The organism is Erythrobacter oryzae (genome assembly GCF_030271515.1).
Classification (GTDB): Bacteria; Pseudomonadota; Alphaproteobacteria; order Sphingomonadales; family Sphingomonadaceae; genus Erythrobacter; species Erythrobacter oryzae.
Map to the genome: position 1 here is coordinate 1 of NZ_JASCXI010000003.1, position 54,065 is coordinate 54,065.

54 protein-coding genes and 1 tRNA gene (1 of these 55 running past the window's edge) are annotated in these 54,065 nt (G+C 69.1%); 19 read left to right on the plus strand and 36 right to left on the minus strand.

Annotation, left to right across the window (positions count from 1 at the left end; all coding sequences use genetic code 11):
* From PFX90_RS08790 to PFX90_RS08820, 7 genes are all read right to left on the minus strand, one after another.
* Positions 1 to 239 (minus strand): hypothetical protein (locus tag PFX90_RS08790; RefSeq protein WP_285712059.1); only part of this gene is annotated, 239 nt, incomplete at its 3' end.
* Entirely contained in the window at positions 232 to 1,590 is a 1,359-nt protein-coding gene (locus PFX90_RS08795; RefSeq protein WP_419180094.1) for a FliI/YscN family ATPase, read from the minus strand. The genes PFX90_RS08795 and PFX90_RS08790, both read right to left, overlap by 8 nt.
* Positions 1,554 to 2,207, minus strand: a complete 654-nt coding sequence (locus tag PFX90_RS08800; RefSeq protein WP_285712060.1) for a FliH/SctL family protein — start codon at positions 2,205 to 2,207, stop codon at positions 1,554 to 1,556. Before PFX90_RS08800 ends, PFX90_RS08795 begins: the two co-directional genes overlap by 37 nt.
* Positions 2,191 to 3,231 carry a flagellar motor switch protein FliG gene (gene fliG, locus PFX90_RS08805; RefSeq protein WP_285712061.1) on the minus strand — a complete coding sequence of 347 codons (1,041 nt, stop codon included), beginning with the start codon at positions 3,229 to 3,231 and terminating at the stop codon, positions 2,191 to 2,193. Before fliG ends, PFX90_RS08800 begins: the two co-directional genes overlap by 17 nt.
* Complete coding sequence (gene fliF / locus PFX90_RS08810; RefSeq protein WP_285712062.1) at positions 3,231 to 4,919, minus strand: flagellar basal-body MS-ring/collar protein FliF; 1,689 nt, start codon at positions 4,917 to 4,919, stop codon at positions 3,231 to 3,233. The genes fliG and fliF overlap by 1 nt, the downstream gene beginning before the upstream one ends.
* 3 nt (positions 4,920 to 4,922) lie before the next feature.
* Positions 4,923 to 5,285, minus strand: a complete 363-nt coding sequence (gene fliE / locus PFX90_RS08815) for a flagellar hook-basal body complex protein FliE (RefSeq protein WP_285712063.1) — start codon at positions 5,283 to 5,285, stop codon at positions 4,923 to 4,925.
* Positions 5,282 to 6,580 carry a sigma-54 interaction domain-containing protein gene (locus PFX90_RS08820; RefSeq protein WP_285712064.1) on the minus strand — a complete coding sequence of 433 codons (1,299 nt, stop codon included), beginning with the start codon at positions 6,578 to 6,580 and terminating at the stop codon, positions 5,282 to 5,284. Before PFX90_RS08820 ends, fliE begins: the two co-directional genes overlap by 4 nt.
* A gap of 290 nt (positions 6,581 to 6,870) precedes the next feature.
* Here PFX90_RS08820 and PFX90_RS08825 point away from each other — a divergent pair, with 290 nt between their 5' ends.
* Positions 6,871 to 7,698: a flagellin N-terminal helical domain-containing protein gene (locus tag PFX90_RS08825; protein ID WP_285712065.1), complete on the plus strand. Its 828-nt coding sequence runs from the start codon at positions 6,871 to 6,873 to the stop codon at positions 7,696 to 7,698.
* A 145-nt stretch (positions 7,699 to 7,843) separates the two neighbouring features.
* Positions 7,844 to 9,373, plus strand: coding sequence for a hypothetical protein (locus PFX90_RS08830; protein ID WP_285712066.1), 1,530 nt, complete (start codon positions 7,844 to 7,846; stop codon positions 9,371 to 9,373).
* A gap of 7 nt (positions 9,374 to 9,380) precedes the next feature.
* Here PFX90_RS08830 and PFX90_RS08835 read toward each other — a convergent pair whose 3' ends face one another.
* The 13 genes from PFX90_RS08835 to flgB are packed head-to-tail and all read right to left on the minus strand — an operon-like array spanning position 9,381 to position 19,082.
* A complete protein-coding gene (locus PFX90_RS08835; RefSeq protein WP_285712067.1) occupies positions 9,381 to 10,274 on the minus strand; it encodes a flagellar motor protein MotB in 894 nt (297 codons plus the stop codon).
* Between the two features lies 1 nt (position 10,275).
* Positions 10,276 to 11,139: a flagellar motor stator protein MotA gene (motA, locus tag PFX90_RS08840; RefSeq protein WP_285712068.1), complete on the minus strand. Its 864-nt coding sequence runs from the start codon at positions 11,137 to 11,139 to the stop codon at positions 10,276 to 10,278.
* A gap of 18 nt (positions 11,140 to 11,157) precedes the next feature.
* A complete protein-coding gene (locus tag PFX90_RS08845) occupies positions 11,158 to 12,078 on the minus strand; it encodes a flagellin N-terminal helical domain-containing protein (protein ID WP_285712069.1) in 921 nt (306 codons plus the stop codon).
* A gap of 15 nt (positions 12,079 to 12,093) precedes the next feature.
* The gene (gene flgK, locus PFX90_RS08850) at positions 12,094 to 13,434 is read right to left on the minus strand and encodes a flagellar hook-associated protein FlgK (RefSeq protein WP_285712070.1); all 1,341 of its coding nucleotides are present in this window, start codon (positions 13,432 to 13,434) and stop codon (positions 12,094 to 12,096) included.
* Positions 13,434 to 13,727: a flagellar biosynthesis protein FlgJ gene (locus tag PFX90_RS08855; protein WP_285712071.1), complete on the minus strand. Its 294-nt coding sequence runs from the start codon at positions 13,725 to 13,727 to the stop codon at positions 13,434 to 13,436. The genes flgK and PFX90_RS08855 overlap by 1 nt, the downstream gene beginning before the upstream one ends.
* Entirely contained in the window at positions 13,727 to 14,842 is a 1,116-nt protein-coding gene (locus PFX90_RS08860) for a flagellar basal body P-ring protein FlgI (protein ID WP_285712072.1), read from the minus strand. Before PFX90_RS08860 ends, PFX90_RS08855 begins: the two co-directional genes overlap by 1 nt.
* 13 nt (positions 14,843 to 14,855) lie before the next feature.
* Positions 14,856 to 15,554: a flagellar basal body L-ring protein FlgH gene (locus PFX90_RS08865; protein ID WP_285712073.1), complete on the minus strand. Its 699-nt coding sequence runs from the start codon at positions 15,552 to 15,554 to the stop codon at positions 14,856 to 14,858.
* An 8-nt stretch (positions 15,555 to 15,562) separates the two neighbouring features.
* A complete protein-coding gene (gene flgG / locus PFX90_RS08870) occupies positions 15,563 to 16,354 on the minus strand; it encodes a flagellar basal-body rod protein FlgG (RefSeq protein WP_285712074.1) in 792 nt (263 codons plus the stop codon).
* Between the two features lie 23 nt (positions 16,355 to 16,377).
* The gene (locus tag PFX90_RS08875; RefSeq protein ID WP_285712075.1) at positions 16,378 to 17,136 is read right to left on the minus strand and encodes a flagellar basal body rod protein FlgF; all 759 of its coding nucleotides are present in this window, start codon (positions 17,134 to 17,136) and stop codon (positions 16,378 to 16,380) included.
* On the minus strand, positions 17,136 to 17,948 hold the full coding sequence (locus PFX90_RS08880) for a flagellar hook-basal body complex protein (RefSeq protein ID WP_285712076.1): 813 nt from the start codon (positions 17,946 to 17,948) through the stop codon (positions 17,136 to 17,138). Before PFX90_RS08880 ends, PFX90_RS08875 begins: the two co-directional genes overlap by 1 nt.
* Positions 17,949 to 17,980: 32 nt before the next feature.
* Positions 17,981 to 18,310, minus strand: coding sequence for a flagellar hook capping FlgD N-terminal domain-containing protein (locus tag PFX90_RS08885; RefSeq protein ID WP_285712077.1), 330 nt, complete (start codon positions 18,308 to 18,310; stop codon positions 17,981 to 17,983).
* The gene (gene flgC, locus PFX90_RS08890) at positions 18,310 to 18,702 is read right to left on the minus strand and encodes a flagellar basal body rod protein FlgC (RefSeq protein ID WP_285712078.1); all 393 of its coding nucleotides are present in this window, start codon (positions 18,700 to 18,702) and stop codon (positions 18,310 to 18,312) included. The genes PFX90_RS08885 and flgC overlap by 1 nt, the downstream gene beginning before the upstream one ends.
* A gap of 23 nt (positions 18,703 to 18,725) precedes the next feature.
* On the minus strand, positions 18,726 to 19,082 hold the full coding sequence (flgB, locus tag PFX90_RS08895) for a flagellar basal body rod protein FlgB (protein ID WP_285712079.1): 357 nt from the start codon (positions 19,080 to 19,082) through the stop codon (positions 18,726 to 18,728).
* Between the two features lie 235 nt (positions 19,083 to 19,317).
* Here flgB and PFX90_RS08900 point away from each other — a divergent pair, with 235 nt between their 5' ends.
* Complete coding sequence (locus PFX90_RS08900; RefSeq protein WP_285712080.1) at positions 19,318 to 19,992, plus strand: MotA/TolQ/ExbB proton channel family protein; 675 nt, start codon at positions 19,318 to 19,320, stop codon at positions 19,990 to 19,992.
* Entirely contained in the window at positions 19,989 to 20,465 is a 477-nt protein-coding gene (locus PFX90_RS08905) for a hypothetical protein (protein WP_285712081.1), read from the plus strand. The genes PFX90_RS08900 and PFX90_RS08905 overlap by 4 nt, the downstream gene beginning before the upstream one ends.
* On the opposite strand, the gene PFX90_RS08910 is transcribed toward PFX90_RS08905, so the two are convergent.
* On the minus strand, positions 20,462 to 21,529 hold the full coding sequence (locus tag PFX90_RS08910) for a GGDEF domain-containing protein (RefSeq protein WP_285712082.1): 1,068 nt from the start codon (positions 21,527 to 21,529) through the stop codon (positions 20,462 to 20,464). The genes PFX90_RS08905 and PFX90_RS08910 overlap by 4 nt on opposite strands.
* A gap of 164 nt (positions 21,530 to 21,693) precedes the next feature.
* On the opposite strand from PFX90_RS08910, the gene PFX90_RS08915 reads away from it, so the two are divergent.
* The 6 genes from PFX90_RS08915 to PFX90_RS08940 all read left to right on the plus strand — a co-directional run bounded on the left by PFX90_RS08915 (position 21,694) and on the right by PFX90_RS08940 (position 26,969).
* On the plus strand, positions 21,694 to 22,248 hold the full coding sequence (locus tag PFX90_RS08915) for a flagella basal body P-ring formation protein FlgA (RefSeq protein ID WP_285712083.1): 555 nt from the start codon (positions 21,694 to 21,696) through the stop codon (positions 22,246 to 22,248).
* Positions 22,249 to 22,319: 71 nt separating this feature from the next.
* A complete protein-coding gene (gene flgM, locus PFX90_RS08920; protein WP_285712084.1) occupies positions 22,320 to 22,619 on the plus strand; it encodes a flagellar biosynthesis anti-sigma factor FlgM in 300 nt (99 codons plus the stop codon).
* 4 nt (positions 22,620 to 22,623) lie between these two features.
* The gene (locus PFX90_RS08925; RefSeq protein ID WP_336426490.1) at positions 22,624 to 22,998 is read left to right on the plus strand and encodes a flagellar protein FlgN; all 375 of its coding nucleotides are present in this window, start codon (positions 22,624 to 22,626) and stop codon (positions 22,996 to 22,998) included.
* 109 nt (positions 22,999 to 23,107) lie between these two features.
* On the plus strand, positions 23,108 to 24,133 hold the full coding sequence (locus PFX90_RS08930) for a transglycosylase SLT domain-containing protein (protein ID WP_285712085.1): 1,026 nt from the start codon (positions 23,108 to 23,110) through the stop codon (positions 24,131 to 24,133).
* Positions 24,134 to 24,183: 50 nt separating this feature from the next.
* Positions 24,184 to 26,250, plus strand: coding sequence for a flagellar biosynthesis protein FlhA (locus tag PFX90_RS08935; protein ID WP_285712837.1), 2,067 nt, complete (start codon positions 24,184 to 24,186; stop codon positions 26,248 to 26,250).
* The gene (locus PFX90_RS08940; protein WP_285712086.1) at positions 26,247 to 26,969 is read left to right on the plus strand and encodes a sigma-70 family RNA polymerase sigma factor; all 723 of its coding nucleotides are present in this window, start codon (positions 26,247 to 26,249) and stop codon (positions 26,967 to 26,969) included. Before PFX90_RS08935 ends, PFX90_RS08940 begins: the two co-directional genes overlap by 4 nt.
* Before the next feature lie 16 nt (positions 26,970 to 26,985).
* Here the strand turns inward: PFX90_RS08940 and PFX90_RS08945 are convergent, their stop codons facing one another.
* Positions 26,986 to 30,306: an amidohydrolase family protein gene (locus PFX90_RS08945; RefSeq protein ID WP_285712087.1), complete on the minus strand. Its 3,321-nt coding sequence runs from the start codon at positions 30,304 to 30,306 to the stop codon at positions 26,986 to 26,988.
* A gap of 107 nt (positions 30,307 to 30,413) precedes the next feature.
* Here PFX90_RS08945 and PFX90_RS08950 point away from each other — a divergent pair, with 107 nt between their 5' ends.
* Positions 30,414 to 31,376 (plus strand): bile acid:sodium symporter family protein, encoded by a 963-nt coding sequence (locus PFX90_RS08950; protein WP_285712088.1) that lies wholly within the window; start codon positions 30,414 to 30,416, stop codon positions 31,374 to 31,376.
* A gap of 7 nt (positions 31,377 to 31,383) precedes the next feature.
* Here PFX90_RS08950 and PFX90_RS08955 read toward each other — a convergent pair whose 3' ends face one another.
* Genes PFX90_RS08955 through PFX90_RS08965 form a run of 3 tightly spaced genes read right to left on the minus strand, consistent with a single transcriptional unit; the run spans position 31,384 to position 35,470 of the window.
* A complete protein-coding gene (locus PFX90_RS08955) occupies positions 31,384 to 32,670 on the minus strand; it encodes an acyl-CoA dehydrogenase family protein (protein WP_285712089.1) in 1,287 nt (428 codons plus the stop codon).
* Between the two features lie 4 nt (positions 32,671 to 32,674).
* Complete coding sequence (locus PFX90_RS08960; RefSeq protein ID WP_336426491.1) at positions 32,675 to 34,033, minus strand: phosphotransferase; 1,359 nt, start codon at positions 34,031 to 34,033, stop codon at positions 32,675 to 32,677.
* 9 nt (positions 34,034 to 34,042) lie between these two features.
* Positions 34,043 to 35,470, minus strand: coding sequence for an aldehyde dehydrogenase family protein (locus PFX90_RS08965; protein WP_285712091.1), 1,428 nt, complete (start codon positions 35,468 to 35,470; stop codon positions 34,043 to 34,045).
* A gap of 187 nt (positions 35,471 to 35,657) precedes the next feature.
* Here PFX90_RS08965 and PFX90_RS08970 point away from each other — a divergent pair, with 187 nt between their 5' ends.
* Both PFX90_RS08970 and mtnP read left to right on the plus strand, forming a co-directional pair.
* Positions 35,658 to 36,362, plus strand: coding sequence for a glutathione S-transferase family protein (locus tag PFX90_RS08970; RefSeq protein ID WP_285712092.1), 705 nt, complete (start codon positions 35,658 to 35,660; stop codon positions 36,360 to 36,362).
* 34 nt (positions 36,363 to 36,396) lie between these two features.
* Positions 36,397 to 37,263, plus strand: coding sequence for an S-methyl-5'-thioadenosine phosphorylase (mtnP, locus tag PFX90_RS08975; RefSeq protein WP_285712093.1), 867 nt, complete (start codon positions 36,397 to 36,399; stop codon positions 37,261 to 37,263).
* A 53-nt stretch (positions 37,264 to 37,316) separates the two neighbouring features.
* Here mtnP and PFX90_RS08980 read toward each other — a convergent pair whose 3' ends face one another.
* Together PFX90_RS08980 and PFX90_RS08985 are read right to left on the minus strand one after the other, a co-directional pair.
* On the minus strand, positions 37,317 to 37,928 hold the full coding sequence (locus PFX90_RS08980; protein ID WP_285712094.1) for an LON peptidase substrate-binding domain-containing protein: 612 nt from the start codon (positions 37,926 to 37,928) through the stop codon (positions 37,317 to 37,319).
* Positions 37,925 to 38,854, minus strand: coding sequence for a tetratricopeptide repeat protein (locus PFX90_RS08985; RefSeq protein ID WP_285712095.1), 930 nt, complete (start codon positions 38,852 to 38,854; stop codon positions 37,925 to 37,927). Before PFX90_RS08985 ends, PFX90_RS08980 begins: the two co-directional genes overlap by 4 nt.
* 234 nt (positions 38,855 to 39,088) lie before the next feature.
* Between PFX90_RS08985 and PFX90_RS08990 the strand changes: the two genes are divergently transcribed.
* The 3 genes from PFX90_RS08990 (at position 39,089) to PFX90_RS09000 (ending at position 44,254) form a co-directional block, all read left to right on the plus strand.
* Positions 39,089 to 39,163 (plus strand) — tRNA-Gly (locus tag PFX90_RS08990).
* A 301-nt stretch (positions 39,164 to 39,464) separates the two neighbouring features.
* Positions 39,465 to 41,885, plus strand: coding sequence for a TonB-dependent receptor plug domain-containing protein (locus PFX90_RS08995; protein ID WP_285712096.1), 2,421 nt, complete (start codon positions 39,465 to 39,467; stop codon positions 41,883 to 41,885).
* A 173-nt stretch (positions 41,886 to 42,058) separates the two neighbouring features.
* Entirely contained in the window at positions 42,059 to 44,254 is a 2,196-nt protein-coding gene (locus PFX90_RS09000; RefSeq protein WP_285712097.1) for a TonB-dependent receptor, read from the plus strand.
* 64 nt (positions 44,255 to 44,318) lie between these two features.
* On the opposite strand, the gene PFX90_RS09005 is transcribed toward PFX90_RS09000, so the two are convergent.
* The 3 genes from PFX90_RS09005 to dcd form a co-directional block, all read right to left on the minus strand.
* A complete protein-coding gene (locus PFX90_RS09005; RefSeq protein WP_285712098.1) occupies positions 44,319 to 44,570 on the minus strand; it encodes a hypothetical protein in 252 nt (83 codons plus the stop codon).
* A 90-nt stretch (positions 44,571 to 44,660) separates the two neighbouring features.
* A complete protein-coding gene (locus PFX90_RS09010) occupies positions 44,661 to 45,836 on the minus strand; it encodes a saccharopine dehydrogenase family protein (RefSeq protein WP_285712099.1) in 1,176 nt (391 codons plus the stop codon).
* 352 nt (positions 45,837 to 46,188) lie between these two features.
* On the minus strand, positions 46,189 to 46,743 hold the full coding sequence (dcd, locus tag PFX90_RS09015) for a dCTP deaminase (protein ID WP_066526763.1): 555 nt from the start codon (positions 46,741 to 46,743) through the stop codon (positions 46,189 to 46,191).
* Between the two features lie 325 nt (positions 46,744 to 47,068).
* On the opposite strand from dcd, the gene arr reads away from it, so the two are divergent.
* On the plus strand, positions 47,069 to 47,485 hold the full coding sequence (gene arr / locus PFX90_RS09020; RefSeq protein WP_285712100.1) for an NAD(+)--rifampin ADP-ribosyltransferase: 417 nt from the start codon (positions 47,069 to 47,071) through the stop codon (positions 47,483 to 47,485).
* 28 nt (positions 47,486 to 47,513) lie between these two features.
* On the opposite strand, the gene PFX90_RS09025 is transcribed toward arr, so the two are convergent.
* Entirely contained in the window at positions 47,514 to 48,236 is a 723-nt protein-coding gene (locus tag PFX90_RS09025; RefSeq protein ID WP_285712101.1) for an endonuclease/exonuclease/phosphatase family protein, read from the minus strand.
* 69 nt (positions 48,237 to 48,305) lie between these two features.
* Between PFX90_RS09025 and PFX90_RS09030 the strand changes: the two genes are divergently transcribed.
* Positions 48,306 to 48,866, plus strand: coding sequence for a chlorite dismutase family protein (locus tag PFX90_RS09030; protein ID WP_285712102.1), 561 nt, complete (start codon positions 48,306 to 48,308; stop codon positions 48,864 to 48,866).
* On the opposite strand, the gene PFX90_RS09035 is transcribed toward PFX90_RS09030, so the two are convergent.
* Together PFX90_RS09035 and putA are read right to left on the minus strand one after the other, a co-directional pair.
* Complete coding sequence (locus PFX90_RS09035) at positions 48,863 to 49,141, minus strand: hypothetical protein (protein WP_285712103.1); 279 nt, start codon at positions 49,139 to 49,141, stop codon at positions 48,863 to 48,865. The genes PFX90_RS09030 and PFX90_RS09035 overlap by 4 nt on opposite strands.
* 12 nt (positions 49,142 to 49,153) lie before the next feature.
* Entirely contained in the window at positions 49,154 to 52,276 is a 3,123-nt protein-coding gene (gene putA / locus PFX90_RS09040) for a bifunctional proline dehydrogenase/L-glutamate gamma-semialdehyde dehydrogenase PutA (protein ID WP_285712104.1), read from the minus strand.
* A gap of 155 nt (positions 52,277 to 52,431) precedes the next feature.
* Here putA and PFX90_RS09045 point away from each other — a divergent pair, with 155 nt between their 5' ends.
* Positions 52,432 to 52,719: a YciI family protein gene (locus tag PFX90_RS09045; RefSeq protein ID WP_285712105.1), complete on the plus strand. Its 288-nt coding sequence runs from the start codon at positions 52,432 to 52,434 to the stop codon at positions 52,717 to 52,719.
* On the opposite strand, the gene PFX90_RS09050 is transcribed toward PFX90_RS09045, so the two are convergent.
* The 3 genes in view from PFX90_RS09050 to PFX90_RS09060 are tightly spaced (at most 59 nt apart) and all read right to left on the minus strand, a layout consistent with a single transcriptional unit that may run on beyond the window.
* Complete coding sequence (locus tag PFX90_RS09050) at positions 52,716 to 53,006, minus strand: hypothetical protein (protein ID WP_285712106.1); 291 nt, start codon at positions 53,004 to 53,006, stop codon at positions 52,716 to 52,718. The genes PFX90_RS09045 and PFX90_RS09050 overlap by 4 nt on opposite strands.
* Complete coding sequence (locus tag PFX90_RS09055) at positions 53,003 to 53,473, minus strand: hypothetical protein (protein WP_285712107.1); 471 nt, start codon at positions 53,471 to 53,473, stop codon at positions 53,003 to 53,005. Before PFX90_RS09055 ends, PFX90_RS09050 begins: the two co-directional genes overlap by 4 nt.
* A 59-nt stretch (positions 53,474 to 53,532) precedes the next feature.
* Positions 53,533 to 54,065, minus strand: the 3' portion of a protein-coding gene (locus tag PFX90_RS09060; protein ID WP_285712108.1) for a toxic anion resistance protein. It continues 415 nt past the right edge of the window; 533 of the gene's 948 nt are visible here — the last part of the coding sequence; its start codon lies off the right edge, out of view; the stop codon is at positions 53,533 to 53,535.

Below are 54,065 nucleotides of genomic sequence, written 5' to 3' on the forward strand. Positions count from 1 at the left end.
TTGGCGGCAAGCTGCGCGAGCCCCGCGGTGAAGGCCGCGCGCTGGGCGAGCGCCGCGCCGGTGGTCGCCCCCTCGCGCGCCGCGCTCGCTGCGACCAGCCGGAGGCTCCGCGCGGCGAGCGCCTGCCCCCGTGCCTCGGCCTCCAATGCCTCGGCCAACGCGCGCAGGGCCTGCTTCCTCGCCACCTCGGCGATCAGGCTCTGGCGGCGCAGCAGCGCGAGGCGGCGGGCTTCACGCATGCATCAGCGCGAGCAGCGCCTGCTGGCTCGCCGCCAGCGCCACCGCCTCACCGCGCGGTTGGGTAAGAAAAGCGTCGATCGGGCCGCTGAGCGCCAGCGCCTCGTCGAGCAGCGGGTCGCCCCCGGCACGGTAGGCGCCCATCATCACCAGATCGCGCCCGCTTTCACGCGCCGCAATCAACCCCCGGAGACGCCGCGCAGCGGCGGCGACGGGCCCGCTCACGACATCGTCCATCACCCGGCTCAGCGAGGCGGGAATGTCGATCGCGGGATAATGCCCGCGCGCCGCCAGCTCGCGCGAGAGCACGATATGCCCGTCGAGGATCGCGCGCGCGGTGTCGACCACGGGATCGTTGGTGTCGTCCCCGTCGGCGAGCACCGTGTAGATCCCGGTCACCGCCCCGCCCGTGCGCGCCGAGTTGCCCGCGCGCTCCACCAGCCGCGTGATCGCGGCGAGTGCGGAGGGCGGATAGCCCCGCGCCGCGCCCGGCTCGCCCAGCACCAGCGCCAATTCGCGCGCGGCGTGGGCGACGCGGGTGAGGCTGTCGAGGATCAGCAGCACGCGCTTGCCTTGGCTCCGGAAATATTCGCCGATCGCGCAGGCATATTGCGCAGCGCGCAGGCGGAGGTTGGGGGCATGGTCGGCGGGGACGGCCACGACGACAATCCCCCCGCGACGATGCCCGGCCATATGCCGGTTCACGAAGTCCGAGACCTCGCGCGCGCGCTCGCCGATCAGCGCGACCACGGTGACATCGGCGACCGCGTGGCCTGCGATGGTGTCGACCAGCACCGACTTGCCGACGCCCGAGCCCGCCATGATCCCGAGCCTCTGGCCGACGCCCATCGCGGCAAGCGCATTGATCGCGCGCACCCCGCAATCGAAGGGGTGCTCCACGCTCGCGCGCTCCAAGGCCCCCTCGCGCCGCCCGCCCAGCGGCCAGACCTGCGGCAGATCGAGCCGCGGGCCGCCGTCGATCGGCGCGCCCAGCGCATCGACTGCGCGTCCCAGCAGCGCATCGCCCACGCGCACCTCGCCGGGCTGTCCCAACGCCCGCACCCGCGCCTGCGGGCGCAGCAGCATGGCATCGCCCAGCAGCATCATCAGCGAATGGCCTGAGCGAAACCCGATCACCTCGGCGAGGCACTCGGCCCCCGCATCGTTCTCGATCAGCCCCAATGAGCCGACCGGCAGCGGCAGCCCCGCGACCTCGATCAACCCGCCGTCGCAGGTCACCACGCGGCCCGTCAGCACCGGGCCGGCGCTCACGGGCGCGGCGCGCATCCGGGCAAGGTCGAGCTGGAGTTCGGCGATCACAGGCGCAGCGCCGCTGCAATCGCGCGGCGCCATTCGGCGGGGCCGTCGCTGATCGTGCCTTCCGCGCCTTCGATCACGACGCTGCCTGGTTCGAGCGCGGGGTCAGGCGCGAGCCGCATCGCGGCGAGCGCCTCCTCGCCCAGCAGGGCAATGTCGTCGGGGTGGAGGTGCAGCACCAGGCTTTCGGCCGCGCCGCCGATCCGCCGCGCGGCGACGATGCAGCGTTCGCGCAAGGCATCGGGGTCGCGCGCGGCCTCCCCGATCACGCCGTCGCACAGGTGGAGGACGGTCGCGGCGAGATCATCGGCGAGCACCTCCAGCGCCGCCTCGTCGAGCGCGCGGAAGTTGAGGCGCAGGGCCCGCTGCCTTGCCGCACGCGCCTCGCCTTCGGCTTCGGCGGCGGCGCGGCCTGCGGCCACGCCATCGGCATGGGCACGCGCGAGCGCTTCGGCATGGGGATCGGGTTCGGCCTCTTCTGCCACCGGAGGCGGGGGCGGCGGAGCGGGCTCCTCGGGCGCGCCGAACAAGGGTGCCTCGCGGAAGCCCGCGCCCTCGCCCAGCTGCGCCAGCCAGCCGGGTTCGGCCTCGTCGACCGTGTCGGGATCGGGCGCGGCGGCCAGTGCGCCGACCCAATCAGACGAATTCGCCATTGCCGCTTCCGATCACGATCTCGCCCGCATCGGCAAGGCCCCGCGCGATCTCGACGATCGCCTTCTGCGCCGCGGCAACCTCGCTCTTGGCGAGACGCCCGCGCAGTTCGATCTCGTCGCGCACGCCGTCCGCGGCGCGGCTCGACATGGCGGCGAAGAAGGGCGCGCGGTCGGGTTCCTTGAGGCCCTTGAGCGCGTCGACCAGCTTCTCGTTGTCGACATCCCGAAGGAGCCGGCCCATCGACATGGGATCGAGCGCGAAGAGCATCTCGAAGGTGAACAGCTCCTCCTCGATCCGCTCCGCCAGCGGCGCGTCGCGCTCGGCGATGGCGGGCAGCACGGTATTGCGCAGCTCGCCCGCAGCAAGGTTGATGAGGTTCGCCGCATCGCGCGGGCCGCCCAGCATCAGCGCGGCGGTGCCATAGGTCGCGGAGATGCGCTGGGTCAGCAGCGTGTCGATGGTGGAGATCGCGGTCGCCGAAATCGCACCGCTCTTGGCGACGCGCTCGACCACCAGCGTCTGGAGTTCGAGCGGGAGCATCGCCAGCACCTCGGCGGCGGGCTCGGGCTCGATCAGAAGGAGCAGCGCGGCGATCACCTGGGGGTGTTCGTCGAGGATCAGGCGCACCAGCACGCCGGGCGCGAGCCATTTCGCCAGTTCCAGCGAGCGCGGCGCGGCATCGGGCTCGATGCGCTGCATCATGCTGTCCGCGCGCGCGGGGCCGAGCGCCTTGTCGAGCAGGGTGCGCACGCGGTCGCCCCGGCCGCGCATCGGCAGCATCTCGCGCGCCGCCTCGCCCGCGAAATCGGCGAGGGCTTCTGCCATGTGCGGCTGTTCTATCTCGCCCAGCGCCATCATCGCCGCGCCGAGCTTTTCGAGTTCGGCAGGTGAGAGGCGCGAGAGCAGCCCGGTCGCCTCCTCGTCGCCGAGCAGCATCAGGAACACCGCGGCGCGGTCGACGCGGCTGAGGAGCGCGGGCGGGGGGCCGGAGGGCAGGCCGGTCGAGAAATCTTCCTCGGGCATCAGGCCGCCTCCGCCTGATCGCTGCGCGGATCGGGGGCTTCGAGCATCCGCTGGAGCGCCTCGACCGCGCGCTCGGGCTGCTGCGCCGCGAGCCGCCGTGCGAGTTCGACCTGCTGCGGCAGATCGGCGAGCGGCACGCCGCTGTCGGCCTCGCCGAGCGGGTTGTCACCCTGCGCCGCCGTCGCCGCGCCGCCTGCGGCCAGCGCCGCGGGTTCGCCGCCGTCCTCGGTGGCCGCCGCGTCGGCGCCCTTGCCCTTGGCGCCCTTGCCGCCGCGCAGCTTGCCGATCAGCGGCTTGACCGCGAGCAGCAGCACCAGCAGCACCGCGATCAGCGCGCTGCCATAGCGCACCAGCATCGCGAACCACGGCTCTTCGTAGAAGGCAGGCGGGGCGAGGTCGGCGGGCTCGAACTTGCTGGCGACGACCTGCACCGTGTCACCGCGCTGGGTGTTCGCACCCACCGCCGCGCTCACCAGCGCCTGCAATTGCTGGCGGTTGAGCGGGGCGGCGGCCTTGAGCGCCTTGTCGCTCACCGCCACCGCGACCGAGAGCTTCTTCAGCGCGCCCGGCCCGGCAGTGGTGACGGCAACCTCGCGGCCCAGCTCATAGGCGCGGTCGGTCGCGGTTTCGGTGCTGGTCGAAGGCTGCCCGGGCGCGGTCGGCTGCGGCGGCCCGTTGACCAGCTGCGCCTGCGGGGGCGGGGTGTTGGCGGGCACGCCGGGCACGCCGCCGGGGGGCGTCCCCCCGGTGCTCTGCGCGTTGCGCGCGCTTTCGGTGCGCACCACGCCTTCCTTTTCATAGGTCTCGCGCGCGGTGGTGACCTCGGTCTTCTCGAGCTCGACCTGCACCTGCGCGCTGAAATTGCCCTCGCCCAGCAGGGGGAGCAGCAGCGCATCGAGCTGTTCGCGCAGCTTGGCCTCGTGCTCGCGCTGGAGATCGAGGCCTTCGCCCTGTTGCGACTTGGGATCGGAGAGCAGCCGCCCGTTCTGGTCGACCACGCGCACGGCATCGGGGCTCATCCCCGGCACACTCGCGGCGACGAGATTGACGATCGCGCCGACCTGTTCGGGGCTGAGGCTGCGCCCGTTCACCAGCCGCACCATCACCGAGGCGCTGGGGGCATTGTTCTCGCGCACGAAGACCGAGCGTTCGGGGGTGGCCAAGTGGACGCGCACGCTCTCGATCCCGTCGATTTCGCGGATCGTCAGCATCAGCTCGCGTTCGCGCGCGAGGCGCAGGCGCTCGCCTTCGAGGGTGCGCGAGGTGCCCAGCGGCATCGCGTCGAGCATCGCCTCGGCCCCCTCGGGCGCGGCGATCCCGGCATTGCTCGCGACCAGCATCTTGGCGCGGTAGACGTCGTTCTCCGAGACCCGGATCGCGCCGGTGGCGTTGTCGATGGAGTAGGCGATGCCGCCGCCCTCGAGCGTCTCGACCACCTTGGCGCGCTCGGCGTCGGTGAGGCTGGTGTAGAGCACGCGGTCGGCGCCCGAGGAAATCGCCATCCATAGCGTCGCGGCGGCGGCGACCGCGCAGAGCGCACCCAGCGCGGGCAAGGCGCGGGCGAGCGCGGGCTGGCTGACGAAGCCCTGCATTCCGGAGGGCAGCATGGTGCGCCAGCCGGTGACGGGGGCGGACGGCGCGGGCGGCAGCCCTGCGGGATCGGCGGGGACGGGAAGCGTGTCGGCCATCTATCAGCCCCCCATCCGCATGATGTCTTGGTAAGCGGTGAGCAGCTTGTTCCGCACCTGCAGCGTGGCTTCGAAGGCGACGCCCGCTTCCTGCCGCGCGAGCATGACCTGCGCGATATCGGTCACCTGGCCGCGCTCGTAGGCGACCTGCATGGCGCTCGAATGGGCCTGCACCGCGCTGACCTCTTTGAGGGCATTATGGAGCGTGTCGGCAAAGCCCGCGCCGGGGGCCCGGCCGGGCACGGCCAGCGCGCTGCCCGGCTCGCTCGCGGCGCGCACCTCGCGCAGTGCGGCGTTGCGGGCGAGCACCTGGCTGCGCAGCGCCATGACGTCCTCGACGCCGAAGCCGACCCTGAGCGCGCTCATGCCGCACCTCCCGCCGCGATCAGGCCCGCGCCGCGCATCGAGGCGAGGCGGTAGCGCAGCGTGCGTTCCGAAATGCCGAGGCTGCGCGCGGTCGCGGCGCGGTTGCCGCCGTGGCTGGCGAGGGTGTCGAGGATCGCGCGCGCCTCGGAGGCAAAGGCGACGTCGGAGAGCGAGCGCGGCGCGGTGATGCGGGTCAGCGCGGGGGCGACGGTTTCGGCCACGGGGCGCACCGCAGTGTCGAACACGATGTGCTCGGCCGCGATCGCCGCCGCATTGCCCGCCAGCAGGATCGCGCGGCGGATGACGTTCTCGAGCTCGCGAACATTGCCCGGCCAGGCATGGGCCTCGAGCGCGGCGAGCGCCTCGGCAGACAGCCAACCAGGCTGGCCGGGAGCGGGCGCATGGCGCAGCAGCATCGCGAAGGCGAGCGGGGCGATGTCGCCCGGCCGGTCGCGCAGCGCGGGCAGCGCGAGGGGGAAGACGTTGAGGCGGTAGAGCAGGTCCTCGCGGAACCGCCCCGCCTCGACCTCGTCAGCGAGGTGCCGGTTGGTCGCGGCGACCACGCGGACATCGACCTTGAGCGGCCTGGTCGCACCCAGCGGCAGCACCTCGCCCTCCTGCAACGCGCGCAGCATCTTCGATTGCAGCGCCAGCGGGAGCTCGCCCACCTCGTCGAGCAGCAGCGTGCCGCCGTCGGCCGCGCGGAACAGGCCCTCGCCCGCCTCGGCCGCGCCGGTGAAGGCGCCCTTGCGGTGGCCGAACAGCAGCGCCTCGAGCATGGCTTCGGGCATGGCGGCGCAATTGACCGCGACGAATGGCCCGCCCGCGCGAGCGGAGAGGCGGTGGACGAAGCGCGCGAGCACCTCCTTGCCGGTGCCGGTCGGGCCTTCGAGCAGGACGGGAATGTTGCTGGCGGCGATCCGCTCGGCGAGCGTCAGCAGCGCGAGCGACTGCGGATCGCCCGCGACCGGCCAGCCGCCTTGCGCCGAGGCCGCGATCAGCGCCGCGCGCGCTTCATTGATATGCGCAGGGTCATAGGCGAGCGCGATGCGCCCCTCGCCCGCCATCGCGAGCACGGGCGCGGAAGCATGGGCGAGGCTGATCGCAACCTTGCCGCCGCGCGCTATCCCTGCCGCCATCGCCGGGGGCATTGCGTCGCCCAGCACGATCCGGTCGCGCTGCCAGCTGCCGCCCATCAGCGGCACGGTCATGCCGATCAGGATGTCGTGCAGCGCGCTCTCGCCGTCCGCTGGCGCGGCCGCGCTATCCCGCGAGGCAATTGCCGGTCGAATCATTGCTTCCCCTGTGGTCTGCCCCGGAGTGGTCATGTTCCGGGCTCGGCAAAGCTCTGCCGCATACAGGCTGGACACGGGGCAAATTTAAGCCCCCGTAGCTTCCCCTAGGAGGCCTGCGACCAACACCTAGGCTCGCGTAGCCCGGCTGCCCTGCCATCCGCACAGCTCGGGATTATCCAACTGTTTTTTCAAAGAATATTTTTGCGCTTAAACATCCCCGCCGGCGGCCGCTCTTAGGGCCAGCAGCGACGGGCCTGTTCGTCCTGCCTGACCATTCGGGAGTTTGAACAATGAACGTGATCAACACCAACACCTCGGCCCTGCGCGCCACCAACTCGGCCGTCGCCGCGGGCAAGATGCTCGGCACCGCGATGGAGCGCCTGTCGAGCGGCAAGCGCATCAACAGCGCCGCCGACGACGCCGCCGGCCTCGCCATCGCCACCTCGATGACCTCGCAGATCCGCGGCATGCAGCAGGGCATCCGCAACGCCAACGACGGCATCAGCCTCGCCCAGACGGCGGAAGGCGCGCTGAACGAAGTGACCAACATGCTCCAGCGCATCCGCGAGCTGGCCGTGCAGTCGGCTTCGGGCACCTATGAAGACGCCACCGACCGCGCCTACATGCAGGTCGAAGTGGACGAACTGACCGCCCAGATCGACCAGGTCATCACCAACAGCGAATTCAACGGCGTGGTCCTGTTCGACGCCAGCACCGCGACCGTCGACATCCAGGCCGGCCCGAACGGCGCCGACACCGTCACCCTGACCATGGCCGACCTCACCAGCCTCGCGGCGAGCGGCGGTGCTGCGGGTTCCTACGACGTCTCGACCGCCACCGCTGCCAACACGCTGATCGGCACCGTCGACACCGAACTCGACTCGATCAACAGCGCCCGTGCGACGCTGGGTGCCGGCCAGAACCGTCTCCAGTCGGCGGTGAACAACCTCACCAACGTCTCGACCAACCTGTCGGACGCGCGTTCGCGGATCCAGGACACCGACTACTCGGTCGAAACCACCGCCCTCGCCAAGGCCCAGATCCTCGGCCAGGCCTCGACCGCGATGCTCGCCCAGGCGAACCAGTCGCAGCAGAACGTGCTGTCGCTGCTGCGCTAAGCGTCCTCTCCCCGCGCGCCGCCCCCTGTCCCCTTGGGGGCGGCGACCGAGAGCCCGGAGCCGGAAACGGCTCCGGGCTTTTTCGTGGGAGACCGGCCGGTGCTCCCACAATTGGCTTTTGCGCCCGGGCGGAATATGCTGCCCCATGCGCTCCGTCCTCATCGCGGCCGGCCTCGGCATCGGCCTGCTCCTTGACCCGCCCCACGCGGGCGCAAAGACGCTGAGCGACCGGCAGATCGCGCAGCTGGAGCTCGAGACAGTCCGCTTCACCTGCCCGCTCGGCGGGGAGACGTTCCGGCAGGCGGTGACCCATCCGCATTTTCCGCTCGACGGCTTTCCGGACGGCAGCCATCTCGGCGATGAATGGATCGATCAGGTGATCCCCGAATGCCCCGGCAACAGCCTGCTGATCCTGCCCGATTACGCCGCGACGCCCGATGGCGCGGTGCCGCCCGCCTATTACTCCTACAGACCTGCCGATCTCGAGCGTCTGCCGGGCCTGTTGGCGAGCGCGGATTGGCAGGCCCTCAAGGGCCAGACCCGCACCCTGCGGGCCTATTGGCTGGCGACGCAGGTGAACCTTCCGGCCGAGGCGCGGTGGGAGTTGCTGCTGCACGCCAGCTGGGGCGCCGAGACGGTGGAGCAACGCCGGACGGCGTTCGAATGGCTGCTGCGCGATGGGCCGTCGCTGGTCGAACCGGTCTTTGCCAGCGAGGCAGAGGCGATATGGGCCCGCGAGCGGATCGCCAATGCGGCGCGCGAACTGGGCCGCTTCGAAGTCGCCGCCGCGCTGAGCGGGCGCGAAGATGCGCTTGCAGGCATGGCCGACGAGGCTTCGCAGATTTTCGGCGATGATCCCATGAGTCTGGCGCTGGGCGCGCGCGACGATGACCGCTACGCCATCGATCTGCTGAGCGACGGCATGGCCAGCCGCGTCTGCAATCTCGCCGAATTCGCCGCCTATCGCGGCCCCCATGCGGCCGAACGCTGCGCCGCCCGCGACCGGCGCGCGCAGATCAGGGAGGCGATGTCGGCAGAGGCCTTCGAACTCGGCCTGAACACCGCCGCGCTCGACGCGAGCTGTGCCGAAACGCCCGAAGCCAGCCGAAGCCCCGCGCTGGCGCTGGCCTGCGACGATCGCCAGTCCGATCTCGCCGGGGCCGAGGCCGATCGCATGCTCGAATTGGAGGCTGACCGGGTGGCCGAGGCCTGCTGGGCCGGCCCGCCCAAGGTCCCGACGATGACCGCGATGGACATGGCCTGCTCCGGGTACCGCAGGGCGATGGGCGGGGTGGTGCAGCATCTTCTGGTGCGCGACCCCCGCGCCTTCGCGGTGCTTTGCGAAGAAAAGCCCGTCACCTACGAGGAGGATGACGCGGTCAATCTGGCCTGCTCCCAGGCCGCGGACACGCTCGCGGATATAGGCGCGCTGGCCATGTGGAAGGATCTGCCGGCGCTGCGCCGCTATTGCGCGAAGACCGGTCTGGAACAGCGCAGCCGCGCGGGCATCGTCGCCTGCGTCTGGACGGATTACCACGACGCGAAGAACCCGCCCGAGGAATATGCGCTGGAATACCTCAACGGCCCGATGTTCTTCGACGCCTTGAGCGAACACGCGGTTCCCTATGCCCGCAAGCTGGTCGACAAGCTGATCGCCGAGCGCGGCGGGGCGTAGGGCCCCGTTATTTCCTGCCCTTGCCCGGCGGCGACGCCGGGCCCGGTCCGGGGGCGACCGCGCCGCGCCCTTCGAGCAGCAGCAGCGAGATGCGGCGGTTCCGCGGGTCGGCGGGGTTGTCGCCGATCAGGGGTTCGGTATCGGCCACGCCCTCGATCCGCGCGAAGCGGGTCTGGCTCACCCCGCCCAGCACCAGCGCCTGACGCGTCGCCTCGGCGCGCCCGGCGGAGAGCGACCAGTTGTTGGTCTTCACCCCGCCGCGCCACGGCAGCGAATCGGTGTGGCCGCGCACGATCAGCGGGGCCATCTCGTCCTTCAAGGTCTCGGACATGACCTGGAGCAGCTCGCGCGCGGGCTTGGTGAGGATCGTGGTGCCGAGCTCGAACATCGAGAAATCGGCGTCGTCCATCAGATCGATGCGGATACCCTCGGGCGCGCGCATCACCCGCACCTGCCGCGCGAGCTGTTTTGTCTGGCGGCGCTCGGCCAGCTTCTTCTGGATCTTCTCCTGAATTTCCTGAAGCTTGCGCGCGTCCGAATCGCTGCCCTTGCCGGAAGAGGTCGGCCCGCCGGTCGCATCGCGCGGGATGGTGAGTGTGCGCGATCCGGTCTGGCCCTGGCGGTTGGGGTAGTTGTCGGGATCGGTCAGCGACGCCCCGCCGAGCAGGCCGTTCGACCCGGCGCTTTCCTTGCGCAGCTTGACCAGTGTGGGGGTGAAGTAGTCGGCGATCCCCTTGCGCTGCTTCTCCTCGGTGGCGCCAAGCAGCCACAGCAGCAGGAAGAATGCCATCATCGCGGTCACGAAGTCGGCATAGGCGACCTTCCACGCTCCGCCATGGTGACCGCCTTCAACGATGGTCACCTTCTTGACGATGATGGGTGCGGGGGCCGCCTCGGCCATCTCAGCGACCCCGCATCATATCGAGCAGGTCGGTAAGCTTCGGACGGTGCGCCGGGGGCAGGCCCGAGCGTGCGGCTTCGAGCACCAGCGGCTGCGGATAGCCGTGGAGGCTCGCGATGATCACCTGCTTGATCGAATGGAAGATCTGCTGGTCGTGCGCGTTGATCTGCTTCAGCCGCGCGCCGAGCGGCCCGGCGAGGCCATAGGCGAGCAGCACGCCGAGGAACGTCCCCACCAGCGCGCTCCCGATCATCTTGCCCAGCACCGCCGGGGGCTGGTCGATCGCGCCCATCGTCTTGATGATCCCGAGCACCGCCGCGACGATCCCGAGCGCGGGCAGCGCGTCGGCAAGCGACTGGATCATGTGCTGCGGCTCGTCCATCTCGTGCATCTGGGTCTTGATCGCACTGTCGATGATGTCCTCGACCGCATGGGTATCGAGCGTGCCCGAGGACACCACCATCAGCGTCAGCGGATCGCAGATCATCGCGGTCACCACCGGATCGGCCTGCAGGCGCGGATATTCGGAGAAGAGGGTGGAGGAGGCGGGCTCGGTGACATGGCTTTCGAGCGCCACCGCGCCTTCGGAACGCAGCAGCTTCATCAACTTGGAAGTGAGCGCGATCGCGTCGATATGGTCCTGATCGTTGTATTTGGGCCCCTTGAACACCCGCCCGAAGCCTGCACCCAGCAGCTTGATCTCGTGCATCGAGTTGCCGATCAGCGTCGCGCCGGTCGCAGCGCCACCGATCATCATGAACTCAAGCGGAAGCGCCTTCAGCACGGGGCCCATGGCGCCCCCGGCGAGCATGAACCCGCCGAACACCATGACGAGCAGAACGACAATGCCGATGGCAGCAAACACGACCCTGGACTCCTTGGCTTAACGCAGCGCGTCGAACAGCGTCAGCGAGCTGACACGGGCGAAGGCGGACTGGCTCGCCTCGAGCGCGGTCAGCGATTGCTGGAGACGCGCGATGGCATCGGCGATGTCGGTATCGCCCACCCGGCTGCGGCGCTCGGCGAGCGCGACCTTGCGGTCGGCCTGCTGCTCCTCGACCTGCTCGACCCACGCCATGCGGGTGCCGAGGATGGTGACGGCGCGGTTGGTGGTATCGAGCGCGGCGTCGATCCCGGCGATGCTGGCGTTGGCCGCCGCAACCGGATCGGGCGCGCCGCCCTGCAACGCCGAGGTGAGGCTCGCCAGCACCGCGAAGGCGCTCGTGGGCGTGCCGCCGAGGTCGAATTCGAACACCTCGCTGCCCGGCAGCCCGCGCTCGATCGCGGTGCCCGGCGCGACCGGCACCGCGCCGCTGTCGGGGGTGCCGGCATAGGTCACCACGCCCGCCGCATCGCGGGTGAAGGCGGCGCCGGTCGATTGGCCCGCGAACAGCGGCTCGCCGGTCAGCGAGACCGCGTTGGAGCGGCTGAAAAGTTCTTCCCGCAGCTGCTCGAGTTCGAAGGCGATCGCCTGGCGCCCGTCGGCCCCGAGCGGCGCGTTGGCGGCCTGCACGGCCAGTTCGCGCGCGCGCTGGAGCAGGTCGGTCACCGCCTGCACCTCGTTCGCCGCCGCGCCGAGATCCTGCCCGAGCCGCGCGGCATTGTCGCCCTCGACCTGCGCCAACGCCTCGCGCCGCGCGACCGAGCGCAGCTGCGCGGCGACCGCGGGGTCCTGCGAGCCGCGCTCGATCTTGCGGCCCGTGGCGATCTGGGTGCGGGTGCGTTCGATCCCGCTGCGCAGCTCGGCCATCTGCGCCAGCGAGCGGTTGAAGAAGGAACCGGCGGAATTGGTGATCGAAGACATGACGCGCGCGCTCCCTTACCTGAGGTCCAGAATCGTATCGAACAGCTCGGCGGCGACCTGGATCACGCGGCTGTTCGCTTCGAAGGCCTGTTGCAGCCGGACGAGATTGGCCGCCTCGGTATCGAGATCGACCCCGGTCTCGCGCAGCAGCTCGGCCTCGGCGCTGGCGGAGACGACCTCGAGCCCGTCCTTGCGGGTCTCGAGCGCCGAGACGCGGCTGGAGAGGGAGAGCAGCAGCGAATCCGTGCCGGTGATCGGCCCGCTCGTATCGCCCAGCGCGGTGATCAGCGCGGCGAGGTTGGCGGTGTCGCGGCTTCCGGCGGGCGCGCCTGCCGGGGCGGTCGCGAGGTCATCGGCGCTGGCGAGCACCATGGTGATGCTGCCTGCGCCCGTGCCCGCGAAGAAGGCGGGGCCGGGATTGCCGTCGAGCCCCACGCCATTGCTCTGCGCGGTGTTCGACAGGGTGATCGCCGAGACCGCGAGGCCATCGAGGCTGGTCTGGAGCCCGGCCATCTGGGCGAGCGCATTGGCCCGCCCGGCCATCGCCCCGCCCGAGGGGACGAAGGGCGTGCCGCCGACCGCGAAGCTCACCGTGCCGTCGGCAGCGAAGGTGGTCGCCAGCGGCTGCGCGGTCGCGCCTGTCACCAGTGCGACCGAGGGGGTGCCGCTCAGCGTCACGTCGGCGGTGCCGTTGGCATTGATCGTGGTGCTGATGCCGAACTCCTCGGCGAGGCCGCGCAGCGCCTTGTCGCGCGCATCGAGCAGCGCCGCGCGGCCCGCGGTGCCCTCGCGCGAGCCGACCAGATCGGCGTTGATCTTGGCGAGTTCCGCCGCGCGTTCGTTGACGGTCAGCGTCTTGGCGCTGACCTCGGCCTGCACCAGCCCGCGCGCATTGGCGAGCGTGCCGTTGGCGATGCGGAAATTGCCCGCCATCTTGCGCCCGGCCTCCAATGCGGAGAGGCGCAGCGCGGGCTCGGTCGGGTTGTTCTGGAGCCGGGTCAGCGCCGCCTCGAAATCGACGAGGCCGGTATAGACGCCCGAGGTCTCGAGCGCGCTTTCGGCCTCCTTCATCGCGAAGAATTCCGCATCCGCCGCCTTCAGCGCCGAGGAGGTATCGCGCGCCTGACGCTGCACGAGAGAGCTTTCCGCACGCTCGATCACCCCGGGCTTCACCCCGCCGAGTGAATCCTGCGCGTTGTTGCCGATATTGCCGGTCATCACCAGCTCGCCCTGGGTCAGGATGCGGCGCGAATAGTCGGGGTTGTCGGCGTTCGCGACGTTCTGCGCCGTCAGCTCGAGGCTGCGGCGGGTCGCGGTGAGCCCCGAGCGGGCAATGGTGAAAATCGCGGTCGGCATCAGCTGTCACCTTTGGCAGGGAGGTATTGCGCGAGGCTCGCCTCGATACTGCGGGCAAACCCGAAGGCGCCCGCCTTGGCGGCGATGTCGGCGAAGTGCTCGTCGCGCATCGCCTCGAACTGCTTGAGGCCCCCGCCGGTGAGCGGGGTTTCCTCGGAGAGGCGGGCGGCGCGCGCGGTTTCGAGCATCTTGCGCACCATGATCGCCTCGAAGCCTTCGGCGGCCTTGCGGAGTTCCGCCTGCTCGGGCGTGAGGGTCGCGGCGGGGCGCATGGAGTTGACGGGTCCGATCATCACAGCACCACCATTTCGGCCTGCAGGCTGCCGGCCTGCTTGAGGCTTTCGAGGATCACCACGAGGTCCGCCGCGCCCACGCCAAGCAGGTTCAGCGCATCGACGATCTCGTTCAGCGAGGCGGCGGCGGGCATGTAGGCGACGCGGCTCGACTGTTCCTCGACGCTGATGTCGGAGGATTCCTCCTGCGCGGTCTGGCCCTGGCTGAAGGGCGCGGGCTGGACCACGGTGGGGTTCTCGTCGATGCGGATCACCAGCTTGCCGTGGCTGACCGCAGCGGGCGCGAGGCGCACCGCGTCGTTGATGACCACGGTGCCAGTACGGCTGTTGACGATGACCTTCGCGGCGACCGGCGCGGGGGTGACGGCGAGCATCTCGATCTCGGCCATCAACCCCGAACGTGCGTCATTGCCCTGCGGCAGCGCGAGCGCGATCGACACGCCGTCGGCGATCGAGGCGATCCCCGGATAGCGCGCATTGATCGCATCGCGCACCCGCGCGGCGGTGAGGAAATCGGCCTTGTGGAGGTTGAACTTCAAGGCAGGTGCGGTGTCGAACCCGGTGGCGACCGCGCGTTCGACGGTAGCCCCGTCGGCGATCCGGCCCACGGTGGCGACATTGACGCTGACCTGCGAGCCGTCCCGACCGGAAACCCCCAGCCCGCCGACCGCGACATTGCCCTGCGCCATCGCATAGATCTGCCCGTCCGCGCCGTAGAGCGGGGTCAGCACCAGCGCCCCGCCGCGCAAGGACGATGCCTGCCCGAGGGTTGACACCGTAATATCGATGCGCTGCCCCGGCTTGGCGAAGGCGGGCAGCTCTGCCGTCACGATCACCGCGGCGGCGTTGCGCAAGGTCGGGCTCACCCCCGGCGGCAGCGGCAGGCCGAGTCGGCCCGAAACCCCGCGCATCGCTTCGGTGGTGTAGGCAAGGTTGTTGTCGCCCGTCCCTTGCAGGCCGACGACGATGCCGTAGCCGGTCAGCTGGTTCGCGCGCAGCCCCTCGAACTGGCCGAGATCGCGGACGCGCTCGGCCTTGGCGGGCAGCGGGATCTGTCCGGCGACGAGCGCGATCAGCAGGTAGAGGATCGGGGCGAGGATGCGGGTGCGGTTCATGGCTGCGGCCCTCTCAGAACGGCGAGATCGTGTTGAAGAAACGGCTCAGCCAGCCCGGGCGGCTCGCCTGCTGGACGGCGCCCTTGCCCGAATAGATGATCCGGGCATTGGCGACCTGCGAGGAGGCGAGGCGGTTGTCGCCGTCGATATCGACCAGCCGGATGCGGCCGGCGAATTGCACCCACTCGTCACCCTGGCTGAACATCATCTGCTTTTCTCCGACCACCTCGGCGGTCCCGTTGGGGTAGATCGCGGCGATGGTCACCGCGACCGCACCGTTGAGGCGGCTCTGCTGCGCGGCATTGCCCCCGCCGGTGAACGACGCTTCGGCCGCAGCTTTAAGGGCCTCGGGGTCGAGGAAATCGAGCGGGCCCTTGGTCGGCGGGGTGATCCCGAGGTTGCCTTCGCGCTGCGTCTTGCCGGTGGTGCTCTTGGAGGTGGCGGTGGCTTCGGTGAGGATGATCGTCACCATGTCGCCCAGCTGGCGCGCGCGGGTGCCGGTGACGAGGCCGGCATAGCCGTTGGCGCTCTGGAAGATCGCCCCCGCGCTCGCCGGTTGCGGGGCGGGCGCACCGTCGCCCTGCGACGCAGCGGTCAGCGGTGTACCCGGCGGCGGAGGAGCGGTGAATCCGGCTTGCGGCCCCTTGCCCCCCAGCCCGCCGCAGGCAGCGAGCAGGAATGGTGCGGCCAGCACCATGTGACGACCCCTCATGGCGCGCCTCACAGCGTCTGGTTGGCGTTGCGCAGCATCTCGTCGACCGCGCTCACCATCTTGGAGTTGATTTCATAGGCGCGCTGGGTCTCGATCATCTCGACCAGCTCCTCGACGACATTGACGTTCGACTGTTCGAGCATCCCCTGCCGGATCTGCCCGCGCCCGTTCTCGCCCGCGAACCCGACTTCGGCGGGGCCACTCGCGGCGGTCTCGACGAGGAAGTTGTCGCCGATGGCGCGCAGGCCCGCCGGGTTGATGAAGCTCGCGACCGAAAGCTGGCCGATCAGCGTCGCCTCGGCATTGCCGGGCGTGATCGCGCTGACCGTGCCGTCCGGCGCAATGGTGACCGATTGCGAGCCGGGCGGAATCTGGATCGGCGGCTGCAAGGCATAGCCCTGGCTCGTGATCAGCGTGCCGTCGTTCGACAGGGTGAAGTTGCCCGCGCGGGTGAACCCCGGCTGGCCGCCACCCGGCAGCTCGACCTGGAAGAACCCGTCGCCGTCCAGCGCGATGTCGAGATTGTTGCCGGTGGGGTTGAGCGTCCCCTGTGTGCCGATCCGCGTGGTGCCCTGGATCTGCACCCCCGTCCCCAGATTGAGCCCGACCGCAAAGGCGGTCTGCCCGGTCGAGGGCTGCCCGGCGCTGCGCTGTTCCTGATAGGCGAGGGTCGCGAAGTCCACGCGGTCGCGCTTGAAGCCGGTGGTGCCGATATTGGCGAGGTTGTTGGCGATGACGCGCATCCGCGCATCCTGCGCCTCGAGGCCGGTGCGCGCGACGTGAAGGGCGGAAGTGGGCATGGGTCAGTTCTCCGTTGGGGTGGTCAGCGCAGCGCCATGAGGGTGCTGCCGCTCTCGTCGAGCTCGCCTGCGGTGGCGATGATCTTGGCGCGCTGTTCGAAGGCGCGCTGCGCCTCGATCATCTGCACCAGCGTGTCGGCGGTCTCGACATTGGACATTTCGAGCGCGCCGGGGGTGAGGCGCGCGGTGGGATCGGGGGGCAGCACGCCGGTGCCGCCCGCTGCGGTGGGCACCTTGAGGTAACTGTCGATCCCCTTGGCGAGCGGGCTGCCTTGCGGGTTGACCAGCCGGATGCGGCCGATCGGCTCCGGCGGCGCATTGCCCGCCGCCGGATCGCCCGCGAGCACCGTGCCGTCGGCCGCGATGTTCAGGGTGAAGCCCGGGGGGACGGTGATCGGCGTGCCGGTCTCGCCCAGCACGGCGAGCCCCTCGCCGTTCTCGAGCACACCCGTCGCACCGACGCGCAGGTCGCCGCGGCGCGAATAGACCTCGCCCTGCCGGTCGGGGGACTGGAATGCGATCAGCGCCTGCCCCTCGAGCGCGACGTCGAGCGCATTGCCGGTCGGTACCACGCGCCCGATCCGCATATCCGCGCCGCGCACATTGCCGCGTGCGGGCGCGCGGGCCTCCAGCGAGCCGTCGCGCAGCACCGAGGGGGTGACCGCGAAGATCTCCTGACGAAAGCCCGGCGTCGAGGCGTTGGCGAGGTTGTTCGCCGTCACCCGCTGCCGGTCCATCGCCGCGTTCATCGCGGTCATGGCGGTGTAGATCAGCCGGTCCATTACGAACGCAGGTTCAGCACGGTCTGCGAGATCTGCGTGGCGGTATCGATCGCCCGCGCATTGGCCTGGAAATTGCGCTGCGCGGTGAGCAGCGAGACCATTTCGTCGGCGAGATCGACGTTCGAGCGTTCGAGCGCGCCGGCGATCATCTCGCCATAGCTGCCGATGCCCGGATTGCCGAACACCGCCGCGCCGCTTTCGCCGGTCGCCTGCCACTTGGTCTGCCCGACCGCGCGCAGACCGTTGGGGGCGGGGAAGGTGGCCAGCGCGACCTGCCCGACGGGATCGGTGGTTCCGTCCGAATAGGCCGCGATCACGATCCCGCGCACGTTGATGGTGACGTTGGCGAGGCTCGCGCCGGTGCCGCTGGTGATCGGCACATTGACATCGGCCGGCGTGGTCGAGGTCGGATTGCCCGCGGCATCGACCGGATAGGCCTGCAAGCGGTTGCCCCACGAATCCTCGAGCTCGCCCGCCGCGGTCAGGCGGAAATTGCCGTTGCGCGAGTAGCTGACCTCGCCCGAGAAGGGGTTGGACAGGGCGAAGAACCCGTCGCCGTCGATCGCGAGATCGAGCGCGCGGCCGGTCTGTTCGAGCGGGCCGAGCACGAAGTCCTGCGTGATCCCGGCGATGGTCGCGCCGATGCCGGGGCTGCGGCGCGGGTCGGTGGCCGAGCCGGTCGCGACGAGATCGGCGAATTGCACCGAGCTCTTCTTGAAGCCCACCGTCTCGGCGTTGGCGATGTTGTGGGCGATGACCTGCAGATCGGTCTGGGCGTTCTTGAGGCCGGAGAGCGAAGTGAAGAACGACATGGGGCTTTGATCCTTTGGCTAAGGGGAAGGGGTCAGGGGGCGGGGGTGGTGGCAGGCCGCGCGGCGGCCTCTTGGGCGGCGATCAGCCGGTCGAGCTTGGCCGAGATGTCCTCGAGCGTCGCGCCGCTTTCGGTGGTGGCTGCGAGCGCGGAGAACTGCGCCATCTGGGCCAGCATGTCCTGGTTGTCGGTCGGCTCGAGCGGGTCCTGGAAGGTCAGCTGGGTGGTCAGCAGCTTGATGAAGTCCCCCCCGTCGAGCGAGGCGAGCCCGCCGCCCTTGAGGGTCGAGGGCTTGTTCAGCCGGTCGAGCGTCGCCTGCGCGGCGGGGGTGACAGACGTGGTGGAAGTGGTGGTGGTGGTCATCACTGGCTCCTCAGGGTTTCGAGCATCAGCTGCTTGGCGGTCTGGAGCGCCTGAACGAGGTTCTGGTACTGGCGCGAGGCGTCCATGATCTCGACCATCTCGGCGGTCTCATCGACGGGGGCTTCGAACACGTCGCCATTGGCATCGGCGAGCGGGTGCGAGGGATCGTGGCGCTTTGTCGGCGCGGTATCGGCGCGCACGAGGCCGCTGGTGGTGACCCCAGCGAGGCCCGAGGCCTTGTCGAGTTCCACCGCGAACACCGCGCGGATCGGGCGATAGGCGCCTTCCTCGGTCGAGGAGACCGAACCGGCGTTGGCGAGATTCGAGGTCGCCGCATTCATCCGCACCATCTGCGCGCTCATCGCGCGGGTGGTGAGGCTGAACAGGGTCATGGGGGAGCGATCGGGCATCGGCCTCACTCGCCCTTCAGCGCGCGGGTGATGGTGTTCACCCGGCCCTGCACGAAGCTGAGGGTGGCAGAGTAAGCCACGGCGTTCTCGGCGAAGGCGACCTGTTCGCGGTTCAGCTCGACCGTGTTGCCGTCCATCGAAGGCATGGTCGGGCTGCGGTAGAGCAGGCGGGTCTCGCCGCCACCGAGGGTCGCAACCCTGCGCGCATTCGCCAGCCGGGCATCGAGCGCGGCGTTGAAGTCGATGTCGCGCGCCTTGTAGCCGGGGGTGGCGGCATTGGCGATGTTCGACGCGATCACCCCCATGCGCTCGGAGCGCAGGGTCAGCGCGGCGCCGTGGATACCGAAAAGTCGCTCGCTCACGGGTTTGAGCCTCCTTGCTGCGGGCGGGCACGGCCCGCGGGTCGCCAGCGGTTCAGCAGGAAGCGTGCCAAACCCGGCCAAGGGGGCTCTGGGCAGCCGAGGCGCGCGGACTGCGGCAGGCTTTTGCCGCCCTGCTGCCGCACCTCAGGGCAAACCCCTGCCGCAGCCTTCCGGCGCTTAATCGGCCAGGCGCGCCGCCGTTCTGCGCAGGTGTTGCCAAGAGGAGGGATCCGCCATGCCGCCCACGCTATCGTCGCTGTTCGATCCCGCCGCGCTGGGAGTGGTGCTCGCCGGAACCGTGATCGCGACGCTCGCGCGCTGCGGCTTCGCCGATTGCCGCGAGGCGATGGGCGCGGGCGCGCGATTGCTGCGCGGCGGCTTTGCGGGCGAGCCCAACCGCAAGGCGCTGGCGCAGGCGGCGGGCGCGATCCAGCGCGACGGGCCGCGCCGCGCCGATCCGTCGCTGCCGCCCGATCCGGCGCTGGCCGCGCTGGTCGCCTCCTTTCTGCGCCACGGCACGCTCGATGCGCTCGCCGGGATCCGCCGCGCCGACCGCGCGATCGCCGAGGAGCGCCGCCATGCCGCGGTGCAGGTCTTCACCTGCGCGGGCGAGCTCGCCCCGGTGTTCGGGCTGATCGGCACGCTCTACGGCTTCACCCAGCTCACCCCCGATGCCAATGTCGCGACCACGCTGACGATCATGAGCGCGATCTCGACCGCGGTGCTGACCTCGCTCTACGGCGCGCTCACCGCGCACCTCGTCTGTTTCCCGCTGGCGAGCGCGATCGAGCGCCGGGGGCTGGCCGAGGGAGCCGCGCGCGAGGCGCTCGCCGACTGGTTCGTCGCCCAGGCGGGCGGTGCGGAAGCCGCCGCGCGTGAACGCCGCGCCCATCTGCGAGGTGTCGCATGATCCGCAGCCCTGCGTCCCTCAAGGCGGGGGCAGGACGGGTCGGACATGGCTGGCAGCTGATCCTCGCCGACCTTGCGCTGATCCTGTTCCTCCTCACCCTCTCCGCCCTGCCCGCCGCCGAGGCCGAGGCCGGTCGCCAGCTCGCCGCGCGCGCGGTGCAGGAGAAGAGCGCGCGCGAATCCGCCCGCCCCGAGGCCGAGATTGCCGCCGCGCAGGCGCTGTTCCGCCCCGTCGCGGGCGGGCCGAGCCTTGGCGCATGGCTCGCGGCGCAGAGCCCCGATCCGCGCGCGACGCTGACGATCTTCGCGGTTCATGCACCGGGCGGCGAGGCCGAGGCCTGGGCCCGCGCGGGAACGCTGGCCGCCGAGGCGCGCGCAGCGGGCGCGCGGGTGCGCACGATCATCACGGCAGGACAAGAAGCGGAAATCTACGCCAGCCTCGCCTATGACGAGGAAGTCGGCGAGGGGCGCTAGCCCAGTTCGATCCGGTTGCGGCCCTGCTGCTTGGCGCGGTAGAGCGCCGCGTCCGCCCGGGCGAGCGCGCCGCGGGTGTCGGCGTCGTCGGAGACTTCGGCGACCCCGCCCGAGAAGGTGATCTTGCCGAAAGGCTGGCCGGTGTCGCGGTTCATCAGCACCCGCGCCCCGAGCGCACGGCGGATCGCATCGAGCCGCGCGCGGGCGGCCTCCTTGCCGATCCCGGCGAACAGCAGCACGAATTCCTCGCCGCCGTGGCGCGCGGTGTAACAGGCATCGCCCGCCATCGCGGCAAGGCTCGCCGCCAGCGCGCACAGCACGCGGTCGCCCGCGGCATGGCCGTGGCGGTCGTTGACCTGCTTGAAGTGGTCGACATCGCAGAAGGCGACGGTGAGCGGCGTGCCCGCGGCGCGCGCCTCGATCGCGGCGGTGGCCAGCCGCCGCTCGAAGGCGCGGCGGTTGGGCAGGCGGGTGAGATGGTCGACATCCGCCTCGGAGCGCGCCTGAGCGAGGTTGTCGCGCAGCCGGTCGATCTCGACCTCGCTGCGCGCCATTGCCGCCTCGACCTCCTCGATCCGCGCCAGCATCGCGCGCGACAGGTCGATCACCTGGGTGAGCTCGGCAGGCGTCCCCAGCGCGTCGACCTGCGCGCCGATCGCGTCGCGGTGATCGTGGGTTTCGGCCTGCGCATCGCGCGCGGTCTCGGCGAAGCGTTCGAGGGTGTATTCGAGCTTCTCGGACAGGGTCTCGAGCGCGGCGATATGGCTGTGCCCGTCGGGATCGAGCTGCGACAGTGTGTCGAGCCAGCGCTGGTCGATCGGCTCGCCGCTCGCCTCGCGCCGCACCAGCGCGGCGGCGAATTCGGGCTGCGATCCCGACAGCGCGCCGCACACGGTCGCCATGTTGGCGGGGCTCACCTCGAGATCGTGGCGGAGGAAGAATTCGGTGATCTTCTCGAGCAGCGCGCGGCGCGCCTCGGCGGCACGCGACGCCCCGGGCTGCGCCGGAGTGGCGGCCTTGGCGCGGGCACGGGCGGCACGGGAGAAACCGGAGGACAGGGACATGACGGGCGGTTCGCGAGGCTGAGTGGTCGGGACGAGGAAACCAAAGTTAGCCGCTTATGCTTAAGTGCCCGTCCGCCTCCATCACGGGAGACTACGTAGGTGTGCGCTTGGCATGGCCCTTGCTGCGCCCGGAGGGCATGATCACGCCCCTACTTCTGAGGAAAATGATGCCCACCGAGTTCACCCCGGAAAAGCGCAAGTGCTGGCTGCTGGCCGCAATTTCGATCCCGTTGCTGCTGCTGGGTGAGGCTGCCGCCACCGCCCAGACCCGCCTCGCCAGCACCGATCCCGCCGCCATCGACCGCGCGGTCGCGGCCTTCACGGGAGCGGCCATCGGCACCCCCGGCGGCGCGCGCATGGCGAGCGATCCGCGTCTCCAGCTCGCCCCCTGCGGCGGGCCACTGGCGGTCAGCTGGCACACCCCGGCGCGCACGGCGGTCGCGGTCGAGTGCCCGGGGCCGACGGCGTGGCGGGTCTTCGTCGCGATCAGCCCGGCCACAGGCTCCACCGCCGCCACGCCCCGCCCCGCCCCCGCGGTCAAGCGCGGCGATGCGATCACCATCATGGTGCGCGGGCGCGGCTTCACCGTGCAGCAGCCGGGCGAGGCGATGGAGGCGGGCGCCGTGGGAGACTGGATCGAGGTGCGCACCGCCCGCAAGGCGCAGCCCCTGCGCGCGCGGATCGAGCGTCCGGGCCTTGCCGTGGTTCCTGCCGGATAACCCGCCCCCCTTAAACCTCCCCGCCCCCCGCCGTTCTCGCTCACAGGAACCGCACACCAAGGATCAAGCCCATGTCTTCCGTCGAACTGAGCAAATTGCCTGCCGTCGGCGCTGCGCGCGCCGTCGCTGCCGGCGAGCGCGCGCAGATCGAAGCGCGCACCCGTCCCGCCGCGCCCCCGGCGGGCACCGCCTCCGGCGTCAGCCTCGAAGTCTCCGCGCCCATTGAAGCCGCCGCGCCCCCGGTCGATGCCGAGCGCGTGCAGGCGATCAAGAACGCCCTGCGCGACGGCTCCTACCCGCTGGTGCCGACCAAGATCGCCGATGCCATGATCGCCGCGCAGGTCAGCCTGTCGCTGCCCGAGCGGGACTGATCCGGTGCCCGAAATTCTCGTCCCCGCGCGCCGCGCCGCTCCCCCCGCCCCGGCTGCTCCGCTGGCCGACGGTCTGCGGCAGATGATTGCCGTGCTCGAACGCGAGCGGCAAGCGCTTGCCGCGCTCGATGCCGACGGCCTCGTCGGCGCGGCGCGCGACAAGGAGAGCCTGTGCGACACCCTCGCCGCGCTCGAGCCGCAGCTGCTCGACGGCGAGACCCGCGGCCTCGCGGAGACCGCGCGCCAGCTGAACGAGGTCAACCGCCGGGTGCGCAACCTGCTCGCCGCCAATGTCGCCGCGCGGATCGAGGCGCTGGGCGGTCGGCACGGCCTCAAGGGCCGCCTGCCGAAGGTGACCTACGCCCCGGCGCGCACCTGAGTATTGCCACTTAGGCGCTCCCCGCGCCCGCCCTGTCTGGCACGGCGTTTGCACCTTCCCCCCGCGAAGCCCCCGCATCCCGCGGCGGCGCAAGCAGGCGGAAGCGCGCATGAGCAAGCCCCCCACATCGATGAGCCTCCCCGCAGGCTCGATCCGCGCCGGGTTCGAAAGCGCCGCGCGCGCCCATGCCGCCGCGCGTGCCGGGCTGGACGGCGCAGAGCCCGCTGCCGCGCGCCAGATCGCTGCCGTCGGCGGCGGCCCGGTCGAGGCCGCGATCGCCCGCGCGGCGCAGGCGACCAGCGTCGATTTCAACTACCTCCTCGCCCAGGCCGAGGTCGAAAGCGCGATGAACCCCGATGCCCGCGCCGCGACCTCGAGCGCGACCGGGCTCTACCAGTTCATCGAGAGCACCTGGCTCGACACGATGAAGAAGCACGGGCACCGTTTCGGTCTCGGCCATATCGCCGACCAGATCGCCGTCACTGCCTCGGGCAATGCATATGTCGCCGACGACGCCAAGCGCGAGGCGATCCTCGGCTTGCGGAGCGACCCGCAGATCGCCGCGCTGATGGCCGCGGGCCTTGCCGAGGACAACCGCGCGCATCTGATGCCGATCCTCGGCCGCCAGCCCGATCATGCCGAGCTCTATCTTGCGCATTTCCTCGGCGCAGGCGGCGCGGGGCGGTTCCTGAGCGAGCTGCAGGCCGATCCCGGCCAGAGCGCCGCCGCGCTGTTTGCCCGCCCCGCCGCCGCCAATCGCGCGATCTTCTACGCCCCCGACGGTTCCCCGCGCAGCCTTGCGCAGGTGATGCAGGTGATCGACGGCAAGATGGGCCGCGCACTCGACCGCGCCACCGATGGCCGGGGGGTCAATTTCGTGCGCGCCGACTACGCCCCGCGCCCCGGCGGCGGCATGGGCTTCACGCCCACGCCCTATCTGATCGCCGACGAGACGGTGTTCGGCCCCGGCGTGCCCACGGCATTGTCGCAGGCCTCGCTCCCTGCCGTCGCCGTGCGCCCGCCGCAGCGTCCGCCGATGTCGCAGATCCTGGGCAGCACCTTCGGCACCGATCCCGCCGCCGCCCCGCCGCAGGTGCGGCGCGCCTATGACCGTCTGAAGGCACTCGGCCTGTGAGTTCATCCGTGACGACTGCCCCTTCCCCGTTCTTCGCCCGCATCGCCGCCATGCCCGCCAGCCTCGCGCTGCCAGTGGGCATCTTCGCGCTGCTGGCGCTGATGGTGCTGCCGATCCCCGCGCTGCTGCTCGACATCTTCTTCGTGCTCAACATCGCGATTTCGATCGCGGTGCTGATGGTGGCGTTGAACGCGCGTCGCCCGCTCGATTTCTCCAGCTTCCCGAGCGTGCTGCTGTTCGCGACCCTCTTGCGGCTTGCCCTCAACGTCGCTTCGACACGGGTGGTGCTGGTGCACGGGCACGAGGGGGGCGCGGCCGCCGGGCACGTGATCGAGAGCTTTGCGGCCTTCCTCGTCGGCGGCAATTTCGTCGTTGGGTTGTTCGTTTTTGCGATCCTCATGATCATCAACATGATCGTCATCACCAAGGGCGCGGGCCGCGTGTCCGAAGTCTCGGCGCGCTTCGTGCTCGATGCGCTGCCGGGCAAGCAGATGGCGATCGACGCCGACATCGCCGCAGGCCTCGTCACCGCCGACGAAGCGCGCGAGCGGCGGCGCGAGGTCACGGTCGAGGCCGATTTCTACGGCTCGATGGATGGTGCCAGCAAATTCGTGAAGGGCGACGCGATGGCGGCGCTGTTGATCCTCGGGGTCAACATCGTCGCCGGCTTCGCCATCGGGATGATCTCCCACGGCCTTTCTGCAACCGAGGCGGGCGAGGCTTACGTCACGCTTGCGGTGGGCGACGCGCTGGTGGCGCAGGTGCCGGCGCTGCTGCTCTCGATCGCGGCGGCTGCCATCGTCACGCGGGTGAGCGACCAGCGCGACCTCGCGGGGCAGATCGGCGGCCAGTTCGCCGATGCGCGCGGGTGGCTGCCGGTGGCGCTGATCCTCGCCAGCGTCGGCCTCGTGCCCGCCATGCCGCAGACGATCTTTCTCCCGGCCGCCGCCATTGCCGCCGCGATCTGGTGGCAGCTCAAGCAGCGCGCCGCCCGGCCTACCCCCGTCGCCGAGCCGGTCGAGGACGTCTCGCCCGATCACATCGCGCTCGCCGATGTGGCGGACAGCACGCTGGTCACCGTCGAGCTGGGCTACGGCATCGTTGGGCTGGTCGACGCCGCGCAGGGCGCGCCGCTGATCACGCGGATCACCGGCATCCGCAAGCAACTCTCGCGCGATCTCGGCTTCGTGCTGCCGCAGTTCCGGATCCGCGATTCGCTCGAGCTTGCCGCGCAGGATTACGCCGTGCTGATGGGCGGGGTGAGCATTGCGCGCGGGAGCGTGCGCCCCGGCAAGCTGCTCGCCATCGACGCGGGCGATGTGCGGCCCGGGCATGGCCTCACCGGCGAGCCGACCCGCGATCCCTCCTTCGATTGCCCCGCCCTGTGGATCGCCCCTGCGAGCCGCGATCATGCCGTGGCCGAGGGCTTCCTCGTGGTCGACCCGGCCTCGGTCATCGCCACCCATGCCAACCAGGCGCTGCTTGCCGAAGCGCACCAGCTGCTCGGCCCCGACGAGGTGCGCGAGTGGGTCGATGGCCTCAAGGCCCGCGCCCCCGCGCTGGTCGAGGCGGTGACCCCCGACCCGCTCCCGCTCGCCGCGCTCACCCGCACGCTGCGCGCGCTGATGGCCGACGGGATCGGGCTCGCCCACCCCCAGCCGCTGTTCACTTCGCTAGCGCTGGCGCTCCAGAAGACCACCGATTTCGACACGGTGATCGATGCCGTGCGCGCCGACCTGTCGCCGCGCCTCGTGGCGCGGATCGCCGGGCCGGACGAGGCGCTGAAGGTGGTCACGCTCGATGCGGGTCTCGAAGGCGCGATCCTCGGCGGGATGATCGATCCCGCGACCGGCCAGCCGCTGATCGAGCCCGATTGCGCAGGCATGATCCTGCGCGAGGTCAACGCGGTCGCCGATGCCGAGAAGGGGCCGGTCGCGCTGATCGTCCAGCCGCCCGCGCGCCGCGCGCTCGCCGCGCTGCTGCGGCACCGCGCGCCGCGCTGCCTCGTGCTCTCGATCGCCGAGCTGCCCGCGAGCCAGCCCATCGCGGTGGTGGGCGTGATCGGCGCTCCGGCTGAGGCCCCCGCGCTGCCGAACCCTGCGGGGATCGCGGCATGAAGCACGATCACGCCGGGTTCGGTTCGCCCGTCCCCTACGCCCCCTCGCGCGCCGAGGTCGAGGACCGCGTACGCCGCTTCCTGCCGCTGGTGCGCCGCACCGCCTGGCACATCAACGGGCGCGGGCGCGAGGGCCTCGAGATCGAGGATCTGGTGCAGGCCGGCATCCTTGCCCTCACCGAATGCGCCCAGCGCCACGCCGGGCCGACCGAGGACGGCTTTGCCGCCTATGCCAAGATCCGGGTGCGCGGCGCGATGCTGGATGAAGTGCGCCGCATCGCGCACGACAGCCGCACCGCGCGCGCCAAAAGATCGACCTACGAGCGGGCGCTCGCTTCGCTTCGCGGGACATTGGGCCGCGAGCCGAGCCGCGCCGAACTCGCCCGCGCGCTGGAGGTGGATGACGCCGAACTGCTCGCCATCGAAGCCTCGGGGGTCAAGATGACCCCGATCGAGGACGCCTATGACGAGACCAGCCTCGCCTTCGCCAGCGACGATCCCGATCCCTTCGAAGCCCTGTGCGCCAGCGAGGACCGCGAGCGGCTGATCGCGGCGATGGTGAAGCTGCCCGACCGGCTGAAGCTGGTGCTCCAGCTGTTCTTCGTCGAGGAACTCAACCTCACCGAAATCGCCGCGGTGCTCGAAGTCAGCGTGCCGCGGGTGCACCAGCTGCGGGCGAAGGCGCTGAAGGATTTGCGGGGGCTGCTGGAGGGGGAGTGATCGCCTCCCTCAGCCTCTACCCCGCATCCCCGTCCGCATGGCCCCGGCCCTCGCTGGTCGTGCGCGCCGAGCCCGCCGCGCCGTTCGCGCCCTCGCCTTCCCAGAAATAGGGGCGGCGCTTGGCGTCTCCTGTGCCCACCTCGTTCATCGTCCGCGCATCATAGAGCCGCCCGCCGATCATCACCTTCTCGATGTTGTCCGAATTGGCGATGTCCTGCGACGGATCGTCCGAGAGGATCACGAGGTCGGCCAGCTTGCCCACCTCGATGCTGCCGATGTCCTTCGCCATCCCGAGCGATTGCGCGGGTACGATGGTGCCCGCCTTCAGCGCCTCGACCGGGCTCATTCCGCCGCGCACGAAGCTCCACAGCTCCCAATGCGCGCCGACGCCCGCCTGCTGGCCGTGGGCACCGATGCTGACCTTCACCCCGCGCTGCGCCAGTTTCCGCGCCTCGCGCGCGTTGTTGTCGTCGACGAAGGCCCACTCGGGCGCCTTGGTGCGCCGTGCGGTCTCGGCGAGCAGCATCTTGGGCGGCGTGTGGACCATGAGCGGGTTCTCCCACACATTGGTCGCCTGCCGCCAATAGGGATCGCCCGCGAGACCGCCATAGGTGACCACCAGCGTGGGCGTGTAGTTGGTGTTCGACTGGCTGAAGAATTGCAGCACGTCTTCGTAGAACACGTCGGCTGGGATATTGTGCTCGAGCGTCGAGTTGCCGTCCGCGGCGATGTTCATGTCCATCCCGAACAGCGAACCGCCCTCGGCGACGACCAGCATGTTCTCGGCCGCCGCAGCGCGCACCACCATCTGGCGCTGTTCGCGGCGGGGCTGGTTGTAGTTCTTGACCGAGATCCCCCCCTGCGCCTTGATCCGCCGCACATGGGCGAGTGCGTCCTCGTAGGAATCGATCCGCGCATACACGTCCGCCGCCTTGGCGCCGTAAATGATCTCGCCGGTCGAGAAGATGCGCGGTCCGAGCGTGAGCCCCGCGCGCTGGCGCTCGGCGGCGGCGAAGACGGTGCTCGCCTGCGAGGAGGGGTTGTGGACCGTCGTCACCCCCATCGCGAGGTCCTGCAGCAAGGCCCAGTTCTGCTGCGGGATCAGGTCGCCGACCCCGTAGGCCCCGTGCGCGTGGGCATCGACAAGTCCGGGCATAATGGTCTTGCCGCTGGCGTCGATCATCCGCGCGTCACCGGGCAGTTTGATCTTCACCACGGTCGCGTCATAGACCCCGGTGATGCGGTCGCCCTCGATCACGATGAGGCCGTTCTCGATCACGCCCGCGTCATCGGCGGCAAGCCCCGGACGCATGGTCAGCACCCGCGCGCCGGTGATGACGGTGGTGCCGGTGGGCTTGGCCTTCTGCACGCTCACTTGCAGCGGAATGCCGGTGGTGGGCGGGGTGAAGGCGGGCGTCTTGTCGGCTTCCGCCTTGGGCGCATTGGCGAACAGCGCGGGGATGCTGGCGCTCTGGAGCGAAGGCCCGATCGACCAGAACAGCGTCTCGCCGCCATTGGCCCAGCCGAGATAGTCCGCGCCCCCGGTGCTGACCTTGGTGACGGGGAGCGATCCACCCTTCTCGCTGACGTCGACCGGCTTGCCGCCGGGCACCAGCGGCATGGCGAAGACCTCGTAGTTCTGGCGGAAGGCGATGGTGCGGCCATCGGGGGCGATGCGCAGGTCGTTGGCCAGATCGCCCTTGGCGTGGGTGCGCTTGGCTTCGCCGGCGAGGTCGGTCGAGACGAGTGCGAGGTTGCCGCCGTCGCGCGCCACCATGAACAGGCGGTCATTGCCCGCGCCCCATTGCGGGTTCGCCCCGTCGCGGGTGACGAGCTTCGCCTCGCCTCCGGCAACCGGCATCACGTAAATGCCGGAGCCTTCCGAGAAATCGGGCGAGGTGAGGTAGCCGCCCTCGCGCTTTTCGAAGGCGATCATGGTGCCGTCGGGCGAGAAGGCAAGGTTGCCGTAATGCCCCGGGCCGGTGAGGACGCGGCGGTTCTGGCCCTGCGCATCGGCGACAATGATCTCGCCGAGTGTGGCGTCGCTCCAGCGGACATAGGCGAGTTGGCTCCCGTCACGGCTGAAGGCGGGGAAGGCTTCGAGCACATCGGCGCTGTCACCCGTCAGCGGGGCGGGCGCGTCCTTGCCCTTGGCGGATTTGCTGTAGAGCCGCCCGAGGCTCTCGAACACCACCCGCGACCCGTCGGGCGAGAGCGTGGCGAAGCGCGGCATGGTGGTGGTGAAGCTGTCGGGCGCGACGTCGATCACCGGGTGCGGGGCATCGGCCACCCCGCGGGTGTCCTTGACGCGGAAGGGTATCACCGCATGGCCCGATCCGTCGCGGCCCACGCGGTTCAGCTTGCCCCCGGCCCAGAACACGATGGCGCTCGAATCCGGCAGCCAGTCCATGTTGGGATAGACCCCGGTGACCGCCCAGGTCTCCTGCACGTCGAGATCGAGCTTGCCGTAGATCATCCGCTCGCGGCCGCTGGCGATATCCTTGACCCACAGCTGGGTCTGGTCCTTGTCGCGCCGGACGAAAGCGATTTCCTTTCCGTCGGGCGAGGGCGCGGGGCGCACTGCGCCCCCGTAGCCGGAGACCGCGGTGGAGACTTCGCCGGTGGCGAGATCGTGCTTCTCGATCGCGAAGATCCCCGCGTTCGAATCCTGCGCATATTCGAAGGTGTTTCCCGGCGTGGTGTTGCGGGTGTAGTAGATCGCGGAGCCATCGGGCGCGAAGACCGGCTCGCCCAGCTCCTTCTGGAGCCGCTCGTTGGCGCGCTCCACGACCTGCACCCCGCCCCCGCCGCTGACGTGGTAGAGCCACACCTCGCCCGTGCCGGCAGACCGCTCGGTGGTGTAGTGCTTCTTCGCCGCGATGAAGCGTCCGTCGGGCGACCATGCGGGTTGGTTCAGCAGGCGGAAGTCCTCCTTCGTCACCTGCCGCTTGTCGGTGCCGTCGGCGTTCATCACCCAGATATTGTCCCCGCCGCCGCGGTCCGAGGTGAAGGCGATGCGCGTCCCATCGGGCGAGAAGCGCGGCTGCACGTCCCACGACAGGCCCTCGCTGATGCGCTTGGGAGTCCCGCCCTCGATCGGCAGGGTGTAGATGTCGCCGAGCAGGGTGAAGGCGATGGTCTTGCCGTCGGGCGCGACGTCGACATCCATCCAGGTGCCCTCGTCGGTGTTGATCGCGACCTGCTTGATCGTCGCACCCTTGGGCGCCTCGACGCTCCACTTCTCGTCGGCCTTGGCGTCCTTCTTGGCGGGGGCGGCGGCGAGCGGCGTGGCAACGATAGCGGCGCCTGCAAGCAGGGCGGCGGCGAGAATGCGCATGGAAAGTCTCCCTCTGTCGGCGCGGGAGACTAGCGGCGCGCAAGGATATTGCTAGGGGCGGCAATGCCGTTGGTCGATTACGGTCGGCGGCTCAGGGGGACACGCGGATGCTGCAACGGATCACCAACAACTTCGCCGCGCTGACGCTGGGCGGCGTGGCGCTCGCGTGGTTCTATCCACCCGCCTTCACCTGGATGACCGACGGCAGCATCCGCTTTGCCGGACAGCCGCTGCTGAGCCTCGCGCTGGGCGTCATCATGCTCGCCATGGGCCTGACGCTGACCTTCGAGGATTATCGCGGGCTCCTCAATATGCCGCGCGCCTTTGTCGCCGGTGTGGCGCTGCAATATACGGTGATGCCGCTCTCGGGCTTTGCGGTGGCCAAGGTGCTGGGGCTGGAGCCGGGGCTGGCGGTGGGTCTGATCCTCGTGGCCTGCTGCCCAGGGGGCACCGCCTCGAACATCGTGACCTACATCGCGCGCGGGCACGTGGCGCTGTCGGTGGCGATGACGATGGCCTCGACTCTCGCCGCCGTGGTGCTGACCCCGCTGCTGACCGGGTGGCTGGCGGGGGCCTATGTCGAGATCGACCGGCTGAACCTGCTGGTGAACATGGTGGGCGTTGTGCTGGTGCCGGTGGTCTTGGGCACCCTGCTCAACCGCCTGTTCCCGCGCGCCGCAGAGGCGGTGAACGGGGTGCTGCCTTTGGTCGCCATCGTGCTGGTGATCCTGATCGTGGGCGGGATCGTCGGCGGATCCAAGGCGCAGATCATGGAGCATGCGGGCGTGCTGCTGCTGGCGACCTTCTTGCTCCATTCGCTGGGCTTCGGTCTGGGCTACCTGTTGTCGCGCGTGCTGGGGCTGGCCGAGGTCGAGGCGCGCACGATCAGCATCGAGGTGGGGATGCAGAATTCGGGCCTCGGCTCGGGCCTCGCGAAGACCCCCGCCTTCGCCGCGCAATTCGCCGATGCAACGCAGGCCGCCCTCGCCCCGGTTCCCGCCGCCATCTCGGCGGTGTGGCACGTGCTGATCGGGAGCCTGCTCGCGGGGATCTGGCGGCGGCGGAGCTAGCCGAACCTCAGGAAAACTGGCCCCGCTTCGGCCCGAGATAGCCGAACAGATAAGCGCCCACTTTCCGCATCTGGATTTCCTCCGAGCCCTCGGTAATCCGATAGCGGCGGTGGTGGCGGTAGATGTGCTCGAAGGGCTTGTGGCGCGAATAGCCGATGCCGCCGTGGACCTGCATGGCGCGGTCCGCCGCCTCGCACACCAGCCGGTTTGCCCAGTAATTACACATCGAGACCTTGTCCGAGATGGTCCGCTCGATCGCCTCGTGGGGCATGTTGTCCATCTCCCACGCGGTCTTGAAGATGAGGAGCCGCAGCATTTCCGCCTGCGTCGCCAACTCCACCAAGGGGAACTGGATCGCCTGATTGCGCGCCAGCTCCTCGCCGAAGGGCTTGCGCTCGCGGGCGTATTTCACGCTTTCATCAATGCAATAGAGCGCCGCGCCGCAGGATGAGGCCGCCTGCCGGATGCGGTTCTGGTGGACGAAGCTCTGCGCCAGCGCGAGGCCGCGGCCTTCCACGCCGAGGATCGCGCTGTCGGGCACCCACACGTTGGTGACGCTGAGGCGCGGGTGGTCGGTGGGCATGTTGAAGGTCCACATCCACTCTTCGATCTGGAGGCCGGGGGTGGGGTTGGGGACGAGGAAGCAGGTGATCCCGCTTGCGTCCCCCGCCTCGCCGGCCGTGCGCGCGAACATCGCGCAGTGGGTGGCGACGTGCATGCCGGTGATCCACATCTTCTCGCCGTTGATCAGCCAGCCATCGACCCCGTCGCGGGTTTGGCGGACGGCGTGAGTCTCCATGTGCGTGGCGTCGGAGCCGTGGTGCGGTTCGGTCAGCCCGAAAGCGACGCGCCGCGTGCGTTCAAACCCGCCGAGGATGAATTCCTGCTTCTGCTCCTCGGTGCCCCACTGGTCGAACATGGCGACGAAGGGGAAGTTGCCGACGATGCTGTGCTCGTTCTGCAAGTCATTGTGCAGCCCGAGGCCCTGCCTCGCAAAATGCTCGCGGATCACCGCCATCCAGAGGTTGCTGCCGTCCTTCCCGCCATAGCGCTTGGGGGCGGAGAAGCGCCAATGCCCGGCCTTGTCGGCGCGGCGGGTGGCCTCTTTCAGAAGCTCCTCCCACTCGTGCCGCGGCAACCCGCCCGCCTCGAAATCCGTGCGCGCATATTCGCGGCGGTGGTCGAAGAAGCGGATGTTGTCGTCTTGCTGTTCGAGCGGCTTGATCTCGGCGGCGATGAAGGCGTCGAGTTCGGCGAGATAGGCTTGCAGGTCGGGGGGAAGCGCGAAGTCCATGCGGCTATTCCTCTTTAAGCCACTTTTTTCGAGCGGCCGAGAATGCGGGATATTTGGGCGAGTCTGCTCGCACCTTTTCGAGTGCCGCAAATCGTAGGCTTTGCAGCAGATCCTTGTCCGCTAGCGTTTTCGCGCCCGAAAGGATGTCCGCAGCAAGTTCGTCGGAGCAGCCCAGCCACTGAAAATCGTACTCTGAGTGGTATTCCCGCTCGAGAATGCCGAGCGCGTTACGGGCCACCGCCAGCTGAAACCGATCGTGCCCCGAAAGCTTGTCCTTCAGCGTGGCAAGCCATTCAGACACAGCAACCGCGATCTCCGAGGCGCTAGCCTCCCCCATGGGTTCGAAGCGTTCGTCGGCGGAGCTCGACGGCACCCATCCGCGACGCTTGGCGCGCGGGGCTTCGCCCTCCAGCAGCAGCAGCAGGTCGAGTTCTTGCTCGCTCGTCCGGCGCGAGATGACCACGCGTTCGAGCATCCGGTCCGCGCCCGAGCGCCATTGGGCGGCCATCTTGAGGCAGCCCAAGGCCCACCACACGGTGCGGTAGATCGTCCAAAAGCGGAAGCGTGCGGGGTCGATGCTGACCCCCGCCTCGGCCTCATAGGCGGCGATGTAATCTTCGATGCTCCCCAGCCCCAGCGCGGGACGGTCGTAGCGGGCGAAGCGCCACACCGCCATGCAGCCGAAGGCGAGGTCCTCGTGGGGGTCGCCGAAATGGGCGATTTCCCAGTCGAGCACGCCGGTCAACGCCGAGCCTTCGACCAGCAGATTGCCCATGCGGTAATCGCCGTGGTTGAGCACGGGCTCGACTTCAGGCGGGCAGTTGTCCTCCAGCCACTTGAGGCCGAGCGCGATGATCGGGCGATCCCCGCCTGCGTCCATGAACTGCTGTTTGAGGTCGGCGATGGCGGCGCGGTAGTCCATCACCGGCACGCCCTCGGGCACGTCGCCCTGCCGCAAGCGGTGAATGCGCGCGAGGTCGACGGCGATGCCGCGCAGCAGCCCGTCGGGGTCGTCGCAGGCCAGAATGACCTTGGGATCGGCTGTCCCCGGCAGCGCGCGCATGACGAACCCGCTCCCGAGCCCGTCAGCCTCCTCCAGCACCGCCACCACTTCCGGCGCGGTCACGCCCTTGGCGCGGGCCGCCTCGATCAGCGCGGCCTCGGTGGCATGCCCGTAAGGCCGCCCTTCCATAAAGGCGAGGCTCGGCGCGCGGCGCAGAACATAGTCGGAGCCGCCAGCAGAAAACCGCCAGCTCTCCATCACCGCCCCGCCCGTCAGACGCTGCGGCTCCGACGACAAAGCGCCGAGACCGGCGCGGGCACAGACCCGCGCCAGCCCGGCGCTCAATTCGTCAGCCGTCATCCCCACGGATCAGGCGGGGACGTTGTCCTTCTTCACGGTGATCACCTGTGCGTAGGTGAACTCCTTCAGGCCTTCCTTGCCATATTCGGCGCCGAAGCCCGACTGCTTGTGCCCTCCGAAGGGCGCGAAGGGCGAGAGGTGGAGGTATTCGTTGACCCACACCGTGCCGGTTTCGAGCTGCTCGGCGATCTCCACGCCCTTCTCCGGATTGCCCGTCCACACCGCACCGGCGAGGCCGTAATCCGAGTTGTTGGCGCGCTGGATGACCTCCTCCTCGGTCGAGAACTTCATCAGCGGCATGACCGGGCCGAACTGCTCCTCGGCGACGATCCGCGCGTCTTCGGGCGGGTTGTCGAGGATGGTCAGCGGCACGAAATAGCCGGTGCCGCTCGGGTCCACGTTCCCGCCGAGCAGGAACTTGTAGCCGTTCGACTTGGCATCCTCGATCAGCTCGAGCACGCGGTCATACTGCTTCTTGTTCTGGATCGGGCCGACGCCGGTGCCCTGCTGGCTGCCGTCGCCGACCTTCACGGTCTTGGCATATTCGACGATCGCGGCGCTGAGTTCATCATAGATGTCCTCGTGGATATAGACGCGCTTGGCGGCGACGCAGATCTGCCCGGCATTCGAGAAGCTCGACCAGAACAGCTGTTCGGCGACCTTCTTGGGGTCCGCATCGGGGAGCACGATCGAGGCATCGTTGCCCCCAAGCTCCAGCGTGATGCGCTTGAGGTCGGCGCTGGCGCCTTCCATGATCTTCTTGCCGGTCGCGGTCGAGCCGGTGAAGGTGATCTTGTCGATATCGGGGTGGCTGGTCATCAGCGGGCCGAGATCGTCCTCGCCGGTGATGATGTTGACCACGCCCGGCGGCACCTTGTCGGCGATCAGCTCGGCGATGCGCAGGGTGGTCAGCGGGGTGAAGGGCGAGGGCTTCAGGACGATGGTGCAGCCCGAGAGCATCGCGGGCGCGATCTTCTGGATCGCCATCATCACCGGGAAGTTCCACGGCACGATCCCGGCGACCACGCCCACCGGCACGCGGCGGGTGCGGCTGAGGCGGGTGTCGCTGTCCTCGTTGATCTCGTCATCCAGGCTGAGCGTGGACTGCGCCGCGCTCATTCCGGCCGCGCCGTAGATCTCGCCGCGCGCCTGATCGTGGGGCTTGCCCTGTTCGCTGGTGAGCAGGCGGTAGAGTTCCTCCGCATTCGCCTTGATCGCGCCAGAGATCGCCATGATCGCGGCGCGGCGTTCCTCGATGGGGGTGTTCTTCCAGGTCTTGAACGCGGCGCGCGCGGCGGCGACCGCACGGTCGAGCTCGGCCTTGCCGCAAGCGGGGACCTGGCCGATGACCTGCTCGTTGGCGGGGTTCACCACGTCGAGCCAGCGGTCGGTCGCGACCATCTCGCCGCCGATAAGGTTCTTGTACTGGGTGACCATGCTTTGTCCTCTCTTGCGAATGGGGGAGTCGTCTCTCTCTGCCCAAGGTTGGCGCGTTGCATTGAAAAACGCAATCGCTGCTTTGAAGGCAAAGCTAGCGCGGCAGACGGCTGCAATCACCTGACGATTGCGCTACGCCGCAGCCGTCCTATGTGAGGCATCCGGCTTGACGACGAGAGGACCCGCGATGACTGAATCCCGCCCCGATCTGGTGCTGTACGGCAGCCCGCTTTCGCCCTTCCTGCGGAAGGCGGCAGGCGTGTGCCTCACCAAGGGCGTCGCCTACGAGGTCGAGGGCGTGAACATCTTCGCCCCGCCGCCGTGGTTCCTCGATATCTCGCCGATGAAGCGCATTCCGGTGCTGCGCGACCGCTCGGTGGCCGAAGAGGGCCTTGCGGGCACGATCCCCGATTCCAGCGCGATCTGCGCCTATATCGAGAAGAAGCACCCCGCGCCCGCGCTCTACCCCGCAGACCCGATGGCATACGGGGAGGCGCTGTTCATCGAGGAATTCGCCGATACCTCGCTGGCGATGGCAGGCGGGCTCGGCATCTTCCGGCCGATCTTCTTCGCCATGTCCAAGGGCGAGGAGCCGGGGCTCGAGAAGGCGCGCGACGCATGGGCGAGCCAGCTGCCGCCGATCTTCGACATCCTCGAAAAGCGCCTCGATGGCCGCGCGTTCTTTGCCGGCGACGCGCTCTCGATCGCCGACATCACCGTGGCCTGCGTGCTGATGCAGATCGCCCTGGTGGCCGAGATGCCGCTCGACCGCTGGCCGGGCCTCGCCGCGCATTACGCCGCGATGCGGGCCCTGCCCGCGATCGCCCAACCCTATGCGGCGGCGGAAAAGATCGTTCGCAAGGCCTTGCCCGAGCCCTTCGACCTGACCTAAGGCCTTGACGCGAGAGAGAGGACAGCGGGGCAGCATGGCCAGCGAGTGGTGCATCGGGATCATCGGCGGTTCGGGACTCTATGCCATCGACGGGCTGGAGGACGCGCAGTGGATCGCGATCGAGACGCCCTGGGGCGACCCTTCCGACGAGATTCTGTGCGGCACCATCGCGGGCGTGAAGGTGCGCTTCCTCCCCCGCCACGGGCGTGGGCATCCGATCAGCCCCTCTGAACTCAACGCGCGCGCCAATATCGATGCACTGAAGCGCACCGGCTGCACCGATATCCTCGCGATCAGCGCGGTGGGCAGCTTGCGCGAGGAGCTCGAGCCCGGGCGCTTTGCGGTGGTCGAGCAGTTCATCGACCGCACCGTCCACCGCCCCAGCACTTTCTTCACCAGCGGCTTCGTCACCCATGTCTCGATGGCCGATCCGGTCTGCCCGCGCCTGTCCGACATGGCCGCGCAGGCGGTGATCGCGGCGCAGGGCAAGGTCGCGGTGGGGGCGACCTATCTGGCGATGGAAGGCCCGCAATTCTCGACCCGCGCCGAAAGCCGGATGTACCGCCAGTGGGGCGCGGACGTGATCGGCATGACCGCGATGCCCGAAGCCAAATTGGCGCGTGAGGCGGAGCTGCCCTATGCCCTCGTCGGCATGGTCACCGACTATGACTGCTGGCGCGACGGCGAGGCGGTCGATGTCGCCGAGGTGGTCCAGCAGATGCAGGCCAACGGCGCGCTTGCCCGCGCGATGGTGCTGAACTTCATCGCCGCCCTGCCCGAGGAGCGCGAACCCTCGCCGATCGACACCGCCTTGGACGACGCCGTCATCACCGCCCCGGACGAGCACGATCCCGCGCTGATGGCCAAGCTCGACGCGGTAGCCGGGCGGTTGTTCGTCTGACATTTCCGGGCGCGGCGGAAAGCACCACCCCGCCGCGAGAGATGGCGAGACGCCTATTGCAGCGTCACGATCTCCTCGCCGCCATCGTGGCGGCCGTAGAACTGCATCAGCTGCACCAGCAGCTCGCAGCGGCCCGACAGCGTGCCCGCCTCGAGCAGCGCCTGCTTGCTGGCCGGATCGAAGGGCGCAATCTGCGACACTCCGTTGATGAGCGAGCGATCATCGAGCCGTTCAACCGAATCCCAATCGACCGAATATCCCTGCGAATCCGCAAAATGCCGCGCCTCGCGCTCGAACCCGCCGCGCTGGGCGTGGCTGAGGGTTTCGTCCTCGTCCTCGTTGAAGATCTCCGCTTCGATCTGGCGGTAGGCGGTGGTGACCTCCAGCTCGCGCACCATGCGGAAACGCGCTGTGCCTTCGAGGATGAGGTTATAGCGCCCGTCATCCATCGCCTGAATCTCGCCGATCCGCCCGACGCAGCCGACCTCGAACAGCGGCGCGCCTTCGACGGGACGCTGGGGCTGGATCATCGCGATCAGCCGGTCGCGGATCAGCGCATCGCCCACCATCGCGCGGTAACGCGGCTCGAAGATGTGGAGCGGCAGCTGCATGCCGGGAAACAGCACCGCGCCCGTCAGGGGGAAGATGGGAAGCCTCTTGGTCATCCGAACAATACGCGCGAAAGCCGCCGGCGGACGCCGACCACCCATTCGTCTTCAAGCCCCGTAGCCTCGAAGATCTTGAGCAGCTTGGCCCGCGCGGCGCCATCGTTCCATTCGCGGTCGGCGGCGATCATCGCGAGCAATGTGTCGGCAGCCGCATCGCGCTCGCCCGCCGCGAAGGCGGCCTCGGCAAAGGCGAGCTGCGCGTCCATGCCCGCACCCTCGGCCTCGGCAGCGGCGCGCAGGGCGGCGAGTTCGCCATCATCGACCCGCTCGCCCGCCAATTCCAGCGCGCTGCGGGCGGGCGCAATCGCCGCATCGGTGGCAAGGCGCGGATCGCTGTCGATCACTTCCATCACTTGGCGGGCCTGATCGACCTCGCCCAGCATCACCAGCGCGCGCACCAGCCCTGCGTGCGCCGGGGCGTTGCCTTCGGCGAATTCGGTGATCTGCGCGAAGATCGCGGCGGCGCGCTGCGCGTCCCCGGCGGCGAGCGCCTCCTCGCCCATCTTGACGAATTGCGCGAGCTCCTCGGGCGAAGGCCCCTGCGGCGCGCCCGGTTCGCCCGCCCCGCCTTCGACCGGCAGCTGTGCGAGCAGCTGGTCGAGAATGGCCTTGAGCTGCGATTCGCTGCGCGCCGAGGTCAGATCGGCGATCGGCTGACCCTGGAACATCGCATAGACCGTCGGGATCGAGCGCACCTGGAACTGCGCGGCGATGAACTGTTCCTCGTCGACATTGATCTTGGCGAGCACCACGCCCTTGTCGGCATATTCGCCCGCGACCTTCTCGAGCACCGGGGTCAGCGCCTTGCACGGCCCGCACCACTCGGCCCAGAAGTCGAGGATGACGAGCTTCGTCTGCGACGGCTCGACCACGTCTTTCCGGAAACGGTCGACCGCCTTCTGTTCCTCGATGCTCAGTCCCATGCTGGCCAAGTTATCTGCTCCTGCTGCCGCTTTACGCGTTTTGCGCCTGTCCGGTTCCCATGTGGGATGCCTTGCCGCGCTTGTGAAGCGCGTCCGTGTGCTGGCCGCTCGGCGACATGCGATCAAGCCCGAATTGCGCCAATTTTGCGCTTGCAGCCGCCCGAGGTCGCTGCTAATCGCGCCGCCTCTCCGGCAGGAACGGCGGCAATCGCGGGTTCCTGTCAGCGCCAGTGAGCGGGCGTAGCTCAGGGGTAGAGCACAACCTTGCCAAGGTTGGGGTCGAGGGTTCGAATCCCTTCGCCCGCTCCATTTTCCAGCGACATTGCTGTGTCCGTCCGGTCGCCGCTTGATGCGGCGGACCGCCGTGTGCTTGCGGCAAAAGCGCAACACCTTGCGCCCGAATGCTTGTCTGCGAAAGGTCGCATATTGGTCGCCCGGCGGTCAGCTTTGCGCAAGATCGCGAAAGTCCTCAAAGGCTTGGCCGCGGCCCGAGAATTGCAACAAAACTGTTATATTTCAGTGATGCGACGCATTTCCCGATGCTGTCAGCAAAGCGTCACCCAGCGTCCATAGCGGCCCCGGCAACGACCACGCCAAATGGGGGCTCCCGATGACCGATACCACGCCGCTCCGCCTGCGCCTCTCGCACAAGGCTCTCATGCTCGCCGCCGTCGCCGCGATTCCGCAGGCGGCCCTTGCCGACGATACCACCGCCGATCCTGCCGCCGACCCGGCGCTCGCCGCCAGCGCCGCCGCCGCCGCGCAGGCCCCCGACACCGAGAACGAGGACGACATCCAGTCCGCCAAGGAAATCGTCGTGCAGGGCTCGATCGGCTTCCGCAACCGCTCGGATTCGGCCGAGCCGGTGCTGGTCTATGACGAGGAATACTTCCAGCGCTTCGAACCGCTGACCGCGGGCGATGCCTTGAAGCGCGTGCCCGGCGTCACCTTCCTCTCGGACGTGATCGAGAGCGACGGCGCGCGGCTGCGCGGCCTCGATCCGGGCTACACCCAGATCCTCATCAACGGCGAGCGCGTGCCCGGCGGCCAGTCCGACCGCTCGTTCTTCCTCGACCGCATCCCGGCCGAACTGATCGAGCGCGTCGAGATCGTGCGCTCCTCCTCGGCCCGCCGCACCGGTGACGCGGTCGCCGGCTCGCTCAACATCGAACTGCGCGACGGCTACACGCTCGACGGCGGCTATGTCCGCGCGGGCGGGCTGTTCTTCGACGACGGCGAGATCAAGCCCTCGGGCGGCTTCTACTACGGCGGCGCGCTGGCGGGTGGCCGCGTGCTGCTGGGCGCCAACGTCCAGGGCCGCTACAACCCCAAGATCAAGAGCTCGCTGCGCTACGGCGACAGCCCGGAAAACAACCCCGACTTCGCGACCGCCGATTTCGACAACCGCGAAGACCAGACCGACACCCGCGACGGCACCGACTACGCCTTCAACGCCAGCTGGGGGATCGAGACCGAGACCACCGAGTTCGAGATCCTCGGCAACTACGTCCGCACCGAGCGGACCGAGACCGAGCGCTCGTTCGAATACAACGATCCCACCGCGATCAACGGCCCCGTGCGCGCGACGCCTCCGGGCAACCTGCTGACCGACAACAGCAACATCAACGACATCACCACCGAAAGCTGGTCGATCGTCGCCAAGCTCGATCAGGAGTGGAGCCTCGGCGAGACCAAGCTGCGCGTCGGCTTCTCGCGCTTCGACGATCTTCAGGACGAGTTCGAATACGAGGTCGATTTCGACCGCAGCACCCCGCGGTTCACCGGCGATTTGACCCTGCAGGACACGCTCGACGAGGAACTGTTCTTCAACCTCGAGCACGAGATCGACCTCGGCGAAAACCTCGAATTCGCGGTCGGCGGGTTCTATCAGGACAAGGACCGCGACTTCCTGCTGCAGGAAGTGCGCAGCCGCTTCAACCTCACCGCCGCCAACCGTCAGGGCTATGACCAGTTCGCCCGCAACCCCGGCGAATTCGCGCCCAATCCCTTCCCGGCGCTGGGCATCTCCGCCAACAACACCATCTCCGAGGAGCGCAAGGACGTCTACGCCCTGATCGAGGGCGAGTTCGACAAGGTCACCTTCGAGGCGGGCGTGCGCTGGGAGAACACCTCCGCGACCGTCACCGATCTCACCGCAGGCGGGCTCGGCACCTTCGAGAACGATTACGACTTCCTGCTGCCCTCTGCGTCGGTCAAGATCGAGGTCGGCGATGGCCGGATCACCGCCTCGGGCGCACGCACCGTGCGGCGTCCGCGCTTCGACTTCATCACCCCCGGGCTGCTCGAGGCCGAGTTCGGCGACAACGACTTCCTCGGCAACCCCTTCCTCGCGCCCGAAACCGCCTGGGGCGGGGACCTCGGCTACGAGCACAAGATCGGCAAGACCGGCGTGATCGGCGTCAACGTCTTCTACCGCGACGTCAGCAACCTGACCGAGCTTTCCACCGTGCTGACCGCGGGCGGCACCCCGGCCGAAGGTTCGGAAGGCCCCGGCACCTTCATCTACACCCCGCGCAACACCGGTGACGGCGAGGTTTACGGGATCGAATTCGACGCCTCGTTCAGCCTCGCCTTCCTCGGCCTGCCCGATACCGGCGTGTTCGGGAACCTCGCGCTGCTCGACAGCAACATCACCGACGAATTCGGCGAGCGGCGCTTCAACGACCAGTCGGAATATGTCTACAACTTCGGCGCGATCCAGAACCTGCGCAAGCTCGGCGCGGCGTTCGGTGCGACCTACCGCAAGCAGGGCACCGCCTTCGGGCGTCTGGTCGGCGAGGAAGTGACGACCCGCTACGGCGCGGACCTCGAAATCTTCGTCGAAAAGCGCTTCGGCGACAGCTTCACCATCCGCGCGGTGGGTTCGAACCTGCTCGACGGGACCAAGGACGAGGCGTTCAACAAGTTCGCCACCACCGGCGACCAGATTTCGCGCGACTTCGACGAATACGAGCTTGAAAGCGAGCGCGCCGGTCCGGTGTTCCAGGTGGTGGCCCGCTACGCCTTCTGATCGGGCTTCCCCGCCCAAGCCATGGCCCGGTCGCACCCCGCGACCGGGCCATTTTCTTGTGCGCGCCTGCCGTTCGTCGATCCCCGGCCGCATTTATCCGATTTTGTGCTTGCATCGCGCGTGCGCGGCGCTAGGCGCGTGATACGTTATCACATACATATACGGGAATCGTCATGAACACGCGCAAGCTCTCCCTTGCCTCCTCCCGCCTCGCGCTCGTGGCAGCGCTCGGCCTTGCCGCCGGTGCCAGCCCGGCGCTGGCGGACGACGCCGCGACCGCCGACGCAGCCGCCCAGCCCGCCGCCGAGGCCGGGCCGGAGGACGATCTCCACAACCGCCAGACCGATGCCACCGGCGAGATCATCGTCAGCACCGCCGGCCTCAAGGAGCTCGACCTGCTCGCCGGCACCAGCGTGCTCGACATCGCCGATGTCCAGCGCGACGCCGTGACCGGCCAGATCGGCGACCTCCTCGCCAAGCTCCCCGGCGTCTCGGCGACCAGCTTTGCCCCCGGCTCCTCGCGCCCGGTGCTGCGCGGCCAGCAGGGCGAGCGCGTGCGCGTGCTGGTCGACGGCGTGGGCACGGCCGACGTCTCGAACACCTCGGTCGACCACGCCACCACCCTCGAGCCGATCACCATCGAGCGCATCGAGGTGCTGCGCGGCCCCGCGGTGCTGCTCTACGGCAGCCAGGCGATCGGCGGCGCGGTCAACGTGGTCGACAAGCGCATCCCGGTGCGGATGCCCGACCATGACATTCACTTCGACGGTTTCGCCGGGGTCGACACCGCCAGCAACCTGCGCACTGGCGCGGCGAGCCTCGATGTGGGCGTGGGCCCGAACCTCGTCGCGCACATCGACGGGTCGTGGCGCAAGACCGGCGACATCGACATCGGCGGCTTTCAGGTCGCCCCCGAATTGCGCGCGGACCTCCTCGCCGACGCGGCCGAGGAACAGGCCGAGGGCGAGCTCGAGGAAGCCGCCGAACTGCGCGAGGCGGCCAATGTGCGCGGCACCGTGCCCAACACCGCCATGGAGAGCTGGACGATCAACGCCGGCCTCGGCCTGATCCTCGGCGAGAGCACCTTCGGCGCCTCGATCGGCTGGTACGACACCAGCTACGGCGTCCCCACCCGCCCCGGCGCGGGCCACCACCACGGCGAGGGCGAGGGCGAGGACGAGACCGAGGGCGAGGGCGAAGAGAACGTCACCATCGGCCTCCGCCAGTTCCGCGCCGACTTCAAGGGCGACGTCTACCTCGGCGAAGGCGCCTTCGAGCGGCTGAAGCTGCGGGTCGGCTATTCCGACTACACCCACACCGAGTTCGAGGGCGCCGAAGTCGGCACCGTATTCGATTCGACCAGCATCGAAGCCCGCGCCGAGCTGGTGCAGAACACCGGCGGCGCCCTGCGCGGATCGAGCGGCGTGCAATACACCCACCGCGACTTCTTCGCCGTCGGGGCCGAAGCCTACATCCCGCCCAACCTCACCGATCAGGTCGCGCTCTTCACCCTGCAGGAATGGGGCACCGGCCCGTTCCAGATCGAGGCCGCCGCGCGCGCCGAGTTCACCAAGGTCAAGGCCCAGACCCTCGGGATCGAGAACGACTACGACACCTTCTCGGGCGCGCTCGGCCTCGTCTACGAGGGCATCGAGGGTGTGCGCATCGGCGTCAACGGCTCGCGCGTCGCCCGTGCGCCGAGCGCCGAGGAGCTGTTCGCCAACGGCCCGCACATCGCAACCCAGGCCTTCGAGATCGGCGACCCCGACCTCGCCATCGAACGCGCCTGGGGCCTCGAGGCCTATGCCCGCGGGCGGATCGGCAAGGGCACCTTCGGGCTGACCGCCTATCGCCAGTGGTTCTCCAACTACATCTTCCTCGAGGAAACCGGCGCGGAGGAAGATGACCTCCCCGTCTTCCAGTACCTCCAGGGCGATGCCGACTTCTGGGGCTTCGAGGCCGAGTTCAGCTACCCCGTCATCGACACCAGCTCCTTCCGCCTCCTCACCGACCTCGGCGCGTCCTACACCGAGGCCGAGCTTGACGACGGCACCGCCATCCCGCGCATCCCGCCGCTCGCCCTGATCGGCGCGCTCGAGGCCCAGACCGGGCCCATCGACCTGCGCGGCGAGGTCCAGTGGTTCGACAAGCAGGACCGCGTGGTCGGGGTCGAGACCCCCACCGACAGCTTCACGCTGGTCAATGCCGTGGCCTCGTGGCGCCCGCTCAAGGACAACCGCAACGTCACCGTCCAGCTCGCCGCCGACAACATCTTCGACGTGGTCGGCCGCCGCCATGCGAGCTTCACCAAGGACTTCGTGCCCCTGATCGGCCGCAACTTCCGCGCGAGCGTGCGCCTGAGCTTCTGAGGCGCAGCGAGGGTCGCAAGAGGGCAGTCGGTCGCGGCGGACCGGCTGCCCTTTTTCCTGCGCCTTACATTCCCGCCGCGCGCACCACCACCAGCACCTCGGCGGCAAGCGCGAAGCCGAACAGCGTGATCGCCACGCTCACCGCCCGGAAGCTCGCCAGCCTGCGCCCCTCCCCCGGCACCAGCGGCAGGACCGGGCGCAGCAGCAGCGCGACATCGCGCGCGTGAAGCACCAGCCAGGCGGCGGACAGCAGCGACACCGCACTCGCCAAGGCGATCACGATCTGCATCTGGGCAAGCGACATCGGTATGATCACGGGCAGCGCCTCTCGTCGGCGACACCCCTCCGCTTGCCCCAACCCGCAAGACCCGCCCCCCGTTCCCGGACGGCGGGGCGGCACGTATTCCTACTCTTCCACCGCGAAGGTCAGTTCGGCGTGCTCTTCGAGCCGCTTCACCAGATCCTCGCCGAGGAAGGCGCCCGGCGTCCCGATCCCGCCCGGCTTCTTGCACGAAAGCAGCGCGATCCCCGTCTCGCTCAGCATCCGGCTGGTCGAGCCATAGCCCGGATCGTAGCGGCCCTTCACGCCATATTGCAGGCGCCCCCCGTCGGGCATGTCGGCGACGAAGACCACGTCATAAAACCCGTTCTCGCGCTCTTCCTTGGTCGGCCCCTCGCCCGGCTTGGGGGGCTTGGCGCCGAAGGGGTTCTTCATGAACTCCACCGCCGCATTGGCCGCCGCCTTGCCGACATCGCCGGGGCTGGTGAGCATCATCTCGTCATACTGGAAGTCGGCGCCATAGGGGTGGCCGAGCAGGAAGTTGGTGCGGTGGACGTTCTTGGTGTTGATCGGCGCCATCACGAAGGGCGCGGACCACTTGCCGAGATCGTCCTCATAGCTCGGGATCATGCCCGAGGGCTGATCGGGCCCGTCGAAACCGGGGCAGAGCGCAAAGGGATTGCGCAGCACCCCGATCACCGAGACATCCTTCGCCGCCGCCTTCATCGTCGCCCCGAGGCTCGCCGCAGTTCCGCCCGAGAAGGTGCCCTGCATCGCCCGCACCCGGCCGCGGATGCGCGGGGCGGGCTTGCCGAAGCGCTCGACGCAGGCCTTCTGGGTCATCATCACGCCGAGATCGAAGGGGATGGAGTCGAACCCGGAGGAAAAGCAGATGCGCGCGCCGCTGGCTTCGGCAGCGGCCTGATGCTCGGCGATCTTGGCCGCCATCCACGCGGGCTCGCCGCAAAGGTCGGCATAGTCGGTGCCGGTCTTCACACAGGCCGCGACCAGCTTGTCGCCATAAAGCTGGTAGGGGCCGACCGTGGTGAGGACGACCTTCGTCCGCGCGCACATCGCTTCGAGATCGGCATCGTCATCGGCATTGGCGACCACCAGCGGGGTGGAGGCAGGCGCGCCGATCAGGTCGCGCACTTCTTCGAGCTTGGCGAGGCTGCGCCCCGCCATCGCCCACTTGGGGCCGTCATCGCGGCTGCCGTAATGGCTGGCGAGATATTCCGCCACCAGCCGCCCGGTGTAGCCGGTGGCGCCATAGACGATGATGTCGAATTCGCGGATGCTCATGCTCGTTCTCCCTGTGCCGGCCATCCGCCGACTTGGCCTGCGTTCAAGCGCAAAAACCCGCCCGCGACAATGGCGCGATTGCGATCCAACCCGTGGCGCGCAGGGAGCCACCGGCAGGGAGCGCCGGGGCGCTTGCGAAGTTCACGAAGTTCACATTGCAAAACGTGCAATCCTACAGGATTTCCCTCGCAATTGCAGCAGGTTGCCATCGGAATCCGAAGTTCACACATTTTTCGCGCTTGCAGGGGCTGGAGGGACTCGCGGGGCATGAGGCAGGTCTATGCCCGTCACACCGTGTAGGAAAGCGCTTCGCGTGCGGCGGCGTTACAGCCGAGGCCCTAAAGCCGCGGCCCTAAAGTCTGGGAAGCGTCACCCCGCGCTGGCCCATATATTTGCCCGCACGGTCCTTGTAGCTGGTCTCGCAGCGTTCGTTGCCTTGCAGGAACAGGAACTGGCACGCGCCCTCGTTGGCGTAGATTTTCGCAGGCAGCGGCGTGGTGTTGCTGAATTCGAGCGTGACGTGCCCCTCCCAGCCCGGCTCCAGCGGGGTCACGTTCACGATGATCCCGCAGCGCGCATAGGTCGATTTGCCGAGGCAGATCACCAGCACGTCTTCGGGCACGCGGAAATATTCCACCGTGCGGGCGAGCGCGAAGGAATTGGGCGGGATGATGCAGACATCGGTCTCGCGGTCGACGAAGCTCTTCGGGTCGAACTGCTTGGGATCGACCACCGAGGAATCGACATTGGTGAAGATCTTGAATTCCGGCGCAACGCGCGCGTCATAGCCGTAGGACGAGAGCCCATAGGAGATCACCCCGTCCCGCCGCTGCGCCTCAACGAAGGGCTCGATCATGCCGTGCTCGAGCGCCTGGGTGCGGATCCATTTGTCGGAGAGAATCGCCATGAGCGAGGGATTCCCGATGCGGGGCGGCGGGGCAAGTGTGCGGAAGGAACTATCCCCCTTCGGCTGAGGCCGCGTGGGCTGTGCGGCGCGGCAAGCGACCATTCGGCCAGCGGTCGGATCTTGCGAGGCACACGCTGCCCTGGCCACCCGATGAGTTGGCAGTCGGAAGCCGGATTTGCAGAGGACGTCCGCAGGCGGGGCGCAAATGTGCAGCCAACGTTCCTGCCGTGAGAATCGTCTAACATGAGGGGGGGCTTGCGGCAAGCGGGTTCCGATGCGCCATAGAAGCGGCCCTTGATTCGCTTGTCAGAGAAAGGCGCCGCCAATGACCAATGCTGCCACCGTTTTTCGCCAATCCTTCCTGCACGGAACCCGTGCCGACCTGGCCGTCGGCGACCTGCTCGTCACAGGGTATCCGTCGAATTTTCAGGCTGAGAAACCATTGAGCTGGGTGTACTTCACCGCCACCCTGGATACGGCAGCATGGGGCGCGGAACTGGCCAGTGGCGATGCGAAGGCGCGCATCTACCTTGTCGAACCGATCGGAGACTTCGTCGACGATCCCAATGTGACCGACAAGCGTTTTCCGGGCAATCCCACCATGTCCTACCGGACGCAGCACCCTCTCCGGATCCTGGGCGAGGTTGTCGGCTGGGTCGGCCATCCCGAGGAGTTGATCCAACAACGTCTGCGCGATCTCGCGAAGATGCGGGCCGAAGGCACCAACCTGATCATCGACTGATGATCGGTCGGGGGTTTCGCGATCCATCTTAGACCAACACGAACTCCGCCCACACCGGCAGGTGATCGGACGCGCTCGCCGCCAGCGCGCTGCGGTGGACGCCGCAGTCTTTCGCCGTCAGCGCTTCGCAATGCATGATCCGGTCGAGCCTGCCCAAGGGGCGGCGGCTCGGGAAGCTCGGGCCGGGGTCGAGCAGAGTGAAGTGCCGCCCGAACTCGCGAAAACACCCCGCGACGGTGCGCCATTCGTTGAGGTCGCCCATCAGCACCACCGGGCCGCTCGCCCGCGCCGCCTCGCCCAGAGCGGCGATTGTGCGGGCTTGCCGGACGCGCCACAGGCCGGAGAGGTCGAGGTGCATGCCGAACACCGTCAGGCTGGTGTCCCCCACCCGCATCCGCGCAGTCACCACGCCGCGCGGCTCGAGGCAGGGGATGTGGAGGATGTCGTGGCTCTCCACGAGGGTCCCGCGCCGCACGAGGATCGCGTTGCCGTGCCAGCCGAGCGAATCGTGCTGCACATCGAGCGGGACGGGATGATAATCGGTGTGGCTCTCGATCAGGAAGCGCGGGAGCACCGTGGCGCGGGTGCCGAACCTCAGGTCCGCCTCCTGAAGGCACACCACATCCGCGCCGACCTCGTTCAGCACATTGAGGATGCGCGCCGGATCGCGGCGGCGGTCGGTGCCGACACCCTTGTGGATGTTGTAGCTCGCGACCTTGAGGCTGGCAGGCGGGGGCGCGGCGTCGGGCATGGGCGCAAGGTAAGCGCCGCCGCGCTAATTCGATAGAGGCGGGCGCGCGGTTTGTCGCATCCTCGCGGCATGAGCTATGGCGCGCGCGTTCTCTATGCCTTCGACGGCGGGGCCCGGGGTGACTGGGCGGTGACTGGGATGACGACGCTCGCGGGCGAGAGCCTGCCCCCGGTCGCCGCGCTGAGCGTGCGGCAGGGCGGCTATGCCGATGCCCCCGCGCCGGTCTGGACCCTGTGCGGGGTCGCCAGCCACCTGCGCTACACCCTGCGCGCGGAATTCTCCGAACTGTCGGCGCGCGGCAGCCCACTGGGGCGCGGCGAGGCGCGGCGCGCGGCGTTGATCCCCATCAGCAAGTCCGAGGCATGGTGGGCGCTGGCGCAGGACGAACGCCGCCGCATCTACGAGGAGCAGTCGCGCCACACGAGCATCGGGATGGAATACTTGCCCCAGATCGCCCGCCGCCTGCACCACGGCCGCGACCTCGGCGAACCCTTCGATTTTCTGACGTGGTTCGAATTCGCCCCCGAGCACGAGGGGCTGTTCGACGAGCTGCTGGTCCGCCTGCGCGCGAGCGAGGAGTGGCATTACGTGACGCGCGAGATCGACATCCGACTGACGCGGGCCGCCTAACCCGCTTTCGTTTCAACGATGTGGGCGAGGCACAGCTGATCGTCGCACGAGGTCGACAGGCACCACACCGCGTGCACACCCCCAACGGGGGTGGGAGCGAGGGTCTGAAGGCTTTCCTCGATGGCCTCGGCAAGGCGGCCGGACGACGGCCCGAATGGCGCTTCGACCCGAAGCTGGCGCGCCCAACCCTTCGCCGCTTCCGCCACGCCGGTCGCCGACACCTGCATCACGCTGGTCGTGCCCATGAACTCGCTGACAATCGTGTAAAGGTCCACTTCCCTACTGCCCTAACCCGCCGCCAGCAGGCTCGCGTTGCCGCCGGCCGCGGTGGTGTCGATGCAGGTTACGCGCTCGGTCGCGAAGCGGGCGAGGTAGTGGGGGCCGCCGGCCTTGGGCCCGGTGCCCGAGAGGCCCTCGCCGCCGAAGGGCTGGCTCTCGACCACCGCGCCGATCTGGTTGCGGTTGACGTAGAAATTGCCCACCCGCGCGCGGGCCTGCACGAAGCGCCGCGTCTCGGCGATGCGGCTGTGGAGGCCGAGGGTGAGGCCGAAGCCGGTCGCATTGATCGCGTCCACCACCGCGCCAAGCTCGCCCGCCTTGAAGCGCACCACGTGCAGGACAGGGCCGAAATTCTCGCGCTGGAGGGCGGCGATGGAGGGGATTTCGATGATCGTCGGGGCGACGAAGTGGCCGGTTGTCGGCGCGCCGGAGAGGCGTTCCACCTTGAGGCCCTTCGCCATGCAATCGGCGATATGCGCCTCCAGCAGCGCCTGCGCATCGGCGTCGATCACCGGGCCGACATCGGTGGCGAGGTCGGTGGGGTCGCCGACCTTGAGCGCTTCGAACCCGCCGCGGATCATCTCCAGCACGGCCTCGGCAATGTCCTCCTGAAGGTAGAGCACCCGCAGCGCCGAACACCGCTGGCCCGCGCTCTGGAAGCTGCTGGCGAGCACGTCGCGCACCACCTGTTCGGGAAGCGCGGAGCTGTCGACGATCATCGCATTCTGCCCGCCGGTCTCGGCGATCAGCGTGGCGATCGGGCCGTCGCGCATCGCCAGCGCGCGGTTGATGGCGCGCGCGGTGTCGGTCGATCCGGTGAAGGCGACGCCGGCGAGGCGCGGGTCGGCGGTGATCAGCTGCCCGACCTCACCCGCGCCGGGGAGCAGTTGCAGCGCCTCGGGCGGGATGCCCGCCTCGTGGCACAGCTTGACCGCGAGCGCGGCGATCAGCGGGGTCTGCTCGGCGGGCTTGGCGATCACGGCATTGCCCGCCGCCAGCGCGGCGCTCGCCATGCCGATGAAGATCGCCAGCGGGAAGTTCCAAGGCGAGATGGTGGCAAACACGCCGCGCCCGTGGAGGGTGAGGCTGTTCTCCTCCCCCGTCGGCCCCGGGAGCATGACGGGCGCGGCAAACTGCCGCCGCGCCTCGGCCGCGTAGTAGCGCAGGAAGTCCACCGCCTCGCGCAGTTCCAGAACGCTATCGAGCAGCGTCTTGCCCGCCTCGCGCTGGCACAGGCTGAGGAACTCGGCCGTGTGCGCCTCGAACAGGTCGGCGGCATTCTCGAGCAGCAGCGCGCGGGCCTCGCCGCCCAGCGCATCCCAGCCGGGCTGGATCGCAGCGGCGCGGGTGAAGGCGGCCTCGACTTCCTCCGCCGTCGCATCGCGGCGGGTCCCGACCTTGCGCGAGGGGTCATGCGGCGCGGTCACATCGGCGAGCGGCCCGGTCCCCCCGAAGGTCGGCTCGGCGGACCACTGGCGGCTTTCGAGCGCCTTCAGTTCCTCCAGCAGTGGCTCACGCACCAGCGGATCGGACAGGTCCACCCCCGCGCTGTTCTTCCGCGCACCGAAAATCGCGCCCGGCAGCGGGATCGCAGGATTGCGGCGGGGGTTCAGCGCGGCGAGTTCCGCCACCGGATCGCCGACCAGCTCTTCCGCCGGAATGTCGGCATCGCCCATGCGGTTCACGAAACTGGTGTTGGCCCCGTTCTCCAGCAGGCGGCGCACCAGATAGGCGAGCAGCTCCTTGTGCCCGCCGACGGGCGCATAGATGCGCACCGGCGTCCTCTGGTTGCCCTCAAGCGCGTGGAGCGCGTCATAGACCTCCTCGCCCATGCCGTGCAGCCTTTGAAATTCAAACGGACGCCCCGCTGCGAGGTGCTTGATCGCGCCGATGGTATAGGCGTTGTGCGTGGCAAAGGCCGGGCGGATCACGTCCGAATGCTCGAACAGCCGCGCCGCGCAGGCCAGATAGCTCACGTCGGTTGCTACCTTGCGGGTGAAGACGGGGTAATCGGTGTAACCGCCCACCTGCGAGAGCTTCACCTCGCTGTCCCAGTAAGCGCCTTTCACCAGCCGCACGAACAGCTTGCGCCCGTGCCGCCGCGCCACCTTGCCCGCCCAGTCGCACACCCAGATCCCGCGCTTCGAATAGGCCTGGATCGCGAGGCCGAAGCCCTCCCACCGGCTGCCGTCGGGGCGGCGGAACAGGTCGTCATCGGCGACCAGTTCCTCGATGATGTCCATGCTGAGTTCGAGCCGCTCGGCCTCCTCGGCATCGATGGTGAAATGAATATCCGCATCGCGAGCGCGCAGCGCGAGCGCCCTCACCATCGGCACCATTGCCGCCTTGGCTTCATCGGCATGGAAGAAATTGTATTTCGGGTGGAGCGCCGAAAGTTTTACGGAGATTCCCGGCGAGCCAGCGACCCCCGCGCCCGCCTCGCGCGCCAGCCGCGTCAGCGCGGCCTCGTAGGACAGGCGGTATTTCTCGGCATCGGCAAAGGTCATCGCCGCCTCGCCGAGCATGTCGAAGCTATGGGTGATCCCCCGCGCACGTTCGGGCGCGGCGCGCTTCAGCGCCTCGTCGATGGTGCGGCCGAAGACGAACTGGCCGCCCAAAATCTTCATAGCCCGCCCGGTCGCGGTGCGGATCACCGGTTCGCCCAGCCGGTTCATCGCGCGGCGGAAGGCGCTCCCCAGCCCCTTTTGCCGCGCGTCCGGCGGATCTAGCACTTCGCCGGTCAGCATCAGCGAGAAGGTCGCCGCGTTGACGAAGGTGGAGCTGCTTTCGCCCAGATGCTCGCCCCAGTCGATCTGGCCGATCTTGTCCTTGATCAGCGCGTCGGCGGTGGCGGCATCGGGCACGCGCAGCAGCGCCTCGGCAAGGCACATGAGGGCGATGCCCTCCTCGGTGTCGAGGCCATATTGCTGGAGGAAAGCGTCGATCCCCGAGGCCTTCTTCCCCCGCGCGCCTTCGATCAGATCGATCGCGAGCCGCGCCGCCTCGGGGTGCACCTTCGCTGCTGGAGCGGCCTGCTCGAGCCGCTCGGCGATGCAGGCTTCCTCGTCCTGACGATAGGCGCGGCGCAAGTCGGTGCGGTCGATTGCGGGGACGGGGGCGAAGTCGGCCATCTGGTTTCACCTGAAACGATTCGGGGGAGCAAGGCTGCCCTCTGGACGCGGGCACGCTGCGCTTCAAGCGCCCTCTTTGCAACGCCCGTCCTTGCCGCGCGCGGCCCTTGCGGGTAGCCTCGCAGCTGCGCGATCAACAGGGGCCTTTCACGATCATGCGGATGTTCTGCTTCCACTGCCGCGACGGCGAAGACGGCGGCCGCCTGCGCGCGATCCACCGCCCTGCGCATCTCGAATTCGTCCACGCGAATGCCGATCATTTCGTGATCGTCGGACCGCTGAAGCGCGCCGATGGCCTGATCATCGGCTCGCTGCTGATCGTGAAGGCCGAAGACGAAGCCGCCGCGCGCGCGATCCTGGCGGACGATCCCTACCTCACCGGCGGGGTGTGGCAGCTGATCCGGGTGGACGAGTTTACACCATTGCTGGGCGACTGGGCCTAGAACAGCACCGACACTGCAAGGAAGGCAACCGGGCCGCTGAACAATCCAAGGCGCTTGGCAAAAGGCCGCCCGCGCGCGGCGCGCGTCGCGCCCGCAAGCCACAGCCCGCCCGCCACGCCAAGGAAGGCGAACATCCCGCTGCGCTTGTCGATCTCGCACGCGCGGATCGCATCAGGAGTGGCGTGGGCCGACCAGCAATCGCCCGTCAGATAAAGCAGCCCCAGCATCGCCGCCAGCACCAGCCCCGCCGCGAGCGCCGCGCCGGTCAGCACGTGGGCGCTGGTCACCGGAACGGATCGCCGTCGCTGTAGCGGCGGCTGATGAAGGCCGCGTTGCTCGAAAAGGCGTCGAGATCGTGCTGCGCGAGATTGCGGGCGATCTCGTCGATCCGGCCCTTCATCGTGTCGAGGCTTTCTTCGAGGATGAAGCTCGCCGACTTGCCGGTCTTGCGGAAGATCTCGGCGCGGTGCGCGGCAGGGATGTCGATGTAGCTCTTGACCAGCTTGGGCAGGTGCTCGTCGCGCATCAGTTCGATCTCGGTGCGGCTGACGGCCTGCACTTCCTCGCGGTCCATCATCACGCCGACCTCGTCGAGCGCGGCGAGGATGGCGTCGATCTTCTTGCGAGCCGGCGCGGGGACGCGCTCGTCGTCATAGTCGATGCCGTGCGCGCGCTCGGGCGAGGGCGGCGGCGCGGGGGGCGCTTCCGGCTCGGGCGCGGCGAACATCTTTCTGAGCGAATCGAACAGACCCACGGAGCTTCCCGTTGCGACTGGCCCTCAAGCAGGGCCGGAAGCCTGCTTTAGACCCTGTTTCAGCGGGGTGGAAGCGCCGGAATCGCCGCGCGCTCGCTCTCCAGCCGGTCGAGCGCGTCGTAGAGCTTCGCGAAGGCGGTCTGGAGCGCCTCGGCTGTGTCGACGGCGGGCGGGCCTTCCTCGGTGATGAGGTTGCTGGCGGCGCGGTTCAGGCCCGCGATCCGGTCGAGCACCAGATCGTGGCGGGCGATCATCCGCGCGGCCTCCGTCGCGGTGCGCAGGACCATCAGCATGGTCGCGGTCGCCTGCTCGATGGCGGCGATCAGGTGGGCGTTGGTGCCGCTGATGACCTCGCGCGCGGCGAGCGCCTGCGAAGTGAGCGCCTGCGCCTCGGCAATGTCGCGCGCGCGGGTGCGGACGGTGTGGAGCGCGTCGGCGGTGAGGCGGCGGGCCTTCATCGGCTCCTTCGCTTCGATCATCGCCGCGCGCGCCTCGATGGTGAGCGCGACCTCCTCGGCGAACAGCGCGTGTTCGCCAAGCGCTTCGACCAGCGGGCGCAGCGCGGCTTCCTCGGCTTCGAGGCCCACATTGG

What these genes read in the sequence shown, in the direction of transcription:
- PFX90_RS09025 (WP_285712101.1), bottom strand. Translation starts at nt 48,236, where the DNA reads ATGCCCGACGCCGCGCCCCCGCCTGCCAGCCTCAAGGTCGCGAGCTAC.
- PFX90_RS08935 (WP_285712837.1), top strand. Translation starts at nt 24,184, where the DNA reads ATGCCCGCCAGCCTCGCGCTGCCAGTGGGCATCTTCGCGCTGCTGGCG.
- PFX90_RS08965 (WP_285712091.1), bottom strand. Translation starts at nt 35,470, where the DNA reads ATGGTCACCCAGTACAAGAACCTTATCGGCGGCGAGATGGTCGCGACC.
- PFX90_RS08940 (WP_285712086.1), top strand. Translation starts at nt 26,247, where the DNA reads ATGAAGCACGATCACGCCGGGTTCGGTTCGCCCGTCCCCTACGCCCCC.
- mtnP (WP_285712093.1), top strand. Translation starts at nt 36,397, where the DNA reads ATGGCCAGCGAGTGGTGCATCGGGATCATCGGCGGTTCGGGACTCTAT.
- PFX90_RS08800 (WP_285712060.1), bottom strand. Translation starts at nt 2,207, where the DNA reads ATGGCGAATTCGTCTGATTGGGTCGGCGCACTGGCCGCCGCGCCCGAT.
- PFX90_RS08860 (WP_285712072.1), bottom strand. Translation starts at nt 14,842, where the DNA reads ATGAACCGCACCCGCATCCTCGCCCCGATCCTCTACCTGCTGATCGCG.
- PFX90_RS08950 (WP_285712088.1), top strand. Translation starts at nt 30,414, where the DNA reads ATGCTGCAACGGATCACCAACAACTTCGCCGCGCTGACGCTGGGCGGC.
- PFX90_RS08795 (WP_419180094.1), bottom strand. Translation starts at nt 1,590, where the DNA reads ATGGCGCCGCGCGATTGCAGCGGCGCTGCGCCTGTGATCGCCGAACTC.
- PFX90_RS08930 (WP_285712085.1), top strand. Translation starts at nt 23,108, where the DNA reads ATGAGCAAGCCCCCCACATCGATGAGCCTCCCCGCAGGCTCGATCCGC.
- flgC (WP_285712078.1), bottom strand. Translation starts at nt 18,702, where the DNA reads ATGACCCTGTTCAGCCTCACCACCCGCGCGATGAGCGCGCAGATGGTG.
- putA (WP_285712104.1), bottom strand. Translation starts at nt 52,276, where the DNA reads ATGGCCGACTTCGCCCCCGTCCCCGCAATCGACCGCACCGACTTGCGC.
- arr (WP_285712100.1), top strand. Translation starts at nt 47,069, where the DNA reads ATGACCAATGCTGCCACCGTTTTTCGCCAATCCTTCCTGCACGGAACC.
- PFX90_RS08855 (WP_285712071.1), bottom strand. Translation starts at nt 13,727, where the DNA reads ATGATCGGACCCGTCAACTCCATGCGCCCCGCCGCGACCCTCACGCCC.
- PFX90_RS08980 (WP_285712094.1), bottom strand. Translation starts at nt 37,928, where the DNA reads ATGACCAAGAGGCTTCCCATCTTCCCCCTGACGGGCGCGGTGCTGTTT.
- PFX90_RS09000 (WP_285712097.1), top strand. Translation starts at nt 42,059, where the DNA reads ATGAACACGCGCAAGCTCTCCCTTGCCTCCTCCCGCCTCGCGCTCGTG.
- PFX90_RS09010 (WP_285712099.1), bottom strand. Translation starts at nt 45,836, where the DNA reads ATGAGCATCCGCGAATTCGACATCATCGTCTATGGCGCCACCGGCTAC.
- fliG (WP_285712061.1), bottom strand. Translation starts at nt 3,231, where the DNA reads ATGCCCGAGGAAGATTTCTCGACCGGCCTGCCCTCCGGCCCCCCGCCC.
- PFX90_RS08960 (WP_336426491.1), bottom strand. Translation starts at nt 34,033, where the DNA reads ATGACGGCTGACGAATTGAGCGCCGGGCTGGCGCGGGTCTGTGCCCGC.
- fliF (WP_285712062.1), bottom strand. Translation starts at nt 4,919, where the DNA reads ATGGCCGACACGCTTCCCGTCCCCGCCGATCCCGCAGGGCTGCCGCCC.
- PFX90_RS08830 (WP_285712066.1), top strand. Translation starts at nt 7,844, where the DNA reads ATGCGCTCCGTCCTCATCGCGGCCGGCCTCGGCATCGGCCTGCTCCTT.
- PFX90_RS08845 (WP_285712069.1), bottom strand. Translation starts at nt 12,078, where the DNA reads ATGTCTTCGATCACCAATTCCGCCGGTTCCTTCTTCAACCGCTCGCTG.
- PFX90_RS08915 (WP_285712083.1), top strand. Translation starts at nt 21,694, where the DNA reads ATGATGCCCACCGAGTTCACCCCGGAAAAGCGCAAGTGCTGGCTGCTG.
- PFX90_RS08905 (WP_285712081.1), top strand. Translation starts at nt 19,989, where the DNA reads ATGATCCGCAGCCCTGCGTCCCTCAAGGCGGGGGCAGGACGGGTCGGA.
- PFX90_RS08945 (WP_285712087.1), bottom strand. Translation starts at nt 30,306, where the DNA reads ATGCGCATTCTCGCCGCCGCCCTGCTTGCAGGCGCCGCTATCGTTGCC.
- flgG (WP_285712074.1), bottom strand. Translation starts at nt 16,354, where the DNA reads ATGCCCACTTCCGCCCTTCACGTCGCGCGCACCGGCCTCGAGGCGCAG.
- PFX90_RS08825 (WP_285712065.1), top strand. Translation starts at nt 6,871, where the DNA reads ATGAACGTGATCAACACCAACACCTCGGCCCTGCGCGCCACCAACTCG.
- PFX90_RS08880 (WP_285712076.1), bottom strand. Translation starts at nt 17,948, where the DNA reads ATGTCGTTCTTCACTTCGCTCTCCGGCCTCAAGAACGCCCAGACCGAT.
- PFX90_RS08910 (WP_285712082.1), bottom strand. Translation starts at nt 21,529, where the DNA reads ATGTCCCTGTCCTCCGGTTTCTCCCGTGCCGCCCGTGCCCGCGCCAAG.
- flgM (WP_285712084.1), top strand. Translation starts at nt 22,320, where the DNA reads ATGTCTTCCGTCGAACTGAGCAAATTGCCTGCCGTCGGCGCTGCGCGC.
- PFX90_RS08900 (WP_285712080.1), top strand. Translation starts at nt 19,318, where the DNA reads ATGCCGCCCACGCTATCGTCGCTGTTCGATCCCGCCGCGCTGGGAGTG.
- PFX90_RS08970 (WP_285712092.1), top strand. Translation starts at nt 35,658, where the DNA reads ATGACTGAATCCCGCCCCGATCTGGTGCTGTACGGCAGCCCGCTTTCG.
- PFX90_RS08885 (WP_285712077.1), bottom strand. Translation starts at nt 18,310, where the DNA reads ATGACCACCACCACCACTTCCACCACGTCTGTCACCCCCGCCGCGCAG.
- PFX90_RS08985 (WP_285712095.1), bottom strand. Translation starts at nt 38,854, where the DNA reads ATGGGACTGAGCATCGAGGAACAGAAGGCGGTCGACCGTTTCCGGAAA.
- fliE (WP_285712063.1), bottom strand. Translation starts at nt 5,285, where the DNA reads ATGAGCGCGCTCAGGGTCGGCTTCGGCGTCGAGGACGTCATGGCGCTG.
- PFX90_RS09030 (WP_285712102.1), top strand. Translation starts at nt 48,306, where the DNA reads ATGAGCTATGGCGCGCGCGTTCTCTATGCCTTCGACGGCGGGGCCCGG.
- PFX90_RS08875 (WP_285712075.1), bottom strand. Translation starts at nt 17,136, where the DNA reads ATGGACCGGCTGATCTACACCGCCATGACCGCGATGAACGCGGCGATG.
- PFX90_RS08995 (WP_285712096.1), top strand. Translation starts at nt 39,465, where the DNA reads ATGACCGATACCACGCCGCTCCGCCTGCGCCTCTCGCACAAGGCTCTC.
- PFX90_RS08955 (WP_285712089.1), bottom strand. Translation starts at nt 32,670, where the DNA reads ATGGACTTCGCGCTTCCCCCCGACCTGCAAGCCTATCTCGCCGAACTC.
- PFX90_RS08835 (WP_285712067.1), bottom strand. Translation starts at nt 10,274, where the DNA reads ATGGCCGAGGCGGCCCCCGCACCCATCATCGTCAAGAAGGTGACCATC.
- PFX90_RS08865 (WP_285712073.1), bottom strand. Translation starts at nt 15,554, where the DNA reads ATGAGGGGTCGTCACATGGTGCTGGCCGCACCATTCCTGCTCGCTGCC.
- flgK (WP_285712070.1), bottom strand. Translation starts at nt 13,434, where the DNA reads ATGCCGACCGCGATTTTCACCATTGCCCGCTCGGGGCTCACCGCGACC.
- dcd (WP_066526763.1), bottom strand. Translation starts at nt 46,743, where the DNA reads ATGGCGATTCTCTCCGACAAATGGATCCGCACCCAGGCGCTCGAGCAC.
- PFX90_RS09045 (WP_285712105.1), top strand. Translation starts at nt 52,432, where the DNA reads ATGCGGATGTTCTGCTTCCACTGCCGCGACGGCGAAGACGGCGGCCGC.
- PFX90_RS08820 (WP_285712064.1), bottom strand. Translation starts at nt 6,580, where the DNA reads ATGATTCGACCGGCAATTGCCTCGCGGGATAGCGCGGCCGCGCCAGCG.